The sequence below is a fragment of the Streptomyces sp. CNB091 genome, from assembly GCF_000377965.1.
The window spans coordinates 860,408-910,977 of record NZ_KB898990.1 but is presented as its reverse complement, the minus strand read 5'-3'; the positions used below and the strand labels follow the sequence as shown (position 1 = coordinate 910,977).

42 protein-coding genes and 4 pseudogenes (1 of these 46 cut by a window edge) are annotated in these 50,570 nt (G+C 70.0%); 26 read left to right on the top strand and 20 right to left on the bottom strand.

Going from position 1 to position 50,570, the window contains the following annotated elements; all coding sequences use genetic code 11:
* Positions 1–3,611 (bottom strand): type I polyketide synthase (locus D581_RS01000000136800; RefSeq protein ID WP_032752525.1); only part of this gene is annotated, 3,611 nt, incomplete at its 3' end.
* Between the two features lie 344 nt (positions 3,612–3,955).
* Complete coding sequence (gene hemA, locus D581_RS0103905) at positions 3,956–5,188, bottom strand: 5-aminolevulinate synthase (protein WP_018955923.1); 1,233 nt, start codon at positions 5,186–5,188, stop codon at positions 3,956–3,958.
* Between the two features lie 209 nt (positions 5,189–5,397).
* On the opposite strand from hemA, the gene D581_RS0103900 reads away from it, so the two are divergent.
* Positions 5,398–6,942: a class I adenylate-forming enzyme family protein gene (locus tag D581_RS0103900; RefSeq protein WP_018955922.1), complete on the top strand. Its 1,545-nt coding sequence runs from the start codon at positions 5,398–5,400 to the stop codon at positions 6,940–6,942.
* Positions 6,943–6,949: 7 nt separating this feature from the next.
* Entirely contained in the window at positions 6,950–8,542 is a 1,593-nt protein-coding gene (locus D581_RS0103895) for a long-chain-fatty-acid--CoA ligase (RefSeq protein ID WP_018955921.1), read from the top strand.
* 937 nt (positions 8,543–9,479) lie between these two features.
* Here the strand turns inward: D581_RS0103895 and D581_RS0103890 are convergent.
* The 3 genes from D581_RS0103890 to D581_RS1000000141210 all read right to left on the bottom strand — a co-directional run bounded on the left by D581_RS0103890 (position 9,480) and on the right by D581_RS1000000141210 (position 12,795).
* Complete coding sequence (locus D581_RS0103890; protein WP_026290175.1) at positions 9,480–10,688, bottom strand: IS701 family transposase; 1,209 nt, start codon at positions 10,686–10,688, stop codon at positions 9,480–9,482.
* Between the two features lie 178 nt (positions 10,689–10,866).
* Complete coding sequence (locus D581_RS0103885; protein ID WP_018955919.1) at positions 10,867–12,105, bottom strand: IS701 family transposase; 1,239 nt, start codon at positions 12,103–12,105, stop codon at positions 10,867–10,869.
* Positions 12,106–12,237: 132 nt separating this feature from the next.
* Positions 12,238–12,795, bottom strand: a complete 558-nt coding sequence (locus tag D581_RS1000000141210; protein ID WP_158688577.1) for a hypothetical protein — start codon at positions 12,793–12,795, stop codon at positions 12,238–12,240.
* Between the two features lie 415 nt (positions 12,796–13,210).
* Here D581_RS1000000141210 and D581_RS0103880 point away from each other — a divergent pair, with 415 nt between their 5' ends.
* The 4 genes and pseudogenes from D581_RS0103880 to D581_RS1000000141900 all read left to right on the top strand — a co-directional run.
* Positions 13,211–13,510, top strand: a complete 300-nt coding sequence (locus D581_RS0103880; RefSeq protein WP_018955918.1) for a hypothetical protein — start codon at positions 13,211–13,213, stop codon at positions 13,508–13,510.
* Between the two features lie 1,455 nt (positions 13,511–14,965).
* A pseudogene (locus D581_RS1000000141905) lies at positions 14,966–15,214 on the top strand (hypothetical protein); the annotation flags it as partial.
* A 99-nt stretch (positions 15,215–15,313) separates the two neighbouring features.
* The gene (locus D581_RS0103870; RefSeq protein ID WP_018955916.1) at positions 15,314–15,772 is read left to right on the top strand and encodes a hypothetical protein; all 459 of its coding nucleotides are present in this window, start codon (positions 15,314–15,316) and stop codon (positions 15,770–15,772) included.
* A gap of 8 nt (positions 15,773–15,780) precedes the next feature.
* A pseudogene (locus D581_RS1000000141900) lies at positions 15,781–15,925 on the top strand (NF041680 family putative transposase); the annotation flags it as partial.
* Between the two features lie 651 nt (positions 15,926–16,576).
* Here D581_RS1000000141900 and D581_RS0103865 read toward each other — a convergent pair.
* Both D581_RS0103865 and D581_RS0103860 read right to left on the bottom strand, forming a co-directional pair.
* On the bottom strand, positions 16,577–17,086 hold the full coding sequence (locus D581_RS0103865) for an SRPBCC family protein (protein WP_018955915.1): 510 nt from the start codon (positions 17,084–17,086) through the stop codon (positions 16,577–16,579).
* The gene (locus D581_RS0103860; protein WP_026290173.1) at positions 17,083–17,460 is read right to left on the bottom strand and encodes a metalloregulator ArsR/SmtB family transcription factor; all 378 of its coding nucleotides are present in this window, start codon (positions 17,458–17,460) and stop codon (positions 17,083–17,085) included. The genes D581_RS0103865 and D581_RS0103860 overlap by 4 nt, the downstream gene beginning before the upstream one ends.
* A gap of 686 nt (positions 17,461–18,146) precedes the next feature.
* Here D581_RS0103860 and D581_RS1000000141895 point away from each other — a divergent pair.
* Both D581_RS1000000141895 and D581_RS0103850 read left to right on the top strand, forming a co-directional pair.
* A complete protein-coding gene (locus D581_RS1000000141895) occupies positions 18,147–18,509 on the top strand; it encodes a hypothetical protein (RefSeq protein ID WP_018955913.1) in 363 nt (120 codons plus the stop codon).
* 474 nt (positions 18,510–18,983) lie between these two features.
* Positions 18,984–19,880 carry a polysaccharide deacetylase family protein gene (locus tag D581_RS0103850; RefSeq protein ID WP_018955912.1) on the top strand — a complete coding sequence of 299 codons (897 nt, stop codon included), beginning with the start codon at positions 18,984–18,986 and terminating at the stop codon, positions 19,878–19,880.
* Positions 19,881–20,382: 502 nt separating this feature from the next.
* Here D581_RS0103850 and D581_RS1000000141555 read toward each other — a convergent pair.
* Positions 20,383–20,529 (bottom strand): hypothetical protein, encoded by a 147-nt coding sequence (locus D581_RS1000000141555; protein WP_018955911.1) that lies wholly within the window; start codon positions 20,527–20,529, stop codon positions 20,383–20,385.
* A gap of 367 nt (positions 20,530–20,896) precedes the next feature.
* On the opposite strand from D581_RS1000000141555, the gene D581_RS0103840 reads away from it, so the two are divergent.
* The 3 genes from D581_RS0103840 (at position 20,897) to D581_RS0103830 (ending at position 23,717) form a co-directional block, all read left to right on the top strand.
* Entirely contained in the window at positions 20,897–21,481 is a 585-nt protein-coding gene (locus D581_RS0103840; RefSeq protein ID WP_018955910.1) for a TetR/AcrR family transcriptional regulator, read from the top strand.
* A gap of 99 nt (positions 21,482–21,580) precedes the next feature.
* Positions 21,581–22,933 carry an MFS transporter gene (locus tag D581_RS0103835; RefSeq protein ID WP_018955909.1) on the top strand — a complete coding sequence of 451 codons (1,353 nt, stop codon included), beginning with the start codon at positions 21,581–21,583 and terminating at the stop codon, positions 22,931–22,933.
* Positions 22,934–22,958: 25 nt separating this feature from the next.
* A complete protein-coding gene (locus D581_RS0103830) occupies positions 22,959–23,717 on the top strand; it encodes an SDR family NAD(P)-dependent oxidoreductase (protein ID WP_018955908.1) in 759 nt (252 codons plus the stop codon).
* 197 nt (positions 23,718–23,914) lie between these two features.
* Here the strand turns inward: D581_RS0103830 and D581_RS0103825 are convergent, their stop codons facing one another.
* Together D581_RS0103825 and D581_RS0103820 are read right to left on the bottom strand one after the other, a co-directional pair.
* Complete coding sequence (locus D581_RS0103825) at positions 23,915–24,253, bottom strand: thioredoxin family protein (protein WP_018955907.1); 339 nt, start codon at positions 24,251–24,253, stop codon at positions 23,915–23,917.
* Positions 24,254–24,298: 45 nt separating this feature from the next.
* Positions 24,299–25,462 carry a PucR family transcriptional regulator gene (locus D581_RS0103820; RefSeq protein ID WP_018955906.1) on the bottom strand — a complete coding sequence of 388 codons (1,164 nt, stop codon included), beginning with the start codon at positions 25,460–25,462 and terminating at the stop codon, positions 24,299–24,301.
* Between the two features lie 132 nt (positions 25,463–25,594).
* On the opposite strand from D581_RS0103820, the gene D581_RS0103815 reads away from it, so the two are divergent.
* Positions 25,595–26,605, top strand: a complete 1,011-nt coding sequence (locus D581_RS0103815) for a ferredoxin reductase (protein WP_018955905.1) — start codon at positions 25,595–25,597, stop codon at positions 26,603–26,605.
* 7 nt (positions 26,606–26,612) lie between these two features.
* Positions 26,613–27,731 carry an acyl-CoA desaturase gene (locus D581_RS0103810; RefSeq protein ID WP_018955904.1) on the top strand — a complete coding sequence of 373 codons (1,119 nt, stop codon included), beginning with the start codon at positions 26,613–26,615 and terminating at the stop codon, positions 27,729–27,731.
* Positions 27,732–27,874: 143 nt separating this feature from the next.
* Here the strand turns inward: D581_RS0103810 and aztD are convergent, their stop codons facing one another.
* The 4 genes from aztD to aztB all read right to left on the bottom strand — a co-directional run bounded on the left by aztD (position 27,875) and on the right by aztB (position 32,261).
* Positions 27,875–29,077 carry a zinc metallochaperone AztD gene (aztD, locus tag D581_RS0103805; protein WP_018955903.1) on the bottom strand — a complete coding sequence of 401 codons (1,203 nt, stop codon included), beginning with the start codon at positions 29,075–29,077 and terminating at the stop codon, positions 27,875–27,877.
* Positions 29,078–29,166: 89 nt separating this feature from the next.
* Positions 29,167–30,144, bottom strand: coding sequence for a zinc ABC transporter substrate-binding protein AztC (gene aztC / locus D581_RS0103800; protein ID WP_018955902.1), 978 nt, complete (start codon positions 30,142–30,144; stop codon positions 29,167–29,169).
* The gene (locus tag D581_RS0103795; RefSeq protein ID WP_026290170.1) at positions 30,141–31,376 is read right to left on the bottom strand and encodes a hypothetical protein; all 1,236 of its coding nucleotides are present in this window, start codon (positions 31,374–31,376) and stop codon (positions 30,141–30,143) included. Before D581_RS0103795 ends, aztC begins: the two co-directional genes overlap by 4 nt.
* Positions 31,377–31,397: 21 nt before the next feature.
* On the bottom strand, positions 31,398–32,261 hold the full coding sequence (gene aztB, locus D581_RS0103790; protein WP_018955900.1) for a zinc ABC transporter permease AztB: 864 nt from the start codon (positions 32,259–32,261) through the stop codon (positions 31,398–31,400).
* Between the two features lie 15 nt (positions 32,262–32,276).
* On the opposite strand from aztB, the gene aztA reads away from it, so the two are divergent.
* Positions 32,277–33,020 (top strand): zinc ABC transporter ATP-binding protein AztA, encoded by a 744-nt coding sequence (aztA, locus tag D581_RS0103785; RefSeq protein WP_078625564.1) that lies wholly within the window; start codon positions 32,277–32,279, stop codon positions 33,018–33,020.
* Between the two features lie 318 nt (positions 33,021–33,338).
* On the opposite strand, the gene D581_RS01000000136795 is transcribed toward aztA, so the two are convergent.
* Together D581_RS01000000136795 and D581_RS0103775 are read right to left on the bottom strand one after the other, a co-directional pair.
* Positions 33,339–34,358, bottom strand: a complete 1,020-nt coding sequence (locus D581_RS01000000136795) for a hypothetical protein (RefSeq protein ID WP_018955898.1) — start codon at positions 34,356–34,358, stop codon at positions 33,339–33,341.
* A gap of 229 nt (positions 34,359–34,587) precedes the next feature.
* A complete protein-coding gene (locus D581_RS0103775; RefSeq protein WP_026290169.1) occupies positions 34,588–35,460 on the bottom strand; it encodes an MmyB family transcriptional regulator in 873 nt (290 codons plus the stop codon).
* Between the two features lie 594 nt (positions 35,461–36,054).
* Between D581_RS0103775 and D581_RS1000000141890 the strand changes: the two are divergent.
* Positions 36,055–36,393 (top strand): annotated as a pseudogene (locus tag D581_RS1000000141890) (cytochrome P450); the annotation flags it as partial.
* A 182-nt stretch (positions 36,394–36,575) separates the two neighbouring features.
* Here the strand turns inward: D581_RS1000000141890 and D581_RS0103770 are convergent.
* Positions 36,576–37,295: a hypothetical protein gene (locus D581_RS0103770; protein ID WP_026290168.1), complete on the bottom strand. Its 720-nt coding sequence runs from the start codon at positions 37,293–37,295 to the stop codon at positions 36,576–36,578.
* A gap of 287 nt (positions 37,296–37,582) precedes the next feature.
* Between D581_RS0103770 and vph the strand changes: the two genes are divergently transcribed.
* On the top strand, positions 37,583–38,449 hold the full coding sequence (gene vph, locus D581_RS0103765; protein WP_486585789.1) for a viomycin phosphotransferase: 867 nt from the start codon (positions 37,583–37,585) through the stop codon (positions 38,447–38,449).
* 222 nt (positions 38,450–38,671) lie between these two features.
* Positions 38,672–39,199 (top strand): DapH/DapD/GlmU-related protein, encoded by a 528-nt coding sequence (locus tag D581_RS0103760; RefSeq protein WP_026290167.1) that lies wholly within the window; start codon positions 38,672–38,674, stop codon positions 39,197–39,199.
* Positions 39,200–39,352: 153 nt separating this feature from the next.
* Here the strand turns inward: D581_RS0103760 and D581_RS0103755 are convergent, their stop codons facing one another.
* Positions 39,353–39,649 (bottom strand): hypothetical protein, encoded by a 297-nt coding sequence (locus tag D581_RS0103755; protein WP_018955893.1) that lies wholly within the window; start codon positions 39,647–39,649, stop codon positions 39,353–39,355.
* Positions 39,650–39,847: 198 nt separating this feature from the next.
* Here D581_RS0103755 and D581_RS0103750 point away from each other — a divergent pair, with 198 nt between their 5' ends.
* Positions 39,848–40,288, top strand: coding sequence for a hypothetical protein (locus D581_RS0103750; RefSeq protein WP_026290166.1), 441 nt, complete (start codon positions 39,848–39,850; stop codon positions 40,286–40,288).
* A gap of 172 nt (positions 40,289–40,460) precedes the next feature.
* Here the strand turns inward: D581_RS0103750 and D581_RS01000000136790 are convergent, their stop codons facing one another.
* A complete protein-coding gene (locus tag D581_RS01000000136790; protein WP_032752463.1) occupies positions 40,461–41,687 on the bottom strand; it encodes an MFS transporter in 1,227 nt (408 codons plus the stop codon).
* Positions 41,688–41,773: 86 nt separating this feature from the next.
* On the opposite strand from D581_RS01000000136790, the gene D581_RS0103740 reads away from it, so the two are divergent.
* The 5 genes and pseudogenes from D581_RS0103740 to D581_RS0103725 all read left to right on the top strand — a co-directional run bounded on the left by D581_RS0103740 (position 41,774) and on the right by D581_RS0103725 (position 47,072).
* The gene (locus D581_RS0103740) at positions 41,774–42,232 is read left to right on the top strand and encodes a winged helix-turn-helix transcriptional regulator (protein ID WP_018955890.1); all 459 of its coding nucleotides are present in this window, start codon (positions 41,774–41,776) and stop codon (positions 42,230–42,232) included.
* A 227-nt stretch (positions 42,233–42,459) separates the two neighbouring features.
* A pseudogene (locus D581_RS1000000141885) lies at positions 42,460–43,308 on the top strand (chitosanase); the annotation flags it as partial.
* Positions 43,306–44,592: a discoidin domain-containing protein gene (locus tag D581_RS1000000141880; protein ID WP_486585788.1), complete on the top strand. Its 1,287-nt coding sequence runs from the start codon at positions 43,306–43,308 to the stop codon at positions 44,590–44,592. The pseudogene D581_RS1000000141885 and the gene D581_RS1000000141880, both read left to right, overlap by 3 nt.
* A gap of 144 nt (positions 44,593–44,736) precedes the next feature.
* Positions 44,737–46,044 (top strand): MFS transporter, encoded by a 1,308-nt coding sequence (locus D581_RS0103730; protein WP_018955888.1) that lies wholly within the window; start codon positions 44,737–44,739, stop codon positions 46,042–46,044.
* Entirely contained in the window at positions 46,041–47,072 is a 1,032-nt protein-coding gene (locus tag D581_RS0103725; protein ID WP_018955887.1) for a PD40 domain-containing protein, read from the top strand. The genes D581_RS0103730 and D581_RS0103725 overlap by 4 nt, the downstream gene beginning before the upstream one ends.
* A gap of 43 nt (positions 47,073–47,115) precedes the next feature.
* On the opposite strand, the gene D581_RS0103720 is transcribed toward D581_RS0103725, so the two are convergent.
* Positions 47,116–48,066 carry a bile acid:sodium symporter gene (locus D581_RS0103720; RefSeq protein WP_032752522.1) on the bottom strand — a complete coding sequence of 317 codons (951 nt, stop codon included), beginning with the start codon at positions 48,064–48,066 and terminating at the stop codon, positions 47,116–47,118.
* A gap of 194 nt (positions 48,067–48,260) precedes the next feature.
* Between D581_RS0103720 and D581_RS0103715 the strand changes: the two genes are divergently transcribed.
* The 3 genes from D581_RS0103715 to D581_RS0103705 all read left to right on the top strand — a co-directional run.
* Positions 48,261–48,842, top strand: a complete 582-nt coding sequence (locus D581_RS0103715; protein ID WP_026290164.1) for a dihydrofolate reductase family protein — start codon at positions 48,261–48,263, stop codon at positions 48,840–48,842.
* A gap of 102 nt (positions 48,843–48,944) precedes the next feature.
* Positions 48,945–49,568, top strand: a complete 624-nt coding sequence (locus tag D581_RS0103710) for a TetR/AcrR family transcriptional regulator (RefSeq protein ID WP_018955884.1) — start codon at positions 48,945–48,947, stop codon at positions 49,566–49,568.
* A gap of 71 nt (positions 49,569–49,639) precedes the next feature.
* A protein-coding gene (locus D581_RS0103705; protein ID WP_018955883.1) for an acyl-CoA dehydrogenase family protein crosses the window boundary here: on the top strand, positions 49,640–50,570 show its 5' portion. Its footprint extends 728 nt past the window's final position; 931 of the gene's 1,659 nt are visible here — the first part of the coding sequence; its start codon is at positions 49,640–49,642; its stop codon lies beyond the right edge, outside the window.

Here is a 50,570-nt window from a genome sequence, read left to right as displayed (position 1 = left end):
GCGGCCACCTCACCCTGCGAATGACCCACCACGCCGTCCACGGCGACACCGAACGACCGCCACACCTCCGCCAGCGACACCATCACCGCCCACAACACCGGCTGCACCACATCAACCCGCGCCAACAACCGCTCCGAACCCAACGCCTCCGCCAACGACCAATCCACATAAGGCCCCAGAGCCCGCTCACACTCACCCATCCGCCCCGCGAAGGCCTCCGACTCCCCCAACAACTCCGCAGCCATCCCCACCCACTGCGACCCCTGACCAGGGAAAACCAGCACCGAACGACCCGACGACACCCCGCCGCCCCGCACCAGCCCCGGCACCTGGGCCGAACGCCCCGCCGCCAGCGCCCTCACCCCACGGAGCAGCTCGCTCCGGTCGCCCCCCACCACCGCCGCGCGGTGCTCGAAGGACGCACGCCCCACCGCCAACGAGTGGCCCACGTCCGCCGCATCGAGGGCGGGCTCCGCCACCACCCGTGCCGCCAACGCGCCCGCCTGCGCCCGCAGGGCCTCCGCACTGCGCGCCGACACCGACCACACCACTGCCCCAGAACGCCGGGGGGCATCCTCCACCATCCCGGCCGGAGCGTCATCCGGGGCAGACTCCAGGATCACGTGGGCGTTAGTCCCGCTGATACCGAAGGAGGAGACCCCGGCCCGGCGCGGACGGCCCGCGTCGTCCCACGTACGGGCCTCCGTGAGCAACTGTCCGGCCCCCGCCGACCAGTCCACCTCAGGCGTCGGACCGTCCACGTGCAGTGTCTTCGGCATCACACCGTGCCGGATCGCCAGCACCGACTTGATGACACCGCCCACACCCGCCGCGGCCTGGGTATGTCCGATGTTGGACTTCAGTGAACCGATCCAGACCGGACGGTCCCCGGGCCGATCCTGCCCGTACGTCGCCAGCAGCGCCTGCGCCTCGATCGGATCACCCAACCGGGTCCCCGTCCCGTGCGCCTCCACCACATCCACATCCGACGCCGTCAGCCCCGCGTCCGCCAGTGCCGCCCGGATCACCCGCTGCTGCGACGGACCGTTCGGCGCCGTCAGACCATTGCTCGCACCGTCCTGGTTCGTGGCCGAACCCCGTACCACCGCCAGCACCGGATGCCCATGACGCCGCGCGTCCGACAACCGCTCCACCAGCAGCATCCCCACGCCCTCGGCCAAGCCGAAGCCGTCGGCGGCCGCCGCGAATGCCTTGCAGCGGCCGTCCGGTGCCAAACCGCCCTGACGGCTGAACTCCACGAGCATGCCGACCGTGGACATCACGGTCGCTCCGCCGGCCAGGGCGAGCGAGCACTCGCCCGACCGCAGCGCCCGTACGGCCAGATGCAGGGCCACCAGCGACGACGAGCACGCCGTGTCCACCGTGACCGCCGCTCCCTCCAGCCCGAGGGTGTAGGCCAGCCGGCCCGATGCGACGCTTCCGGTGTTGCCGGTCAGCAGGTGGCCGCCCTCGTCGGCGCCCTGTTCGAGGGAGGGGCCGTAGTCCATGGTCATCGCCCCGACGTAGACACCCGTCGGGGTCCGCCGCAGGGTACCGGGGTCGATCCCGGCCCGCTCCAGCACTTCCCAGGTCGTCTCCAGCAGCAGTCGCTGCTGCGGGTCCATCGCCGCCGCCTCGCGCGGCGAGATGCCGAAGAACTCCGCGTCGAACTCGGCCGCGCCGGCGAGCGAACCCGCCTCCCGCTGGTAGTAGCGGCCCGGCGTACCCGGTGTGGGGTCGTACCGTCCGGTGGTGTCCCAGCCCCGGTCGTCGGGGAGCGCGGAGACGGCGTCTGCGCCTGCGGACACCAGCTCCCAGAGTTCGTCGGGGCTGCCGACGCCGCCGGGGTAGCGGCAGCCCATCCCGACGATCACCACGGGGTCGTCGTCCGCGGGCCGCCGCCGCACCGGCTCGACCGTGTCCGCGTCCGTGTCGGGCCGGTCGCCGCTGATCTCGGCGCTGAGGTACACGGTCAGGGCCGCCGGGGTCGGGCAGTCGAAGACGACCGTCGCCGGGATGCGCAGCGCCGTCGCCGCGCCCAGCCGGTTGCGCAGCTCCACGGCGGTGACGGAGTCGAATCCCAGTTCGAGGAAGGCCAGTTCGGCGGGGACGGGATCGGGCCGCCCGGTCAGTGCGGCGATCTCCTCGCCCACGAGCCGTGCCAGCGCGGCGCGCCGCTCTCGTAGGTCCATGGCGGCCAGCTCCGCGCGGAACACGGTGGCGGCGTCCGCGTCACCGCCCGTACCGTCCGGCCCGTTGGCGTCCGCCGGGCCGGTTTCCGCGAGCGCGGCCAGGACTGCCGCAGGCAGTTCCCGCACCTGGGCGTGCTCCACGGCAGAGGGTGCTTCCCGTTGCGGGGCGACTCCGCGTACGTACAGGTCACCGAGCGAGGTCAGGAACCGGCCCGGACCGTCCTGGTCGCGGCGCAGCGTCCCGAGGACGGCAGCCTGTACGCCGTGTTCCTCCACGCAGTCCGTGAGGGCGGAGGTCAACACGGTGTGCGGGCTGACCTCCAGCAGGACACCGTGCCCGTCCCGCAGCAGGGCCCCGGCCGCCTGGTGGAACCTGACCGTGTTGCGCAGGTTGCGGCACCAGTAGTCGGCGTCCAGTACCGGGGCGTCCAGTCGTCCGCCGGTGAGTCCGGAGTAGTAGGGCAGTTGCGGTGTACGGGGGTGGATCGGGGCGAGGTCGGCGCGCATCCGGGGGATGATCGCGTCGATGTGGGGGGAATGGGCGGCCAGGCCCACGGCAATCCGCCGGGCGTGCACCGCGTCCGCGGCCAGGCTGTCGAGGAGTTCGGCCGTGGCGTCGCGGTCGCCGGAGACGATCACGGACCGGGGGCCGTTGTGCGCGGCGACGACGAGGCGGCCCTCCCAGCGGTGCAGCCTCGGCTCGACCTCGGCAGCCGGGGCCATGACGGAGACCATGTCGCCCTGCCCGGCCAGGGTCGCCTGGGCCTGGCTCCACAGGGCCACCACCCGCGCGGAGTCGTCGAGGGAGAGCGCGCCGGAGACCGCGGCGGCGGCGACCTCTCCGACGCTGTGCCCGAGCACGGCGGCCGGTTCCACACCGTGGGAGCGCCACAGCGCGGCGAGCGACACCGTCACGGCGAACAGCAGGGGCTGAACCACGTCGGCCCGGTCCCCGGCGGGTGCGCCCGGCGCGTCCGGGTCGCGGAGCACGTCGAGGGGCGACCAGTCGACGAACGGTTCCAGGGCCTGCGCGCACGCGTCCATCCGGTCGCGGAACACCGTGGAGGTGTCCAGCAGGTCCACGGCCATCCGGGGCCACTGCGCGCCCTGTCCGGGAAACACGAAGGCGACCCGGCCACCGGCTCCGGCGGCACCCTCCAGCAGGCCGGGGGTGCTCCTGCCGTCGGCCAGCGCGTCCAGCCGCCGCAGGAATCCGTCCCGGCCGTCCGCCACCAGCGCCGCCCGCCGGCTTCCCTCGGAAGCGGTGCGCGCGAGGGTGAGCGCGATGTCCTGGGGGCTCCAGTCGTCACGACCAGCCAGGAACGTGTGCAGGCCGCGCGCACCGACCGCCAGCGACTCCCTGCCGTTGCCGGCCAGAGTCCACAGCAGCGGTGCTTCCGTACCATCGGGGTGCGCCATCGTGTTCTCGGACTCCTTCACGGCGAGCAGGACCATCGGTCACCGGACCGTGGCGGGGGCCCGCTGCCACGGGGTCGTGCGTCGGCCGGGCCGCCTCCGTCGTGGCCTGCGGGTATCGCCACCGGACCTGCGACGTCGATCTTGCCGAGGTCGCATAGCGGCCCGATAGCGCAGGCCGCGACAGGATGCGGGTACGGGGAGCGGACGGGCCGTGGAGCGGTGGAGGAGAGCCACGCACGCCCCGTGTGGGCGGGTCGCGGCGCGGTGGAGCGAAAGAGAGCCGCCGCCTCGTGCTGGGGGCGGCAGAGAGGCCGCGTGCCCCGCAGGGCGGGTCAGTCGTCCGTTCACGGGGACCGGTGCGGGCCCTGAGCGCGCGTCACTCCCAGTTCCCGCCAGATTCCGTCCAGTGCCGTGACGAACCCCTCGATCTCCGAAGGCTCGTGGACGGCGCCGGGTGCGCTCCTGAGGATCTCCTGGCCCACGCGCACGCTCGGTGCGTTGATCGCCTGGACGTAGATACCGTGGCGGGCCAGCAGCAGTGCGGAGATCCGCCGGGCGAGTGCGTCGTCCCCGACGAAGACCGAGACGATGTGGGACCCGTCGGAGAGGAAGGGGATGCCGCGTTCCCTGAGCAGGCGGTGCGTCAGCCGCGCGTTCTCGCGGAGCCGGTCGCGTTCCTCCTCCGAGGTGCGCAGGTGCCGGACCGCGGCGAGTGCGCCCGCCGCGACCGCCGGGGGCAGGGCGGTGGTGAAGATGAAGGGGCGGGAGAGGCCGCGCACCGCGTCGACCAGCTCGGCGGGTCCGGCGATGTACCCCCCGGTGGTGCCGAATCCCTTGGCGAGCGTCCCCATGATGACGGTGAACTCGTCCGCGATGCCCAGGCCCGCTGCGATACCGGCTCCCTCCGGCCCGTACATTCCGACCGCGTGCACCTCGTCGAGGAAGGTCATCGCGCCGTGCTCGCGAGCGATCCGGGCGATCTCGGCGAGCGGGGCGACATCACCCCCCATCGAATAGACCGACTCCATGACGACCATCTTCGGCCGGTCGGGATCGGTGGCGGATATCAGCTCTTCCAGATGGGCCATGTCGTTGTGGCGGAAAATTCGTTTCTCGGCGCCGCTGTGGCGGAGCCCGTCGATGATCGAGGCGTGGTTCATCTCGTCTGAGAAGACGATGCATTTCTCCGGCAGACCGGCGAGGACCGTGAGGGCTCCGTCGTTGGCGGTGTACCCGGAGGTGAAGAGAAGAGCGTCCGCCTTTCCGTGCAGATCCGCGAGTTCCTTCTCCAGCAGTACGTGGTAGTGGTTGGTGCCGCCGATGTTCCGGGAGCCACCCGAGCCCGCGCCGTACTCGTCGAGGGCTTCGCGGGTCGCCGCCAGAACCAGCGGGTGCTGGCCCATTCCCAGGTAGTCGTTGCTGCACCACACGCTGATCTCGGAGGTGACCCCGTCCCGCAGGCTCCGGGCCGCCGGAAATTTCCCGGCGAGCCGGCCGAGTTCGAGGAACTCTCGCTTCGCATCCGATGCCCCACCTTCGCCCGTTTTCCGTGAGAAGAGCTCCAGGTAATGGTTCATGACGACCCTTTTCTCCGAAGACCGAACCGGTGCGGGGCCGAACCGGTAGAGGGTATTGTCTCAGGGCAGAATATCAATTCGATGGCGCGGCCTGCGACAATTTGCTACCGCCCGCGCACCCGTTTCCTAAATTCGCACTCCTGGTACACCTGGTTCTCTTGTTGTAGGATCTGCGGAAATTCCTCACCACGGCACCACTGGAGTTTCCTATGCCGTCGAACGAAACGTATGTCAGCCAGATCCTTCAGGTGATCTCCGCGGAACCGGAGAAGGTCGTCCTGTCCTGGCGCGACAGGACGCTCACCGCGGCGGAGCTGACCACCCTGGTCCGGTCGGCCGCGCAGGTTCTGCACCAACACGCCGACGGGATCGACGGCGGGGCGGTGGTCGCCATCCTGACCGTCACCAACACCGCCCCGACCCTGGTCCTGCGGTACGCCGCGAATCTGGCCGGGGCCACGGTGGTGCATCTGCACACCACCAACGCGGTCGACCCGGCGGACCACCTGGCCGCCGACGCCAAGCTCAAGGTCCTCCGGGAGACCGGTGCGACACATCTGGCCGTCGACGCGGAGAACCTCGCGACCGCGCGTGAGCTGCGCGAGCGGCTGGGCACTCCGCTCACCCTCGCCGCCCTCGACGACCTCGGCCCCGATGTCCTGGACCTGACGACAGGGGACCCGGACGCACTGGACCCGACCGCAGTCGAAATCGGACCCGACCGGCCCGCGGTGGTGACCTACACGAGCGGGACAACCGGTGAGCCGAAGGGCATCGCCTTCGACTTCCGGGCCCGCAACGGCTTCATCTCCGCCGGATTGCAGATGGGTTGGCGGTCGGTCTACCTGGCCTGCCTCCCACTGAGCCACTCCAGCGGCGCCACGGCGGACGACTCACTCGCGTCCGGCGGCTCGGTGCTCCTGCGGGACGGCTTCGACCCGGGGGACGTGCTGCGCTGCATCGAGCGGCACAGGATCACCCGGATGCTGCTCTCCCCTCCCCAGCTGTATCTGCTCATGGACCATCCGGACGCGGACTCGACCGACCTCTCCAGCCTCACGATGGTCACGTACGTGGGCTCCCCCGCCTCCCCCGAACGCCTGGGCGAGGCGGTCAAGGTCTTCGGGGACGTACTGATCCAGGTGTACGCGACCAGCGAGGCGGGCTTCGTCAGCATGCTCTCGCCCACCGAGCACCTCGATGCCCGGCTGCGGGTCACGGTCGGTAGGCCGATGCCCGGTTGGGTCCGAATCACCGACCCGGAGGACCACCGCGACCTGCCGCCCGGCGAGACCGGCGAGGTCTGCGTACGGTCGCCGTTCACGATGAGCGAGTACGTGGCCGAGCCCGAACTCACCGCCCGGACCGTACAGGACGGCTGGGTGCGCACCGGTGACCTCGGCTTCGTCGACGGCGACGGCTACCTCCATCTGAGCGGCCGAGTCGGTGAGGTGATCAAGACCAATGGCATCAAGATCCATCCGGTGACCGTGGAGAACGCCTTCCTGGCCCATCCCGATGTCGTCCAGGCCGCCGTCTTCTGCGTCCCGGACCGGGACCGGATCGAGCACCTGCACGCCGCCGTGGTGCTGCGCGAAGCGGCCACGGCCACCCCCGACGGACTGGCGGAGCACATCCGGGCCACCGTCTCGCCCAAGCACGTCCCCGCACGGATCCACATCCGCCCCGCTCTGCCCCTCACCGGCGTCGGCAAACCGGACAAGACGCGGCTGGCCGCGGAATCGGGCGGGTGAGACCCCCGTGACCCTCTCCGTGGCGTCCATCCTCGCCGAGTCCGCGCTACGGCGACCGGAGCACCCGGCGCTCGTGTCCGGTACGCGGAAGATCACCTATCGCGAACTGTGGAACGAGGCACGGAGGTACGCGGCGGCGCTGCGCGAGCGGGGCATCGGCCCGGGCGACAAGGTGGCGCTGCTGCTGCCCAGCACGCCGTACTTCCCGTCGACCTACTTCGGCGTGCTCGCGCTCGGCGCGATCGCGATCCCGGTCCACGCCCTGCTCCGGGCGGACGAGATCGCGTACGTCCTGAAGGACTCGGGGGCGGCGGCGCTGATCTGCGCCGCCCCGCTCCTGGCCGAGGGAGGCAGGGCGGCGGAGACGACCGGCACGCCCGTACTCACCGTCATGGCAGAAGAGGGTGGCGAGGAAGGGGAGTTCGCCCGCGCGCCGAGGCTGGACGCGCTCGCGGCGCGGAGCGCCCCGATCGACCGTCAGGTGCCGCGCGCGCCCGAGGACATCGCCGTGATCCTCTACACCTCCGGCACCACAGGACGGCCCAAGGGCGCCCTGCTCACCCATCTCAACGTGGTCATGAACGTCGACACGACCATGCTGTCGCCGTTCGACTTCACCGCGGACGACGTCCTGCTCGGCTGTCTGCCCCTGTTCCACACCTTCGGTCAGATCTGCGGCATGAACACCTGCTTCCGGGCGGGAGCGACCCTGGTCCTGATGCCCCGGTTCGACGGGCCGGGCGCGCTGGACCTCATGGTGCGGGAGGGCTGCACCGTCTTCATGGGGGTCCCGACGATGTACACGGCCCTCCTCGAAGCGGCCCGCGCCGACCCGCGCAGGCCCGCGCTCGACCGCGCGTTCTCCGGCGGCGCCGCGCTGCCGGTGGCGGTCCTGGACGCGTTCCGGGAGACGTTCGGCTGCCCGGTCCTCGAAGGGTACGGACTCACCGAGACCTCCCCGGTGGTGGCCTACAACCAGAAGGCGTGGCCGCTCAGACCGGGCACGGTGGGCCGGCCGATCTGGGGCGTCGAGGTCGAGATCGCCAGAGCCGGGGTGGAGGACAGGATCGAACTGCTGCCCGCCGGCGAGACGGGGGAGATCGTCATCCGGGGGCACAACGTGATGGCCGGCTACCTCAACCGACCGGAGGCGACCGCCGAGGCCATCGTGGACGGCTGGTTCCGCTCGGGTGACCTGGGCGTCAAGGACGACGACGGTTACCTCTCCGTCGTCGACCGCAAGAAGGACGTGGTCCTGCGCGGCGGGTACAACGTCTACCCACGCGAGGTAGAGGACGTCCTGGCCCACCACCCGGCGATCGCCCAAGCAGCCGTCGTCGGACTCCCCCACCCCGTCCACGGCGAGGAGGTATGCGCGGTGGTGAGGCCCCGCACCGGCACGGCGCCGGGCCCGGCCCTGGGCGCCGAGATCGTCGCCTGGAGCAAGGAGCGGATGGCACCGTACAAGTACCCGCGCCGGGTGGAGTTCGTGGACGCCTTCCCCCTCGGCCCCAGCGGCAAGGTACTCAAACGGGAGCTGGTCGCCCTGCTGACCACAGGGGCCCGCCAGGTCCGTACCGAGGCACAGGGGACGGCATGATGTCGGGCCTCCCGGCCACCCGGCCATCCGGCCATCCGACAGACGGTCCGGACGCGGAAGATTGTCGGGGCTTCCGTCGAGGCATCCGCGCCACCAACTGCCCGCCGGGGCCAGACGTACCAGTGCACGGGCGATCTGACGGGAACAGTCACGCGCCCAGTCAGGAAGCGCGGCCAGGGGGCGGTAAGGCCCGAGGGCGACTGGCGGGGCGGTACTGACGTTCCTCGAGGCGGGTGTCACGCAAGCACCTTCCCGACGAGGCGGCCCGCCGGCCTGCTCAAATATCTCGGTGTCGCTCTCCCTGCAGCGGAAGTTGGGCTGCGCGCCATGAGGCCAGAGGATATCGACGCCAGTCCACCGATGACCGCGGTGCTGTGCCGACGTAGCCGCCCCACCCGCGGGGCCCGGCAGCGGAGCCAGCGCTTGCGTCCCAGGTCGAACCGGTCCCACAGAGTTCGGAGACTGGCTGTCAGCCGTCCGGGCACCGACCTGGCAGAGCCAGCTACAGCCGTCAATGTCGCCCTCAAGCGCCTGGCCAAGCGATACCGGCACTTGAGCGAGGAGATAGCAGACGCGGACGCTGACCTGCGCGTCCTGATCACTCGCACCGCACCTGACCTTCTGGAGCTTCCGGGCGTCTTCGAGGTGCCCAAGCCGGCAGAGCTGAGCGGCCATCCGGCCGACGGTCCACCCTCTGGCTGGATGGGTTGGCGGGAGTGGGCCGCCGACCGGTGGCCATCGTTCGGCTGACGGCTCAACCCCCACCGCGACAAGACTCGCTCAAGGTCCACAGTCACAAGATCCGCCGGACAGGGCCTAGTAGGGCTTTGTTAGGTGGTGTCGTAGTGCTGCCATGGGGTGGGCTGTCTGCAGGTGGGGCAGGTTCCCGTCCAGGTGGCTAACAGGTGTTGGAGGAGGGCAAGGGCCTGGTAGAGAGTCAGGCCCTGGCAGGGACTTTTGGGCAGGACCGCTGCTCGGTCAGGAAGAGGTGGGCGGCGGTGACGAGAGTGACGTGGCGGTGCCAGCCGGTGAACGAGCGGCCCTCGAAGCGGTCGAGGCCAAGTGTCGTCTTCAGCTCGCGGTAGTCGTGTCCGATGCGCCACCGTAGCTTCGCGAGCCGGACCATGTCCCGGGCCGGGATGTCGGCCGGCAGGTTGGAGATCCAGTACTTGACCGGCTCGTTCTCCCCTTCTGGCCACTGAGCGATCAGCCACCGTAGTGCGATGGCACCGTCCGGGGCGGGTTTGGGGCGGCGGCCGGCGAGGCGGACGCGCAGGAACACGAAGCGGGCGGACATGGCAGCCTTCGAGCCCTTGCGCCAGGTGACCGTGACCGCTCGTGCACGTCCTGCGGCCAGGACATGTTCGCGCAGGCTGACCGGTCGGGTGCGGTAGCGGGGCAGCGGACGCGGTCCGAGCCCGCCGTAGGGCGGCTGGTGCGGCAAGGCCGATTCGGTGTGGGCGGTCATTTCGCCCTTGACCTGCAACGCGTAGGCCAGGCCCCGGTCTTCCAGGCCATGGCGGAAGTCGGCGTTCGCTCCGTAGCCGGTGTCCGCAACCAGCACCGCGGGCCGCAGTCCGACCGTAGCCAGTTCGTCGAGCATGTCCAGCGCGAGCTGCCACTTCGGCCGGTGATGCTCTTCCTCGGGGATCCGGCAGCGGGCCCGACGGTCAGCGGCCTCCGGCTGGTTCCAGCTGCCGGGCAGGAACAGCCGCCAGGACAGCGGGCACGACGCGGTATCGGACGCCGCATGGACACTGACCCCTATCTGGCAGTTCCCGACCTTGCCCAGGGTGCCGGAGTACTGCCTGGCCACCCCTGACGAGGCCGTTCCGTCTTTCGGGAACCCGGTGTCGTCCACGACCCACACCTGCGGCCGAACCACCGCCACCGCCCGGCGGGCCAATTTGGTGCGGACCGTGTCCACCGGCCAGGTCGACGACGTCATGAACTGCTGCAGCTGCTGGTGGTCCACCCCGAGGCGTCCGGCCATCGGCTGCATCGACTTCCGACGTCCGTCCAGCAGCAGACCCCGCAAATAGAGGCTGCCCTTCACCCGCTGGTCAGCACGCGACAAAGGCGCGAACACCTCCCCAGCGAACTCCTCCAACCGGCCCCTGCACGACGTGAGTTCATTCGCCCTCATACCAGCAGGAAACCACCAACACGACCACTTGCCCAGAGATGTAACAAAGCCCTACTAGTAGTGCTTCGTTAGGTTCTGCGTCTGCTTCGGTTGCGGGGCAGGGGACGGTTGCAGGTGGTGCAGGTGCCGGTCCAGCCCTTCAGCAGGTCCTGGAGAACGTCCAGGACCTGGTAGAGAGTCAGGCCGGCGTTGGGACTTTTGGGTCGAGCCGCCTGAGGGTGAGGAATGCCTGGGCGGCGGTGACGAGGGTGACGTGGTGGTGCCAGCCGCGCCAGGTGCGTCCCTCGAAGTGGTCCAGGCCCAAGCCGTGCTTGAGTTCGCGGTAGTCGTGTTCGATGCGCCAGCGCATCTTCGCCCACCGCACCAGCTCGGCAACGGGAGTCTCGGGCGGCAGGTTCGATATCCAGTAACCCGTTGGCCCGTCCTGGCCCGCGGGCCATTCGACCAAGACGGTGGACGGGGGCAGGACGCCGTTCCACTGGTTGCGTCCGCCGCCTGCCGCTTGGGCGGCGGCCAGGGACTGCTTGCCCGCCGCCCGAAGACCCAGGACCGCGAACCGTGAGGTCATCGTGCCTTTACTGCCCTGTCGCCAGGCCACCTCAGCGAAGTGGTCGGCGGCAGCAGCCTCGGCAGCGTGGACGGTAAGTGCTCGCGGCGCCGTCCGGTAGCGGGCAGGCGTCGGTGGGCCCAGTCCTTCGTAATCCGGCTGGTGCGGCTCGATGTCCAGCTCGTGGGCGACTTCTTTCCCGGTCAGCGCCAGCACGTAGGACAGGCCCCGTTCCTCCAGGCCATGGCGGAAGGGGGTGCTGACGCCGTAACCCGCATCCGCGACCACGACCGGGGCTTTGAGCCCCCACTCGCTCACGTTGTCCAGCAGCCCGAGCGCGAGGCGCCATTTCTCCTGGTGCACGACGTCGTCGGGGACGCCGGCCCGCCAGCAGCGGTCCGGCTCGTCCGTCCACTCCCGGGGCAGATACAACTGCCAGTCCAACGGGCACGACGCAGTGTCGGTGGCGGCATGGACACTGACCGCGACCTGGCAGTTCGCTCGTTTCCCGAGTGCTCCGCAGTACTGGCGGGCCACCCCGGCAGAGGCGCGGCCGCAGTTGGGAAACGACACATCGTCGATCACCCACACCTGAGGTCTGATCATCTCCGACAGTCTCTGGGCGATCCGCCGCCGCACCGGCAACGGATCCCACGGCGACTGGTTCACGAACTGCTGCAGTGCCTGCATGTTCCCGTCCGGCAACCGCTGGGCCATCGGCTGGATCGACTTACGCCGCCCGTCCAGCATCAGACCGCGCAGATAACACGCACCCCACCGGCGCTGATCCTGCCGCGGCAACGACCCGAACACATCACCTACGAACTCCGCCAACTCGCCACGGAGTCGCTCGACATCCCCCAGCTTCACACCTCGAAGATGCCCACCACCAGGCAAGATCACTCAAGGTAACGAAGCACTACTAGCCTCCAACCAGAGATCGCCGAGCTCGAGTGCGGCCGGGAAGTCGAGATGCCCACCTGCGGGCCTGTATGATCCGTGTCACACCGAAGCCCCCGAAAGCGACTGGTGCGCGCCGACGTCTCCGGCGGAGCACGGCGCGGCAACCCGTACGCAAAGCGACACAGCATCACGGGACGCAGTGAGTGCCGGGATACCGGACGGGGTCAGTCCAGTAACCGGATCGCCACATGGAAATGGCCTCATGGCCTTGACCGGAGAGAAGTACGCCCAGCTCAACCAGAACGAGCCGGCCTCGGACGACGCTGGCGAGGGCGCTGGATCGCGTGCGACGAGTCTGGATGGGATGGCGAGCAGCTCGTCGGTCGGCAGCGCCGATTCCTTGTGTTCGCGTCCGTCGCCATCGACGACGCCGAGGCGGCCCCACTGATCAACACCCTGCGTAAGCAGGCCCGGATCCAGCAGGCCGGAGAGCTGAAGTTCCGCCTGTTCAAGGACCGCGAGGAGCGGTGGTCCCTGCTGAAGGATCTGTGGGACCCGGCCGACGCTCTGCACGAACGCTGCTCGGTGTACATGGTCGACAAGGAGTACGCCGTGGCAGCGAAGGCGATCGATCTGCTGCTGGAGGAGATGGCGCACGCCGAAGGGCGGAACCTGTACGCCGAAGGCAAGGCGCGCGCCATGGCCCGGACATTGGCGCTCCAGGGACCGCGTGCCCTTCCGGGCGCGCTGTTCGACGCGCTGATGTCCTCGTTCGTGGCCCTGGCTTCCCAGCGCGCCCTGGGACGGGAGGAAGCCGCGTTGGAGGCGTTCTTGGCAGCGGTCGAACAGGCGTGGGGAGCCTCGACACGGCGGCCCGTAACTGAAGTGCTGGCCCAGGTGCGCTCCCCCGGCCCTACGCGGCGGCCCTCCACCAGGAGGACTCCCCGTTCCCGTCCCTGGAGATGCTCATCCCCGCGGCGGGTCATACAGCCCGCCGATGGGGACACAGCCTCGGGCTCGTCAGTGTCCTCACCGATGAACAGCGCGTATTTACCGACGACACCCTCGCACGGTGCTGCAGTACGCCACCAGCCCGATAGGCATGACTCTCCTGACCCGCGAGAGGGGCGCTCCCGTGCACACCATGCTCCGCGGCTCTTCCGCCGACCACCCATCCATTCAACTGGCCGACCTGCTGGCGGGGGCCGCAGCGGCCGTGACCGAACGCCACATCGGTTACCCCTCCCCCGCCGCCGAGGGACTGCGGCCGGTCATCGTGCCCTTGGTCGAACAGAGCTCGTTGATGCCCTACGACACCCCGGGCCTCCAACTCGCCGGGCTCGAAACCCGCCGCACGCGGCGGTCCGGGTAGCACCAGCAGGGCAACCCGGGCGGGGAGGTGGCCGCCTTCGGTGTGCTCGTGAAAGGAGACGGTGTCGGCGCCGCACGGGAGTCCGAAGACCTTGCGGCCCAGGAAGTTGCTGTAGAAGAGGGACAAGCCCTGCGGGACGTGCTGGCTCCTGCCCAGCCGGTGTTGTCGGCGTGCGCCTGTTCCCAGCAGAAGTCCACGGCCGCAGGGCCGGTGCGGGTGAACCAGTAGATGCCGACGGTGGTCAGCAGATCCTAAGCGGCGCAACATAGCGCGGGATCGCCGGATAACTAAACCGGCGATCCCGCGCACCATTGATAGTCCACCGCCACGCCCTCCCCGCCCATCGATAGCCATCTCCCGACGATCGCAGAGCAACCGCCAATCGAACACGGGGCGGTTCACCGCAGCAGCAACGCCTAGGAAGACGTGTCGGGCTGAGCAGAGCGGCCGCGCGCCAGCTCTTCGCCTATCGGACTGGCTGCGTTCGATCGCGATGAAGCGGAGCAGCCTTCTGATAGCGCACATGGGCCGCAGCCTGCGGCTGGTCGGCCGGGCGCAGTCAGAGAGCTTGTGGCCGCACGTCTCGTGGCCGGTCGTGACAGCGTGGAATTTCTTGGACCGGTGGGTTCCCCGCTCCGCTGGCCAAGCCGTGGCGATTCTCTCTCGTAGCGCGTCGGATCGAGGCATGCTCCGTGGAGCCCCGCCGGCACCCCCCTCGTTCGTGTGCCAGCTCGCCGCCGCCACGGGCCGTCGGTCAGGGGTCCACTCCGTGCCGACCAAGATCCGGGCCATACACGGACCAGCCGCCTACAGCTTGGCCGCATAGTGGCCGTTTCCGCTGTTCAGGGGCCATGCAAGGCGTGTACCACCAGCAGACGAAGAACCTTCTGGTGTCGTACTCGCCGAAGAAGCTGGGCTTCTTCTAGGAGCACGCAAGAAGTCGCCTGAGCTGGACTTTTGCCCGTCAGGCGCCTTCCGCTCGACTCATTCGGGCCAGGGCCCCGTATACGGGGTAACTAACCAGTTTTTCCCACCTCTCTCCCGCTGGTGACCAGTTGTTCCGGACCAGTGGCGGACCAAAACCCCGACTCACCGCCCAGGCCCCGCGCCCTGACTGACACGATCCCGCTCTTCCATCGACTGCTCCATGAGGCGGTTGGCTTGCTCACGGACACCATCCAGGAACTTGGCGTAGTGGTGGAGGAGAACCCCGATGCTCTGGCCCGCGCGGCGAGCACACTCGGCCGGGTCCAGTCCGGAAAACAACCAGAAAGAGATCCCGGCGTGCCGGAGATAGCAGGGCCGCTCGGCCAGGCCGGAGGCAAGTTCCGTTGGGGGTCAGGACGGGCTTTCGCCTACGTCGTGCCATACGCGGCGGCGTCCACTTACGAGCTGGTGCGTGATTGCGGGTGATGTGTTTTTGCTGGTGGGTGTCATGGTCCACCTGTAGTGATCATGGTCAGTCGCAGGGTTCTCGCGCATCAGGTGTTCACGCGAGTGCGGCGGAGGCGTCTCTCGTCCCTGGTTGAGGAGTTGGCCGACCCGCGGCTGCGGCTGCGGCTGCGGCTGCGGACCCTGGCGGATGTGTTCACATACGCCCAGGCCGAAGGCATTGAGCCGCGGCTGGCCGGGGTCCAGGTTCGCCGGCCCCCGGCCAGTCGCGGCGGACGCCGTGCTTTCGTCTCGGGGAAGAAGAAGCGCGACAGGAACTGATCTCGTACCTTCAAACCAATTTGGTAACACCGGCTTTGGGTGAAGAAAGCGTCCGCTAATACGGAAGGCGGACAGCAGAAGGGGAATCTTGTGGCAACTGCGATCATCGCCGTGCTGGGCACCCTGCTCGGTGCTCTTGTGGCGGGCGCTACGCAGCACCTCATCACTCTCTCCACCCGCCGTGATCGTGATCGGCAAGCACTGGCTGCTGCAGTAGCCAGCCTGCTCGGTGCCGCGACAGACTACCGCCGCCACCAGTATCTGAAACACGTCGTCCGCAGGACGGGCGAGGCGGAAAGTCTGGAGCTACAGACGGGTCGGTTCGAAGCACAGTGCGGAGTGACCAAGGCCGTGACCGCGCTCACCCTCGCGACCGACAACGCAACGCTCCTCCGCTTGGCGACTACTCTGGTTGACGCGTCCAGTGAGATCAAGAACCACGCGCACGACGATCGTCCAGCCATCGACAGCTCGGAAGACCGAGCCCGCCGGGCACACGACGCCTTCCAATCAGCAGCCGCCCAGCACTTGAGGCAGTACCGGCGTTGAGTCCTCCTCCCTGGGAGAAGCCAGCCCCGCCCGAACGTCTCACCCCAGCCCGCCTCCGACGGGGGTTCCGGAACATCCGTCCAACCGCTGCCATCCCAGCCGGTGCACCGAAACCCGGCCAACGCCGGTCCCGGTCGGCCACCGGGGGCCAGGGGATTTCCCTGACAGGCGCTCTATTGTTGTGCGCATGGGGCGCCGTGGGCCGAATGACGAGGTTGCTCCGATGCATCCGCCGCCGCCTCACCTCTGACCAGCTGTTGCGGGGCATTTACGGGCCAAGGTCCGGCTCGGGCACCCTACGCACCGCTCTCCGGTTCGTCCCCCGTCATGTTCTCGCGGCCCTGCAAGGGGACCGCTGGCCGACTTGGGCTGCACGGTCGGCCTACCTTCCCCGACTCGCGATGCGGCGGATCGCCGATCTCTATCCGGGGGAGGTGAAAACCAATGCCGCCGGACGCCGCGGTCACCGCGGACGCGGCCCGCACCATGCCTCACACCGGGTGGCCTCGGCCGCGAGGTCCTGGTCGAAGCCGGTCAGGGCCGTGAGCTCTGCGGTAATCTCGTCGGTCAGCTACAGAGCCGGCAAGATTCTAGGCTCCGACGGGCCGGAGGCTCCACGGGCCACCGCGAGTTCTGCGCGCAAGCCCACACCTCCTCGATCCGCCCGGCGATCGCCTCGTCGTCCCGCTCGATCCTGCGGCGGGCCGGGACGTCAGGACCAGTCCTCTCGCGCGCCAGCAGCTTCCACACGCCCTGGATCCAAACGAAACCGCCTGGCCCTCGTACTCGGCGTCGCCCTCCGGTTCAGCTGAACATGTCGAGGTAGTGCTGTTCGTGGGCCGGGTGGTAGGAGCCGAAGTCAACGGATGCCGGGTCGCCGCCGGTCTCGGCGACGACGAGCCGGTCGAGGTAGTAGTCCCAGCCGGGGCCGACTCCGCCCGCCATCGCTGGGTCGTCGCCGACGGACTGGGTGAAGGTGAGCGTGGTGGTGCCCTCGTGCTCGACGAGCGTGAGAGTCATGTGCCAGATGAGTTCCTGGCCGGGCACCTGCGACTGGAGGGCCAGACGGTGGGGGGCCCGGCACTCCTGGATGGTGAGGAGTTCGGGCTCGTGCTCGTCGCCTTCGTAGAGCATCCGGAAGTCGACCGAGCCGGTCGCCGGGTCGCCGGTCCATTCGCCGATCCATCGGGCCAGACGGTCCGGCTCGGTGACCGCCGCCCAGACGTCCCTGATGCCGGCCCGGAAGGTGCGATCGAAGGCAATGCTGTCCAGGCCGTCGATGCTCACGCGACGCCCGGTGGGGGTGCTGGTCATGCTGATTCCTCCTGAGAGCTTGTGGTGCCGGGAGCGGCGTCGGTGCCGGTCCGACGGTCATGGACGGTTCTGCGGACCTCCAGGTCGAGGGCGTCGAAGGCCTTCTCGGGGATCGGTGGGCGGCGCCCGACGAGCTCGTCGAGCAGAGCGCGTACCGGGGCGAGGCCCGGGTAGGCGAGCGCGTAGTGGCGCTCGCGACCGCGGTCCTCGGCGGTGGCCAGCCCCGCCTCGGTGAGCACGCGCAGATGTTTGCTCACCGCGGGTCGGCTGATCGGGTGCCGCGCCGCGAGGTCGACCACTCGCGCCGGACCGGAGGCAAGTGTGCGCAGCAGGTCACGGCGTATGGGGTCAGCCAGGGCGATGAAAGGGTCCACCCCCCATTGGTAACTTATAGGTTACCAATTGACAAGCTCCTCCCGGGGTCGTCCTGGCAGACGCAGCCGGCGCCGATGATCGCAGTCCATGGGTCCGCGTCGTCGACAGTCACGGGCACGGTGGAGCCGTCGACGGGGCCGCCGTGCGGCTCCGCACCGCGCCAGGGGGGCACACCCCCCAGGCCTGGACACCGTCGGCCAGTTCGGCGGCGCGGCGGGCGGAGGCGCGGCACGCCGGCGCGCGGTAGACGTCGCGCCACTCCTGCTGAGCACGGACAAGATCGCCGGGGAAGGGAAGGTGGTCCATCCGTCTCTCCGGGAGCGGCCCACGAAGTGACCGGGCCCTCCGGGAGTCCGGGTGGGACATCCCCCGGGGAAGCGGGGGGCAGTGCTCCTGACCTGCAGCTTTACAGCGGGAAAGCGGGATTCTCGAGCGCTTTCACCGAATCCGGCATATCGACCACCAGCCCTCTCCTGCCGTGACGACAAGGGCGTCCCCAGCACCCGGCGAACGGTTCTGGTCCCGCCAGGTAATCGCGCCTCTACGATGGGTACCCGCGCCGATCCTGGGAGCACTCGTGCTCGATCACACACCGGACTACCCACCGAAGAGTCCGCCGCCACCGAAGCGACCTGTACAGCCGCCGCGTCCTGAAACGCGCCTGGAAGGAACGGCGCGGGCTCGGATGCTCGTACGGAACCGGCGGTCGGCGAACTGGTCGTTCGAGGCAGCTGCCTGGTCGCCGAAAAAGGCCTGCGGCAACGTCGTGCGCCAGCTGCACGATTGGGGATACCGAGAGGCCGACCAAGCTGCGGGGGAGCTGACGGAGGCGTTGGTGCGGGCCGCGGTCGCCGATGGCGGTCGGCGGGTATCCCTACACCTCGCGGACCAGAGCCGGCAGGCACTGATCGTCGCCCTGTCCCACCGTCCAGGTCTCGCGGTCGCGGACACAGCCGTCCTGGCGGAATTGACCGGCCTGGGCGCGGCCTCGTGCGGAACGGACACCGCGGAAGACGGCCGCAGGATGTGGGCAGTACTCGACCTGTAGAACGCGGGAATCCATCGGGCTCCCACTCCCTGGTGCGGGGCGAATGCCGTGAGCGGGCCTGCGGCAACACAGGCGAGGGCACGCGGGGGGGGGGCAGGGCAGGTTCGTACTCGCGTTCGGTCGGGTGGGGCCACTCCCACGTGCGGGGAGCCGTTGAAGCAAGGCCAGCGAAGACGAGGGTCGGCGGGCACCACCCCCGCATGTGCGGGGAGCGAGCCCACTTTCCTGACCCGCAGCTTGACAAGGGTGGGTGCGGTTCTGGAGCACTTTCGCTGATTCCGGCGAATCGACCATTTTCCAACTGGCTTCGTTCACGTTCAGCAGCAGCGTTTGTTCACTGGTTGGAGCAGCAGTTGGTGATCAGCAGGCTCGTAGATGTTCACGAGAAATGGTTCTGGCTCGAAATGACGGCACTGTCGCTCCGCTGCGGAGAATTGCCGTGCGGAGGTCCGGTCCAGGTCTCACACTGCGGGCATGGATGAAGTCAGCGTTCCCGCGGCCGTCGTGTCTTCGGAGCAGTCGAGTGAGTTGCTGGGGTATCCGCCTGATGCCCGGTTGCTGATCGTCAACTGCGATGACTTCGGGATGTATTCAGCGATCAACGCCGCGGTGGTCGAGTCGGTCGAAGAGGGCATCGCCAGTTCGTGCAGCCTGATGGTCCCGTGTCCTGGGGCACCGCAGGCCATGAAATTGCTCGGCCGGCGGCCGCAGATCCCGTTCGGGATTCACCTCACGCTGGTATGCGAGATGCCCGGCATCCCGTGGGGGCCGCTGAGCGCCAAAGAACGCGTTTCCTCACTGCTGGACCCTGGGGGCGCGCTGTTCTCGCCGACCCCTGTCGGCCGGGCGGCCTTGCTCGGCCAGGCTCGGCTCGATGAGATCGAACTCGAGTTCCGCGCCCAGATCGATGCCGTCGCCGACGCTGGGCTCACGCCGACCCATCTGGACTTCCATTGCCTGGCTGATGGCGGCCGCGACGACATCCTCGACCTGACCGTAGTGCTGGCAGCGGAGTACGGCCTCGCGGTCCGGGTCTGGCTCGAACCCGGGCGCCGAGCGATGCGGGAGCGTGGCCTGCCGGTCACCGACAATGACTTCCTGGACAGCTTCTCCCTCGACATGGAAGGCAAGGCGGCCCGATACGCTCAGATGCTGCGTGATCTGCCTGCCGGGCTCAATGAATGGGCGGTGCATCCCGGTCTGGGCGACAAGGAGTCGCAGGCCCTCGACGACGGCTGGCCCGTGCGTCGGACGGACTACGAGTTCCTGACATCGCCGCAGGCCCGTGAGGTTCTCCAGCAGGAGGACATAACCGTGATCGACTACCGAACGATTCAGCGAGTCTGGTCCCGGACCATGAGCCCTCGATGACCGATCCGGCCCGTCGTCCCTGCGGACGACGGGCCGGTGAGCTGACTGTGGTGGTCAGCCTGCGACGGCCGTTTGTTCGGCCCGCGCGCGAGTGGCAGCCAGGCAGTAGGAGGCGGCACTACTCGTGAGTAAAGCCATCCAGCCTTCCGCCTTCGCCGCTTCTGACGCCTCGCTGGCCGCAGGTCAGTGGTTCCGGCGTAGGCGACGGCGGAACGGTGAAGGTCCCCGTGTCGTGGCCGGGGAGGAGCGCGGCGGTGATGCGTCCCCGGGCGGGCCTCCCGCTCGACGGGCAGGGCACCGCGTGCCGTGCGGCGGGCTGTGTCGATGAGCTCCGGACCACCGTCCACGCCTCGTGCGCCATCTCCCTCCTCCAAGACGACGGATGCCCCGGGCAACGCTCGACTTCATCCGAGGTCCCTCATCTCTGGGCTCCGATGAGCGACGCCAGCAGGTGCTTCCGGTCATCCGCCGAAGCGCCGACGTCACCCGACGTCACCCGACGTCACCGGCGTCCGCGCAGTCGGCCGAACAGGCTGCGAACCTGGGCGCGCTTGCGCGGGTCGGCCGCGGCGCGCCGGGCCGAAGCGATGGTCCGCCGCCCTTGGGGGCTGCGCGTGAACTGCGTGAGACGGGCGATCAGTCCGGCCATGATTCCTCCTGAGGGCGTATGCCATCCGCGTACCCCGCAATGAGGCAAGAATGTCCGGGCGTCGCCCGCAGCCCGTCGCCGCACGGAGCAGAGGCCGCCGCTCCCGGGCCGCGACCCGGGACCATCCCCATGTGCGCGAGAAACCACCGCCGGAGGGCCTCGTCCGGGTCGGCGGGACCACCATCGCGTGCGCGGAGATGGCCCCGCCCTTCGACCCCTGGTTGGCTTTGCCGTAGCGGGCGGTGCCGGGGACGCCGCCGCCCGCTCGGTCATCGAGCGCAAGAGCCTCGCGCTCGCTCCGCTCGCTTACAGGTCTGACACGCTCGATTATTGACCGAGCAGTCCAGATAAGACTAGGGTCTTCGACGTGGCCAGGACCAAGGAATTCGATCCGGACGCCGCGCTGCAGTCGGCCCTTGAGCTGTTCTGGCGGCGCGGTTACGAAGCGACGTCGGTGACAGACCTCGTCGAGCACCTCGGCATCGGCCGCGCCAGCATCTACGCGACCTTCGGCAGCAAGCACGAGCTGTACCTGAAGGCCATGGACCGGTACGCCGAGACGCGCGACCCGCTCCTCATGTCCGAGCTGTCCCAGCCAGGCCCCGCACTGCCTGCGATTCGGAGGCTGGTACGCCGTTTCGCCGCGGAAGCCGCCTCTCCTCATGGGCGGCTGAACGGCTGCTTCGTCACCAACACCGCAGCCGAGCTGGCCCCGCACGACCCCGAGGCGGCCCGCCGTGTCGAGATCAGCTGGGAGCACATCGAGACCCTGCTGCACTCCGCGCTCGTGCGGGCCCAGGCCCAGGAAGAGCTCCCCGAGGGCCGGGAACCGCGAGCGCTGGCCCACCTGCTGCTCGTCCTGCTGCAGGGCGTACGCATCGTCGGCAAGGCATCGAACGATCCCGCCCGGGTGCGGGACGCGGCCGAACAGGCGCTGTCCCTGCTGGACTGAGTCACACCGCTCCACACCCGACATCACACCCGGCGGAGCCGTCAGGCCGCTTCCATGCGTCCAAATAATGGACCGATCGGTCTAATATTAGGGGGAAGTATGACCGCCACCGCCACGGGCACCGAGCGCGTCACCGCCTCACAGCACAGACGCGCCTTCGTCCTTCTCGGCGGCATCCAGGCCACGCTGATCTTCACGCTCGCCGCGATCGCCATACCGCTGCCCCACGTTGCTCGCGAACTCGGCCTTGAGCGCGCCGACGTGATCCTGCTCAGCACCGCCTACGGACTGACCTTCGCCGGGCTGTTGCTCCTCGGCGGACGCCTCGCCGACCGCTACGGCGGGCGGCGCGCCCTCATCGCGGGCCTTGTCCTCTTCGCCATCGCGTCGGCCGCCGCCCCGCTCGCCCCCGGTATCGAGGCACTGCTCGCGGCGCGCTTCACCCAGGGCGCGGGCGCGGCACTCGTCGCGCCGGCCGCCATGGCCGTGCTGCGCGCCGTCTTCCCCTCCCCCGCCGCGTACGGCAGGGCGATGGCCACCTGGGGCGGACTCTCGGTGCTCGGCGCGACGGCGGGCAATCTGCTCTCCGGCGTCATCTCGGCGCTGGTCTCCTGGCGTTGGACCTTCGCGGTACCCGTCGTGGTGGCGATCGCAGCCCTCGTCCTCACGCCCCGGCTGCTGCCGGACACCGCGCCGAACCGGGGCAGGAGTCTCGACCTGCCCGGTGCTCTGCTCGCCACCGCCGGTATCACCCTCGCCAGTTACGGGCTCGTCGTCACCGACACCCGCCCCGGAGCGTCGGCCGGCGTGCTCGTGCCGCTGCTCGGCGGGACCGCGCTGCTGGTCGCGTTCGGGTACGCCGAACGCCGGGCCCGCGATCCCCTGCTGCCCCCCGGCTTCCTGTCCGACCGGCGGCGGGGCCTGGCGCTCACGGCCATCGCGCTGAGCTCCTGCGGGACCGCGATGACCTTCGTGGTCCTCTCACTCCATCTCCAGCAGGAGCGCGACTGGTCACCGTTGCAGACCTCGGCCGCCTTCGTGCCGTTCGCCGTCACGCTGCTCGTCTCGGGCCGGGCGGCGGGACCGCTCATCGGCCGGTACGGAGCCCGGACCGTCACGGCCGCCGGGCTGGGCACAGGCGCGGCCGGGCTCGTCCTCCTCGCCTTCACCGGGTTCGCTACGCACACCTCGTACGCGTACGGGCTGCTGCCGGGCCTCGTGCTGCTGCCGGCGGGCACCGCGGCCTCCTTCGCCGGCGCCGCCGTGCTCGCCACCGAAGGGGTACCGCGGCAGCAGGCCGGTCTCGCAGGCGGCGTGCTGAACACCGCGATGGAATGCGGCCCGACCGTCCTCTTCGCTGTCCTGCTCACACTCGACAGCGACCCCTGGTCTCTGGCCGCGACGGGGGTTTTCCTCGCCGTCGCGGCCCTCCTGAACCACCGCGCCAAGTAATCCATCACTCAAGGGAGTCACCGAAATGAACCGCTTCACCGGCAAGACCGTCCTCGTCACCGGCGCGGGCTCCGGCCTCGGTCGCGCTATCGCGCTCGCCTTCGCCGCCGAGGGCGCGTCCGTGGTGGCCGCGGGACGCACCGCGGCCTCCCTGGACGAGACGGTCGCCCTCGTCGAGGCGGCCGGCGGCACAGCCGGCGCCGTCACCGCCGATGTCACCGACTCCGGGCGGCTCCAGGATCTCGTTCGGGAGAGCGTCGCCCGCTTCGGCGGACTGGACGTGGCGGTCAACAACGCCGGGATATTCCGGGGCGCGGTCCCCGTCGGCGAGGTGAGCGAGGAGGACTGGGACGCGGTGCTGCGGACCAATGTCACCGGCGTCTGGCTGGCCATGAAGCACGAGATCGCCCACATGAAGGAGAACGGCGGCGGCACCATCGTCAACATCTCCTCCAATCTGGGCGCACACCTGCGGATCCCGAACGCCGCCGCGTACATCGCCTCCAAGGCAGCGGTCTCCGCGCTGACCCGCGCCGCCGCTCTCGACCACATCCACCAGGGCATCCGCATCAACGCCGTCAGCCCCGGCGCCTCCGCCGCTCCCATGTCGCTGCGCCCCGGCGAGTCCGAGGCCGACCGTGCCGAGCGGGTGAAGACGGAGAACCCGCTCGGCCGGGTCGCGGAGGCCGAGGAAGTGGCGGCCGCGGTGCTCTACCTCGCCTCGCCCGCTGCCGGCTCGGTCGTCGGCACCGACCTGGTCATCGACAGTGGATCATCGGCCTGACGCCCCTACCGGAGACTGAGCAGGCTGCTGCGGGACGGCCAGGATCCGCGGAGTCCGGAACCCGGCCTGGGCTCCGCTCCCCCACGCCTCGGCCGTCCTGGATCCGCACGACGGCGTCGGCGTGGGGGTTTCCCGGGCGACGCGGCTTCCATGGACGGGACGTGGCGGGCTTCGCGGCCACGGGCCGCAGCGGCAGCTCAGAGGTGGCCGTCCAGGAACTGCCGTACCTCGGCGACGGTCATGGGCCCCGTGCCGTGCGCCACCGTCTCTCCCTCCTTCAGCAGGACATAGGCCGGGGCTCCGGTGACCCCGTATCTCTCGGTTGCCGCCGGACAACGCGTGATGTCGGCCCGGACGACCGCCAGGCGCCCTGCACAGTCGTCGGCGATGCCTTCCACGACGAGATCCATCGCCCGGCAGGGCTCGATGGCCTTGGGCCATGTCCCGGTGAAGTACGCGAGGACCGGAACCCCGCTCATCCCGAGGATGAAATCGAACTCCGCGTCCTCACGGGGTCGGTGAACCCGATGCGCCATGGAACCTCCTGCCCTCACGTTCCGTCGTTCCGTCGTTCCGTCCCATCATCCCTCGCGCGGTGCGCCGGTCAGCACCGTCCGAAGACCGACCGCCAGCGTCAGTTCGAGGACCCGGTGTGGCGTTGCGAGATCCGGGAACAGCTCCCGCAGCTGCGACATCCGGTACCGGACCGTCTGGGGGTGGACGAACAGTTCCGCCGCCACCTCGTCCCGTCGGCCCTGATACAGCAGCCACGCCCGCAACGTCTCCTCCAGTCGCCGTGCGGTCGCGACGGGCAAGGTCCGCAAGGGTGCGAGGGCTCGGGCACGCAGGTCCCCGAACGCGTCCGCGTCGGCGCTCAGCACCAGCTCGGGCAGGTGGTCCTCGGTGTCGCGAATATCAGGGGAAAGGGAGCGTGCGCGAACGGCTCGTGCGTACGACGCGGACGCACGCGTCCACGGCCGGGCCGGGCCGGCCACGGCCGTGCGGTCGGTCAGCTGCCGCAAGAGATGTGGCCGGTCGGCATCGGGGACGAGCAGCACACCGGTGGCATCCGGCAGATCGTCGAGGACCAGGGTGTTCGGGTCGAGCGTGCGGTAGGCGGGGCGGGCCTGGGCGGCGGGCAGCAGGACCGCGGTGAGCGAAACCGGAGGCTGCCACCCGGCCCGTTGACCGGAGGCCAGCAGCACGTCCAGGCTCGCACCTGCGAGGAGGTCGCGGGCCAGGTGTTCCAGGTGGCGCTCGTGGGCCCTGCCCCGGGCGGCGAGTTCATCGGCGTGTCCCGCGGCGCTCGCGGCGGAGAGCTCGTCGATGTAGGCGAAGGTCAGCTCGGCGAACTTGGCGACCTCGGCGGCGGGCAGACCTGCGGGTACGGCACCCGCTGCGAGGCAGCGCCAGGCGACGCGGGCACCGACGCGGTAGGCACTGAGCAGGGCGTCCATCGAACGGCCGTCGCGCACCTCGCCGCGGCCCAGCTCGTAGGCCGCGTCACCGCCGTCGCCGCCTGTGGCGTTGCCGCTCGCGAGGTCCAGGTAGTGCCCCAGGGCGGTGCGCACGGCCCGGCGGATGGTGCCGCCCATGCGGCCCGAAAGGGCGTTGGCGTAGGAAGGGACCTCGTCGATGATCGCCTGGACGACCTCGTCGGCGGTGGTTTTCAGAGCGGCCCGAAGGACGGTGACGGTCCTCTCGTCCAGAGCCAGCTCGCTGGCCCTCCGGATTGCATGGCTCACGATTTTGTTCCCTGCGAACAATTCAGCTGATCAGATTCACGTCCTGCGGTCAGGACTTTACGCCATGGGGCGCAGCAAGCTGGGGTCATGACGAGTGCAGCCCTCCGCAGTAGGGCGTGGAAACTGCTGGAGATGGTCACGACGCCGCTGCTGCCGTCGGACTACCTCGACCTGGTCAGCCCGCTGCGTGCGGGCGCCGACCTGTGTGGGCGCATCGAGGCCGTGCACCCCGAGACGGGTGACGCCGCGACGGTCGTGATCAGGCCGGGCCGGGGCTGGCGCGGCCACACAGCGGGTCAGTACGTGCGGATCGGGGTCGACGTCGACGGGGTGCGCCTGTGGCGTGCCTACTCCCTCACCTCGCCGACACATCGCGGGGACGGCCGGATCACGATCACCGTGAAGGCGATCCCGGGCGGCAAGGTCAGCAACCACCTGGTCCGCAGGGCGACACCGGGCACGCTGGTCCAGCTCGACCAGCCGACCGGCGACTTCGTGCTGTCGCAGGCCAAGCCCGCCAAGGTGTTCTACCTGACGGCGGGCAGCGGCATCACCCCCGTGATGGGCATGCTGCGCGACGTCGAGCTCGACGACGTCGTCATGGTCCACTGCGCGCCACGGCCGCAAGACGTGATCTTCCGCAACGAACTGCACGATCTGGTCGCGGACGAGAGGCTCCGTCTCATCGAGGTGCACACCGAGACGGACGGCATGCTCGACATCGCCCGTCTCGACGCACTCGTACCCGACTGGGCCGAGCGCGAGACCTGGGCTTGCGGACCCGCGGGCCTGCTCGACGCCGCAGAAGAGCACTGGACCGAGCACGGCGTCCAGGAGCGCCTGCACACCGAACGCTTCCGCCCCGGCATCGTCGTCGCGGGCGACGGCGGCGAGGTCACGTTCAGCGCCTCCGGCAAGACCGTCGCCGCGGACGGCGCCACGCCGTTGCTGGACATCGGTGAGGAGGCCGGCGTGCTCATGCCGTCCGGGTGCCGCATGGGTATCTGCTTCGGCTGCGTCACGCCGCTCAAGGCGGGCGCCGTCCGCGACCTGCGCACCGGCGGGATCACCGAGGCCGAGCCGGGCGTCCTCATCCAGACCTGCGTGTCCGCCGCCGCGGGCCCGTGCGACATCGAACGGTAGGAGCACCTTGACCGCCATCGACCCCACCGCCCACCTGACCGCGGAGCAGATCGAGGAGCTGGGCCGCGAGCTGGACGCGATCCGCGACGAGGTGATCGCCGGCCGCGGCGAGAAGGACGCCGCCTACATCCGTAAGGTGATCGCGGCGCAGCGCAAGCTCGAACTGGTCAGCAGGGGTGTGCTGCTGTTCTCCATCTTCCCGCCCGCATGGGTGATCGGCACCGCCGGGCTGTCCGTGGCGAAGATCATGGACAACATGGAGATCGGCCACAACATCCTGCACGGCCAGTGGGACTGGATGCGGGACCCGAAGATCCACTCCACCACCTGGGAGTGGGATCACGTCTCGCCGTCCGAGCAGTGGAAGCACTCGCACAACGAGCTGCACCACACGTACACCAACGTGATCGGCAAGGACAACGACCTCGGCTACGGCATCATGCGCGTCGACGAGGACCAGAAGTGGCACCCCTTCCACCTCGGCCAGCCGCTGTGGAACTTCCTCAACGCCTGCTTCTTCGAGTACGGCATCGCGGCGTACGACCTGGAGCTCGGCAAGAACCTCTCCAAGCACCGCCGCAAGAACCCGGAGTTCCGCGCGCGGGCCAGGGCCGTGGGACGCAAGATCCGCAAGCAGGTGCTCAAGGACTACGTGATCCACCCGCTGCTGTCGGGCCCGTCGTTCCTCCCCACACTCGCCGCCACGTTCACCGCGAACCTGGTCCGCAACGTCTGGACCCATTCGGTGATCATGTGCGGGCACTTCCCCGAGGGAGTACAGGTCTTCGAGCGCCGGTCGATCGAGGGCGAGACGCGCGGCCAGTGGTACCTGCGCCAGATGATGGGCTCGGCGAACATCAGCGGCAGCAAGGCCATGCACTTCATGACCGGCAACCTGTCGCACCAGATCGAGCACCACCTGTTCCCGGACCTGCCGAGCAACCGGTACGCCGAGGTCGCGGTGAAGGTGCGCGCACTGTTCGCGAAGTACGAGCTGGAGTACGTCACCGGCCCGCTGCCCCAGCAGGTCTTCTCCGCGTGGCACAAGGTATTCCGGCTCGCACTGCCGAACAAGGAGACCAAAATCCAGGCACCGGACCGCGAGAAGGGGCTCGTCGCCGTCTGATTCCCGGTACGGGCTCGGATCTCTCGGCCGTACCGGCGGCACCGTTGAGTTCGGTGAGATCCGCTGCGCGGGCAGGGCAGGCGTGTGCCCTCGCCACCTCGGCGTCAGCCTTGGCGGCGAGGGCACGGGCGCGGCCGGTGTGGTCAGTGTCCGGCGACGACGCCCGACAGCTCGTTGGTGCTCTTCGGCAGGGTGACGGAGGTGAGCTTCTTCCCCGTCTCCACATCGATGGCGTGCAGCGCCTTCGCGCCGGGCTCGGAGACGTAGGCGACGTGTCCGCGCACGAACAGGGTGGGCCGGGCCTGCTGCCAGTCCAGCGGCTCCTGCCATGCGCCCACGACGGGGATCTTCTTCTCGATCCTGCCGGTGGCCGGGTCGATGACGTGAAGGGCGCCGTCAGTGCCGAGGACGAGGGCCTCGCCGTGCGGGCCGCGGGCCAGCGAGCGGAAGGAGTAGCTGGTGCCGAGTTCGACCAGGCGCAGCTTCTTCTTCTCGGTGTCGATGAGGGAGACGCGGGAAGGCCGCTCCAGCTCGGCCTCGGGGTCGGTCTTGTAGTCGCCCAGCAGAACGGGCGAGGCGTCGCTGCCGGCCTGGTTGCCGATGCGGCCGTAGGCGTCGGGAGAGTCGATCTTGGTGAACGCGCCGTCCTTGTAGATCAGGATGCCGTCCTCGCAGCCGACGCCGACGGCTTCGTTCTTGGCGGCGGCCTCACCGTGGACACCGGGGCAGTTCTCGTTGCGTGCGATTTCCTTGTCGTTCCGGTCCAGCACCAGCGCGCCGGTGCGCTTCTCCTCGGTGCCCAGCGTGCTCACGAGTCTGCCGTCGGCCAGCTCGATGGCGACGCCGTGGTGGGGCTCGGCGGAGGTGTAGGTGCGCCCTGCCGGCTTCTTGCCGCTGCTCAGTGTGGTGGGGTCAAAGACGTTGACCTCTCCGGTGCCGTCGGTGAAGAGCACGGTCTTCGCGGCGTGGCGGACTACGTGGCCCGGCTTGGCGCCCTCGTACTCGATGTCGGTGAGGGCCTGGCCGGTGGCGTCCAGGACGCGGAATCCGCTGTCGGTGGAGACGACGACGTGGTCCTTGTCGCCTGCGGGGTTGACCCGGTTGAAGCCGGGCAGGTCAATGGTCTCGGTGAGCTTGAGGCTCTCACCGTCGAGGATGTAGAGGCCGCCGTCGAAGGTGGCGACCAACGGCTCCTTGACCGCCGCCGCGGGCGTGGCGTTGGCGGTCCTGTCGGACGTGGTGTCGGTGGAGGAGGAGCTCTCTCCGCCGCAGGCGGTCAGGACCGTGGCGGTGGCCAGCGCCAGCGCCGTGCCCGTGAGGGCTCTGCCGCGTATCGACTTGTTCATCGGTCTGTTCCTTTCTGCACCGCGCGGTGGCGGTATGGGGGTACGACGAGCCGGCACCCGATGGCGGGTGCTCCGGAAGGCTGGGAGGGTCAGTCGCGGGTCAGGCTGGTGACCATGGCGTTGGTGTTGGCGCGCATCATCCGCAGGTAGGTGTCCGCGCCCGCGCCCCTGGCGGTCAGGGACTCCGAATGGAGTTCGACGACACGGACCTCGCCGCCCATTTCCGCTCGCAGTACCTCGGCGAGCCGTTTGGGCTGGGAGGAGTCGGCGAAGACGGTGCGCACGCCTGCGCCGTTCATCGCCTCGGTGAGGGAGCGCAGGTCCGAGGAGCTGGGTGAGGCCAGGGTGGTGCCGCTGGGGATGACGGCGCCGATCACCTCGAAGCCGAAGCGGTCGGCGAGATAGCCGAAGACGTGGTGGTTGGTGACCAGGGCCCGTTGGTCCGCGGGGACTCGGCCGAGGGACTCTTCCATCCAGGTGGTGAGGTCGGCGAGTTGCTTCGCGTAGCGGTCGGCGTTGTTCTGTATCGTGCCGGGGTCCACGCCGGTGACGTGCTCGATGACCTGGTCGGCTATCTGGCCGGTGACCTTGTGCATCCGGTCGGGGTCGGTCCAGAAGTGCGGGTCGGGCTGCCCTTCCTCGCCCTCGGGGCCGCCGTCGTCGGCGGTGTGGAAGGTGAGCGGGTCGGCCGCCTCGCCGGCCGCGAAGGTGGCGACACCGGATGCGCGGGCGGCGTCCACGTGCCGCAGTACGTTCTCCTCCAGGCCCAGGCCGTTGTGGACGACCAGATCGGCCTGTTCCAGCTCGGCTGCCTGTACCGCCGACAGGCCGAAGGAGTGCGGGTCGGCGTTGGGCTTCATCAGGACGGTGACGTCGGCCTCGTCGCCGACTATCTCGCGAGTGACGTCGCCGAGGATGTTGGTCGTGACGACGATGCTGGGCCGGTCCTCGTCGGTGGTGCAGGCGGTGACGGTCATGGCGGAAACGAGGGCGAGCAGCCCCGCGATCAGGTGTCGCGGGCGAGCGGTGCCCACCCTCGGGCGGTGGTTCACCTCGGTTCGGCTCATCGTCCGGTCTCCCCCATGAGGACCGGCTTGACGTCCAGGTCGAAGGAGCGCGCGACGCGAAGGCCGTCGTTGTAGTCGATCTCGAACACCTGCTTGCCCTCGGGGTCGTTGACGTAGGCGCGGCTGCGATCGACCTCGATGACAGGGGCACCGCCGTTGGAGTCGTCCTGCTTCCCTGCTGTCAGCAGGGGCTTGGTACGTGCGGTCTGTTCTCCGGTCGCGATGTCGTAGCCGTGCACCGATCCGTCGGTCTCCAAAACGAGCAACGGGGATCCCTCTCCGGCCGTGTTGACCGCGACGACGGGCCCGGTGTCCACCCGCTTCCAGGTCCGCTCGGTGACGTCGAGGACCCAGACGGCGCCGTCTCCGGCTGGGGCGGTGAGGGTGTCGCTGCCGGGCCGGTGGCGGAAGGCGGTGGCTCGGTCCTGCGCCGGGACGTGTTTTCCGTACGGGATCTCCTCGGCGGTGAACGCGCCGTCCTGCGCGCGCACGAGCAGGGCGCCGTCCGCGCAGCCGAGAACCACGCCGCGCCGGGTGACGGCGTCTCCTCGGGGTGCTTCGCACGTCACGTCCGGGGGAGCCATGCGTTCGCCTTCGCGGTCGAGGACGACGAGTTCCGTGGTGCCGCCCTTGTTCGCGAAAGCGAGCAGGTGTTCCTCGTACGGCACGACGACGCCGGTGTAAGTGCCGTGCAGCGTCCGGCGAGTTGGGATCTGGCCCTTCTCGAGCTTGCTGCGGTCGTAGAGGACGGCGCGGCCGTTTTCGTCGGTCACCGCGGTCACGGCGGCATCACTGCGTATCTGTGCTCGGCTGCCCGCAGGAATCTCCCCCGCGTCCCGCGTCGCCGCGCTGTAGTAGTGGACGTGGTCGCCGTGGTCGACCATCCAGGCGCCGCTGTCGATCACATGGGTGCGGTCGGGGGCGTGGAGGTAGCCGAACCTGCCGTCCGTGCCCAGCCGTACGGCGTTCTTCACGTCGGCCGTCCTGTGCACCTTGCCGGTGACGAGGTCGAGAACCCCGGTTCTCCCGCTGCCGGGGTCGTTCAGGAGAAGTCGGGACTGCTGCTCGGCGGCCTCCTGGGCTCCCTCGACGTACCCATGGGCAGTGGGAGACGGGGAACTCGCTTCGGGCCGTACGGTGACGCGCTCCTCACCGGCGCAACTCGTGGCGAGCAGCGCGGTGAGCACCAGGGCTGCCGATGCCCACGGAGGGAGGTTCCTGCGGACGGTCATGGTGATCGCCTCTGGCTTCTTTCAGTTGGCTTCGATCAGGGGGGCCGGCGGGGAGTGAACCTGGCGCGTACAGCGGTCACGCAGGCCGGACAGCACGTGGGAGAGAAAGAACAGGCTCACCGCGAGGGCCGCGACAGTCGCGCCGGCCGCGGTACTCAGATGCCAGGACAGCAGCAGGCCGCCGAACGTGGCCGAGGTGCCGACCAGGGCGGCGAGCACCATGACCCCACGCACGGAGCGAGCCCAGGGCAGAGCGGCCGCCGGCGGTGCGATGAGCAGTCCGAGGACGAGCAGCGTTCCCACGATGTGAAACGAGGCGACGATCGCCAGGCCGAGCAGGCCGAGGAGCACAGCGTGGGCCAGGCGCGGCCGCAGCCCGAGGGTGTGGGCCTTGCGCGCGTCGAACGCCAGGGCCAGGAAGGCACGGTGGCCGAGGACCGACACGGCCAGCGCCGCGAGCAACGCCGCCGCGAGCACGAGGAGATCCTGCTGCCTGACCGCGAGGACGTCCCCGAAGAGAAATCCGGTCAGGTCGACCGCGAAGGACTGCGAGCGGGACACGATGATCACGCCGAGCGAGAGCATGCCCACGAACAGCAGCCCGATGCCGGTGTCCTGCGACAGCCTCGGCGTACGGCCCAGCGCGGTGACGCCTGCCGTCATGACGACAGCGCTGACCACCGCGCCCACCATGAGGTTCCCCCCGAGAAGCGCGGCGACCGCGACGCCCGGCAGCAGCCCGTGGGACATGGCGTCACCGAGGAAGGCCATCCCTCTCAGTACCACCCAGGTGCCCGCCAGGGCACAGATGGCGGATACCAGCATCCCGCCCCAGAGGGCTCGCTGCACGAAAGTCACCTCGAACGGGACCGTCAACCATTCCATGGCCCGGACACTACAATGAAAATCATGTTCAATACACAGCCCCTCTCATCCGCCCCGCCCCTCGATCGGACCACCCCCCTCCGTTTCTCGGGGTTGTGCGCCGGCTACCCAGGGCGTCCCGTGCTTCATCAAGTCAGCGGAGAGATATCCGAGTTGACCACCACGGCACTCGTCGGCCCGAACGGCAGCGGCAAGTCGACCCTGCTCGCCGTGCTCGCCGGTGTGATCAAGCCGACATCCGGCGATCTCTTCCGCACCGGTGGCCGTCCGCCGGCCTTCGTGCCGCAGCGCGGAGCGGTCGGCGACGCTCTTCCCCTCACCGTTCGGCAGACCGTGGAGATGGGGCGCTGGGGCGAGCGCGGTCCGTGGCGCCGGCTGACCGCACGTGACCACGCGACCGTGGACGCGGTGCTCGACCGGCTCGGCATCGGCGACCTCGCCCCACGCCAACTGGGCGAGCTGTCGGGCGGACAGCGTCAACGCGCGCTCATCGCGCAGGCCCTGGCGCAGGAATCCGACCTCCTGCTCCTCGACGAGCCGACCACCGGCCTGGATCCGGAGGCGAGGGAGCGAATCGGCGCGCTGCTGACGGCGCTCGTAGCCGACGGGGTGACGATCGTCCAGGCCACGCACGATCTCGAGGTGGCGCGCACCGCGGACGCCTGCCTCCTCCTCCAGGAGGGCCGCCTCGCCGGGCAGGGGCGTCCGGACCACGTCCTCACCACGGCATCGCTGACCCAGGTCTGGCCAACGCTCTGAGAAGCGTTGGTCTTCGGCACACGGGGGTCACGAGCTCATGACGGCACCACATCAGGGACCAGCTGCTACCAGCAGGTACATACGCTTCGGCGGTCGTCACGCATCGCTGGACCGTTCGTGTCGAACGACGCACGAGTCAGCGTCACATGGTGTGCTGCCGAGGCCTCCACCACGGCCGTGCCGGCGCACAGCAGCGGCCATGAAGTGGCGTTGCGGGGCGCATCCGGAATCCCGATGCGCCCCGCAACGCTCAGGGCCTTGGGGTGGCTCCCGAGCCGCCCCGCACCGCCCAGGTCGTGCACGTGCGCGGAGAACGGCTCAGCGGGAGGAGCGGGCGGCACCGTCCAGGGGCCGGGCGGGAAGGAGCAGCGAGGAGACGGTGAAGGGCAGCGACGTCGGCGGCAGCCCGGCGGACCAGCGGTTGAACTGGCTGTTCACCACCAGCACCCGACCGGCTGCGGCCGCGCCGTCGGCCGCCCTGCCGGTGAGGGCGACCGCGCTCGGGTGCAGCAGCCCTTCCGGCGGCGCGAGCCCGTCCACCACGCGCCCTCGTGCCAGGTCCTGGCTCAGCTCGACGACAGCGACGCGGGACTGTGCCCCGGGCCCCTCGAAAAGACCGCCCTGCGACACGTACAGGTGGCCGTCGCGCCATGCGAGGCCGTCGCCGCCCGGGAGGCTCCCGCCGCCGAGATCCACCTCGGCGATCTCCCGGGTCGCCGGATCGATCCGCCAGAGCTGCCCGGTGTTGCTCTGGACGGCGAGCAGCCGGCCACCCGCGTAGACGATGCCGTTGAGGTTGTGCTGCCCATGGACCCAGTCGACGCCCGCCGCCTCGACGTCGAGCCAGGGGCGCATCGTCCAGCGCCCGCCCGGTGCTTGCGTCACGCGGTAGATCAGGGGCTTGAACGAGTCGGTGACGTAGGCCGTGCCGTCGCCGTCGAGGGCTATGTCGTTGGCGAATCCGCCCGTCCTGCCCTTCAGCCGGGCGAGTAGGGCCTTGCTCTGCGTGTCGTAGATCCGCAGGGTGGCGGTCTCGCCGCCCCCGGCGAAGAGACGGCCCGCGGAGTCGATGTTCATTCCCGAGGTGAAGGTGCGTCCGTCCTGACCCGCGGGCGACCAGACCTCGACCGCCGGTTCCGACAGGTGGCCGCGGTAGAGCGTGCCGCTCTCGGCGCTGCCGACGTAGAAGTGACCGGACGCCGAGTCCATGGCGAGACCGGTGGGGAAGGCCCGGTCGCCCGGCACCACGTACCGGTCGGGCGGAGCGGCCTCGCCGGGGGCCAGGGCGAGCGATGTGGCTGTGAGCGCCGCGACGACGGCGGATACGAGCAGGCGCATGAGGTGTGGAACCCCTCTCGATGGCGTCGGAGCACCGACGGCCGTCGGTGCTCCGCTGTTCCCGTGCTGCGATGCCATCGTCTGCCGGGGTGTCCTGTCCTCCCGCTGCTGTGTCGTCCCTCAGATCGCGCTGTCCCCCGGTCGCGCTGTCCCCCGGTCGAGCCGTACCTGGGTACGCCGCACCTACCGTCGCTCGGCACGCCGAAGCACCCGGCCCGATCCGTCGCGGTCACCGCTCGGCAAGCGCGCGCAGTGCCTTCGCCTCCGGAGTGTCCGGCGGCGCGGTGTAGACCAGCAGGCTGAGCTCCGGATCCTGAGGGAAGGTGGTGATCTCGTACCCGAGCGCGAGCGGGCCGAACTCCGGGTGATCGATGCGCTTGACGCCGTACGCCTTCGTCCGGACCGTGTGCGCCGCCCAATGGCGCCGGAACTCCGGGCTCGCCGCGTTCAGTTCGTCGATCAGTTCCGCGAGGAGGGGATCCTCGGGGAAGCGGCCCGCTGCGATCCGCAGCGTGCCGACGGCTTCCCGGGCGATCGTGTCGCGCTCCGGGTAGCGGCTGCCGATGCTTTCGTCGACGAGGTGGAGGCGGCACATGTTCCGGGACCGCGGCGGGAGCCGGGCGAAGTCGGTGATGAGGGCGCAGGCGGGACGGTTCCAGGCGACGACGTCCATCCGGTGCCCCATGGCGAGGGCGGGTGCGGCGATCCAGTCCAGCAGGTCTTGCACCCCGGCTCGTGCGGCCTCACCACCGCCCGACGCGAGCGCCGGGGAGGGCCGAGCCGTACGGTCCGCTCCTGACCCAGCACGAGCGGCTCCGTTCCGCTGCCGACGCGCCAGCCGTACGAGGTGGTCGTGCTCGTCCCGGTCCAGCCTGAGCGCGACGGCGACGGCTCCGAGGACGGCATCGGACGCCCCGTGGTTGCGGCCCTGTTCGAGCCGGACGTAGTAGTCGACGCTCACGCCTGCCAGATGCGCCAGCTCCTCCCGCCGCAGGCCCGGAACGCGGCGTTTGCCGGAACCCGAGGCGAAACCGACGTCCTCGGGACGTATCCGAGCCCGCCGCGAGCGTAAGAAGTCGCCCAACTCTCCTTGTGTACCCATACGCTCATTGTCCCCGTACCCCCGGACGGGCGCGGGAGAACTGCGCGCGAACCGGTCCCGGGGCCCGGGGCCGCCGGAAAGGGGTGCGCGGAGCGGCGGCTCGGTGCCCTGACGACCCCGCGGCCTTTCGCGCTTGCCACTCCGGCCGCCGGGCCGGCCGACCGTGCACGAGTTCCTTGGACGCGACGCGTTCAGGCCGTCTTACGCGGTCCGCTCCGGCGGTACCCCTCCCAGACCGGGCCACCCGCCGCGTCGCGTTCTCCTGTCCCGTCGGCGTCGAGCAGCAGTGCCCCCTCGGCGCACATCGACGGCGCGGTGTCGTGCCCTGTGAAGGCACGGGCGATACTCGGTTGGATCCTGACACCATGAACGACGCCTCCGACGACGGACGGTCTACCTCCGGCCCCTTCAACCCCTATCCCGGGTACAAGGCCATGCGGTCCGCATGCCCGGTGCGGGCTGTGGCATCCGGGTCCCACGGACGTGACAGCTACCTGGTCACCGGATACGCGGAAGCCCGGCAGGCTCTCTGCGACGTGCGGCTTTCCAAGGACACCGCCGCCTTCTTCGCCGGCAAGGGCTCGAAACGCCGGCACCTCCACCTTCCGGTTCACCACGGAAGCCATGTCCCTCGGCGGGACCGAGATCCCCGCAGGTGTCCCCGTACTCGTCGCCCTCGGTGCGGCCAACCGCGATCCGGAGCGCTTCACCGCACCGGACCAGCTCGGCCTGGACCGGGAGGCGACCGGTCATCTCAGCTTCGGCCACGGCATCCACCGCTGCGTCGGCGCACCACTCGCGAAAGCCGAAGCGCACATCGCCCTCCACGCGGTCCTGACCCGCTTCCCCGACATCCGGCTCGCCGTACCGGCAGACCAGTTGGACTGGCGGCAGACCAGGCTCGTTCGCGGGCTGAGTTCTCTACCCGTTCTGCTCTGGAGCCGGTGCTGCCGGGGGATGACCGCCGGAATCGAGTACGCCGCCGGCCCCGCAGCCGGAATCTCGTCGCACGGGTCGCCCGCCCCTGCCGAGTCGGTCAAGGCGGAGCCGCCTCGGCAGGGGCGGCCCGTTGAGGACGTGGCCTCTCTCGGCTCGTGCGGTCCCTCGCCTGGTCCTCAGTGTTCTTCGCGCTCAGCGGTCTTCCGCGGGTCGTCCGCCAGAATGCGGGCCGCGAGCTGCCGCGCTTGCTCCTCCACGGGTTCCTGGTGGGTGGTGAACAAGTCGTGCCAGTGAAAACTGGCACGCGTCCCCGATGCCTGAACCTCGTCAAAGCTGACATCGACGCCCTCGGGGCTGGTGAGCTCCTCGGGCATGTCGGGCTCCTCGCGTCGTGGCGACACATTCGTGAGGACGCAACCCCACCGCTCGAACCAGCCGCTGTCCGCAAGGGTCTGATGAAGCAGCCGGGCGATGGTGTCCACCGGCTCCTCCCAGCTGCGGTCGGCCGCGGCCCGGGCGAGTTCGGCTTCGTACTGGGCCGCGTCGAACCAGCAGTCCGCGGGCACGGCAGTGACGTTGCTGGTGTTCTCCCAGGCGTCCCAGATCACCCGGTCTCCCTCGCGGCGCATGGTGACGTACAGGGCGCCGCAGCAGCCGGCGGTGCAGGGCGGCTCGCCGATGTTGACCCCGCGCGGCTCCTCCGTGACCGCCAGCGGCCAGCTCTCGGCAGGACCTGTCCAGTGCCGGCGGCTGAGTGCCATCGCTTCCGGGTGGACTGCCCTCAGAACGTCCACGCCGTCGATCAAGGGGCGCACCTCGGCCCAGGGGTCCGCCGCCCAGTCGTCCGGGATCCTGTGCTGCAAGGTCAAGGTACTCATCGTCAGCTGATCGGTCATACGCACATGATCGGCCATTGCCACGCTTTGGCCCCATCATTTATTGGACGTGATCGGCCCCGGACAGTCGCGCCAGGGCAGCCACCACCGCTGGGGGCCGAGAAACTTGTCGAACCCACCACGTGAGCCCGGTGCCGCAGTATCCCGTACGTGACCGGATCCCTCGACGTACCCCTGCCTCAGCTGATTCAGCTGAGGCAGCACGCCGGCGCATGTCCGTCGAGCCATGTACGTCGAGGCTTCTACGTCGAGAGCTTCCGCAAGCCTGAGAAGTGGAGCGTTGCCCCATCATGGGCATCATGGAGACGCACCGCGACCTCGTGAGCCGCCTGCTGCCCGATGACAAGCAGGAAGAACTCACCACCCACCAAGGGCAGTTCCACCACGTCGTCGTCGGCTCGGAGCACGTGGTGTGCTTCGCCCGCACCGAAGACGCCGCAGGGCGGCTGCCCGCGCGGGCAGCCGCCCTGCGCGCCCTCGCCGGGCTCGACCTCGGCTTCCGCACCCCGCGCCCGCTCGCCCAGGGCGGCGGCCCGGGCGCGGGCGAACCCCCCTACCTCGTGCTGAGCCGGATCCCCGGGGCGCCCTTGGACGATGCCGCGCTCGAAGACGCCGAAGTCGCCGAGGCGGTGGCCGAGCAGTACGCCGGACTCCTCTCCGGACTCATCGCCGCGGGCAGGGACGAGAGGGCGCGCGCCGCGCTTTCGGCGGCCCCCGAGCGTCAGTGGCAGGAGTTCGCGGCGGGAGTGCGCGCCGAGCTGTTCCCGTTGATGTCCGACAGCGGCCGGGAGCGTGCCGCGCGCGAACTCGCCGCGCTCGACGGCCTTCCGCCGCTCACTTCCGCAGTGGTCCACGGCGACCTCGGCGGTGAGAACGTCCTGTGGGAGCTCTCGGACGGTGTGCCACGCCTCAGAGGGGTCATCGACTGGGACGAGGTCACCTTGGGCGACCCCGCCGAGGACCTGGCAGCCGTCGGAGCCGGCCACGGGGAGGAGCTGCTGGACCGGGTGCTGGCGCTCGGCGGCTGGAACGACGCCTCGACGGCCGGGCGGATCACCGCGATCCGTGGCACCTTCGCCCTCCAACAGGCCCTCTACGCACATCGCGACGGTGACGAGGAGGAGCTGGCGGACGGCCTCACCGGCTACCGCTAGGCCAGGCCCCCAGGGGCTTGCGATGCCCGAGCGTGCCGGCGGTCCGGTCGTCCGGTCAGTGGTCCACCCGTTCCGGCGGCCACAAGCGTCCGCGGCGCTGACATCCAACGCTTCCACCCTGATTGCACAACCATTGGTTGTGCCTCTCGGGCACAGAGTTGTTTGATCGTGTGTTGTGCACGGTGGTGGGATCAGCACATGTCTACCCGCACAGAGCAGGTCATGTATGTCCGGACGCCTGAGTTCACGCGTCACGCGGAGCGAATCGTGGAGGTGACCGATGCGACCTCCCGACTGAACGTCCTTCCGTTCAGCGACAGCGCAGGTCGCACGGAACTACTGTCGGTTGTGTTCGGCGGCCCACTGCCGGAGTCGGTGGTGATCTACCCGCCGTTCTTTACCGAGTGCGGGCTGCACACGACGTTCGGGGAGAACGTCTTCGTCAACCAGGGATGCACCTTCATGGACAAGGGAGGCATCCGTATCGGGAACGGTGTCATGATCGCCCCGAAGGTCAGCCTCATCACCGGAGGCCATCCCCTGCCCCTGGCCGAGCGCCGCGAGTACCTCTCCTTCGCCCCGATCGTCATCGAGGACGACGTCTGGATCGGGACAGCTGCCGTGATCACGCAAGGGGTGACCATCGGTGCCGGTGCGGTGGTCGCCGCGGGTGCGGTGGTCACGCGTGATGTTCCGGCCGGTACCGCGGTCGCGGGAGTGCCCGCCCGGGTGATCAGGAAGATCGACTGAGCCCGGCCGGGCTGACGGCGATGCTCGTTGTCGGTCGAAGGCCGAGGCCGCGGCGGCGTGGGCTGTGGCTCCGGTTCCGACGTGGCGTGCACGGTGACGATCGCCGCGGCCCCGACGAGGGTCGCCCTGCCATCGCGGCGAGCCAGGTGCGGCTCATCGATCGCCACGGAAGTGGTCGCGGAGCTCGTCGCGGCAGTCATCCTCCGTGGCGCCCCGGATTCCCGAGAATCCCAGTACTCCGTCTTCCTTACGTTCCTGATCAGCCTTGGCCAACTGTGCCTCGATGTTCGCGATGTACTCGCCGCACTCCGCACCGACAGGCTGCCCGGGCCGCGGGTCCGGTGCCGAGGAGGCCATCAATCCGGCAGTGCCGACGAGGCCTGCCACGCACAGGACCACCCACGCCGTAATCCACATGCGGCGACTCGTCGTCCGTATCTGCTGGGGCATCCGAGCATCCTACGAGCGCTGCGGTGGTCTGTCGCCGCGTCGGGACTTCCTCGTCCACCCGCGCGACGACGAAGCGGGCCGAGGCCGCGCCGCGGATCGCGAGGTCGGTCGGAGGCGACGGGCTCCGGCCGTGGCCTCCGCGGGACTCCGCCGTGGCCCGGTGCACGGGGTGGCGGCCTGAGGGGCTAGTTTGCTCGGATGAGCCTTCTCCATGATGTGGCCGAGCGCGACGGCTGGCTGTGCTGGGTGTGCGACGAACCGGTCGACCCCGACAAGTCGGTCAACGACCAGCAGGGCCCCAGTGTCGACAGCCGGACCGCCGACCGGAAGGCCAAGGTCGCCGAGCGACTCGCGCACCGCGGGTGCAACTCCCGCAAGGGCGCGGTCAAGGTGTCCATCGCCTGGTCGGACCGCCTGTACGTGGTCGAGCCCGCGCCGCTGATCGCTGTGGCCTCCCGCCTGGAGCGCAAGGGGGGCCGCGAGATGGTGGGCCGCTGTCCGACCAGGCAGGACGCCCAAGAAGCGGCGGATTGGCTGGTGGACCGATTTTCCCGACTGGTACCGGGGCTGCCGGTGACCGCCGGCATCGAGGCGGGCGGCGGCCAGTTCCTCGTCGTCCTTACCGCCGGCCGCCGCTGACCGGGGATCACCCCATGGGGCCGGAGTCTGGCTGACCATCGGACTGGCCGCCTTCACCACAGCCCAGGGAACCCCGAGCTCCGGGCCCCGGCCTCACGCACCCCCGAAGCCGAGCCGGCCGTCCGGAGCGGTTCAGCCAGGAACCGGAACATGCGGTGAGGGCTGCCGCGCGTCACTCCGCCGGCGTTCCGACCGCCGATTGCGGCGCCCGGCCACCGCGAAACGGGACCGCGCCCGCGGTGTCGCTCCGGGAGCCCGCCTTGACGGCCAGCCAGACAACCAGCGCGCAGGCCGCGAACCCGCATCCCAGGAGGCTGGAGCCCGTCCAGCCGTAGGTGGCGAAGGTCGCCGTGGTCGCCGCCGCGCCGAGGGCGGAGCCGAGTGAGTAGAAGACCATGTAGCCGCCGATGACGCTGCTCAAGCGCTCCGGATACGTCGCGGTGAGCACGTGCTGGTTGCTCACATGCACGGCCTGGACCGCGAAGTCGAGCGCGACGATCCCGATGATCAGGAGCCACAGGGACCACGGGAGCCGGGCAATCGCCGCCCACGAAAGGATCAGGAGGACGAGCGCGAGGCCGCTGACCGGGGTCGCGCGCCCGGCGTCCGCCCACCGTCCGGCGCGCGCCGCGCCGAGCGCGCCGGCCAGCCCCGCGATGCCGAACAGCCCGATGTGCGTCTCGCTCAGCTGCCAGGGTCCGCCCGCCAGCGGCGTGGACAGCCCGCTCCACAGGGTTCCGAACGAGGCGAACAGGAAGAACGCGATGAGGCCGCGCGTCAGGAAGGTGCGCTGACCCAGCAGCCGGCCGAGCATGCGGGCGGCCTCGCGGTACTTCGCGAGGGACGCCGCACGCGGGTCCGGAGGCAGTACGGCCGACACCAGTGCGGCGAGACCGAGGGAGAGCACCGCGAGCACGGCGTAGACGCTGCGCCACCCCCACATGTCGGCGAGCGCGCCGGTAGCGACCCGCGCACCCAGAATGCCGACCACTACGCCCGAGGTCACCGCCCCGATGTTCCGGCCACGTTCTGCGGGAGGGGAGGCCGACGCCGCGTGGGCCACCGCGATCTGCACCACGACCGCGAACACCCCGGCCGTCGCGAGCCCTGCGAGCGCCTGCCAGGCTGCCGACGACAAGGCCGTGAGCGTCATGCCCACCGAGGTGACCGCCAACTGCGCCGCGATGAGACGGCGTCTGTCGACCACATCGCCGAGCGGCACCAGCAGCAACAGTCCCGCCAGATAGCCGAACTGACCGGTGGCCACGAACCAGCCGGTGAGCTCGCTCGGCACGCCGAGGTCGCGTCCCATCGGCTCCAGAACCGGCTGCGCGGCGTAGACGCTCGCCACAGCGACGCCGCACACCACCGCCAGCAGCACTCGATGCCCTGCGTTCATCACAGCCCCCTTCAATCAGTAGCATTTTGCAACCGTTTGAACGTTACGGCATGATGGTTTCAATCTGCAACTGATTGGGAGGTGTCATGTCAGGCGCACCCCTGCACGCCCCGGACACGCAGTGGTCGGACCCCGACTGCCCCGTCGCCCGCACCCTCGACCTCGTCGGCGACCGATGGAGCCTTCTCGTCATCCGTGACGCGATGGACGGCGCGGCCTCGTTCACCGAGTTCCAGCGGCGGACCGGCATCGCGCGCAACATCCTCACCGACCGCCTCCGCAAGCTCCTCGCCCACGGGGTCCTCACCCAGCGCACCGCACCGTCGGGCCGCCGCCAGGAGTACGCCCTCACCGACGCCGGCCGCGCACTGTTCCCGGTCATCCTCACGCTGCGCCAATGGGGCGAGCGGCACGCTTTCGCGCCGGGCGAGCCCCACTCCGTCCTGGTCGACCGGCACGGCGATCCCGTGCCGGACCTCACGCCGACCGGCACGGACGGCGCCCCGCTGGACAGCGACACCACTCACGTACAGAAGACCCCGTAGGCGTCAACGGGCTCGCGCACGGCGGAGGTTCACCCCACACCGGATTGCTGTTGTCATGACCCTTGCAAGAAGAGGAGCGGCGCGCTCCAATGGACGCGACTCAATGGAAAGGAAACTTTCCTAATAGAGCTGGCCCTCCCAGCTGAGCTGTGTCCGTACGCCCCTCCACGATGCCCTTGTGCGTTCGGCGTCCGGCATGTCGCAAGAGATCGGAGAACCACGTGCGCATGCGCATGCCCCACCGCGTTTCCCGGCGCGTCTCCCGTTCGGAACGACCACCCCGCCCCGCGCACCGCCGGCGTCGCACCGGCGTGCGGATCGCCCTGGCCATGGCGCTGACCGCGATCCCCGCCGTGGTCGCCCTCAACACCGGACAGGCGGCGGCCTCCGGCCTCGACGATCCGGTGAAGAAGGAGATCGCCATGCAGATCGTCTCGACGGCCGAGAACTCCTCGCTCCAGTGGCGCGAGCAGTTCGACTACATCGAGGACATCGGCGACGGGCGCGGCTACACGGCCGGCGTCATCGGCTTCTGTTCCGGTACGCACGACATGCTCGAACTCGTCGAGTACTACACGGACAAGGTGCCGGACAACCCGCTGGCCGAGTACCTCCCGGCGCTCCGCGCGGTCGACGGGAGCGACTCCCACGAGGGCCTGGACCCCGGCTTCACGGCCGCGTGGGAGCAGGCCGCGGCGACCCCCGAGTTCCGGGCGGCGCAGGAACACGAGCGTGACCGCGTCTACTTCGGTCCCTCCGTGTCCCGGGCGAAGAGCGACGGGCTGCGGGTGCTCGGGCAGTTCGCCTACTACGACGCCATCGTCATGCACGGGCAGTCGGGCTTCGACAGCATCCGCGCCGAGGCCAGGGCCGACGCCCGTACGCCCGCAGAGGGGGGCGACGAAACCCGGTACCTCGACGCCTTCCTCGACGCCCGTGTCGTGGAGATGAAGAAGGAGGCGGCGCACGAGGACACCAGCCGGGTCGACACCGCCCAGCGCGTGTTCCTGAGGAACGGCAACCTCGACCTCGACACCCCGCTGGCCTGGGCCGTCTACGGCGAGGACTTCCGTATCGACAGCGACCCCCGGCCAGGCCCGGAACCGACGGGCCCGTCCGGCGCCGAGACACTGATATCGCGCGGCAGGCCCGCCACCGCCTCGTCGTCCGAGACCTCCGCCCTGGCGCCCGGCAAGGCCGTCGACGGCGTCGCGACCACCCGATGGGCCAGCGCCGAAGGGGCGGACCCGCAGTGGCTCCGCATCGACCTCGGCGAAGGGGCGTCCGTCTCCCGCGTCGAGCTGACGTGGGAGGCCGCGTACGCGAAGCAGTACCGGCTGGAGATGTCTGCCGACGGCACGAACTGGACCGGGCTCGCCACGGAGACGGCGGGCGACGGCGGGAGCGACACCTGGACCGGTCTGACCGGCAAGGGCCGCTACCTGCGCGTGTACGGCACCGCACGCGGCACCCCGTACGGCTACTCCCTGTGGGAGGCCGACGTGTACGGCAGCGTCGGGGGAACCACCCCCACCGACCCGCCCCCGAAGGGCGCGTTCACCGTGGTCGGGGCCGGCGACATCGCCGACCGGTGCAACAAGAGCGATCCGGGATGCCAGCACTTCAAGACCGCCGCACGCGCCATGGCGATCGACCCGGCCTTCTACATCACCATGGGCGACAACCAGTACGACGACGCCCACATCGAGGACTTCCGCAACTACTACGACAAGTCCTGGGGCCAGTTCAAGGACAAGACCCACCCCGTGCCCGGCAACCACGAGGCGTACGACGACTGGGACAACCAGGACGAGGCCGCCTACCGGCAGTACTTCGGTGACCGAGCCACTCCCCAGGGCAAGATGTGGTACAGCTACGACTACGGCAACTGGCACTTCGTCGCCCTCAACTCCAACCGGTTCGACGAGCGCGAACAGCTCGACTGGCTGAAGGCCGACCTCGCCAAGAACAGCAAGAAGTGCGTCGCCGCCTACTTCCACCACCCGCTGTTCAGTTCCGGAAGCCACGGCAACGACCCCGTGAGCAAGCCGATCTGGTCCATGCTGCAGGCAGCCGGCACCGAGCTGGTGCTGAGCGGCCACGACCACCACTACGAGCGTTTCGCCCCCCAGAGCCCGGACGGCCGGGCGGATCCGAACGGCATCGTCGAGATCCTCGGCGGCATGGGAGGCAAGGACCTGTACGGCCAGGGTGACACCGTGCAGAAGAACAGCCAGAAGCGCATCTGGGACAAGTTCGGCGTGATGCAGCTCGACTTCACCGACACGACCTTCACCTCGAAGTTCGTCGGTACCGACGGAACGGTCCTGGACACCGGCCCGACGTACAGCTGCCACTGATCTCCGCGCCTGTCACCGACCCCCACCCCGACCGTCGTGGTCCGGCCGCCGTGCTCCGGCGGCCGGCCACGCCCGGCCGGCGAACCCGCCCGGAGCACCGGTTGTGCGCCGGAGCTCCGGGCACCGCTTACCAGGAGCGTCTGTATGTACCTTGCCGTCGGCAGGAACCGTCCACCGGACCCAACCGCCCCCGACCGGACCCCCTCAGCCGTACGGCCCGCCGGCCGAAGGCGCCTCACCGGCACCGTCGTCGCGCTCGGCGCGGTCAGCCTCGTCACCGACATCTCGTCCGAGATGGTCACCGCCGTACTGCCCCTCTACCTCGTCCTGGGTCTGGGACTCAGCCCCCTCCAGTTCGGCTTCCTCGACGGCCTCTACAACGGTGTCACCGCCTTCGTCAGGCTCGCCGGCGGCCACGCCGCCGACCGCTGGCAGCGGCACAAGCTCGTCGCCGGAAGCGGCTACGCGCTGTCCACCGTCTGCAAACTCGGCCTGCTCCTCGCGGGCAGCTCCACCCCCGCCCTCTCCGCCGCCCTCGCGGCCGACCGGGTCGGCAAAGGCGTGCGGACAGCACCGCGCGATGCCCTGATCTCACTGAGCTGCGACGAACGGGACCTCGGCCGCGCCTTCGGTGTGCACCGGGCCATGGACACCACGGGCGCCATGCTCGGACCGCTCGTCGCCTTCGCCGTCCTGTGGGCGACCGTCGACGCCTACGACGCGGTCTTCGTCGTCAGCTTCTGCTTCGGCCTGCTGGGTGTACTGATCCTCTTCGCGTTCGTCCCCGGCCGCGAGGCCCGGCCGGCACGCCCGCCGGGCAGGGCCGCGGCCACCTTGCGGGAGACCCTGCGGCTCTTCCACGTCCCCGCCTTCCGCCGGATCCTCGTCGCGGCCACGCTGCTGGGTCTCGCCGGCGTGGGCGACGGGTTCCTCTACCTGGTCCTGCAGAAGCGGCTCGCCCTCGACGTGGAGTACTTCCCGCTGCTGCCGCTCGGCAGCGCCGCGGTCTACCTCGTGCTCGCCGTTCCCCTCGGCCGGGCCGCCGACCGGATCGGCCGCCGTATCCCGTACCTGCTGGGGCATGTCGCCCTGCTCGGGGTGTACGTCGCGCTGTTCTCCCCGGTGCCCGGTTGGCCGCTCACGATCCTGGTGCTCGTCCTGCACGGCACGTTCTACGCGGCGACCGACGGGGTCCTCATGGCGCTCGGCGGCCCGGTCGTGCCGGCGGACCGGCGCGCGGGCGGGATGGCGCTGCTGCAGACCGGCCAGAGTCTGGGCCGCCTGTTCGCGTCCGTCGGGTTCGGAGCCGTCTGGACGCTGTGGGGCATGGACAACGCCCTCGTCCTGGCCGCCGCGGCGCTCGGCGCCGTACTCGTCCTCGCCTGCGTCCTCCTTCCGGCCGCACCCACGCCCGCCGCCCCCGTACCCGTCACCGCCCCGGAGCCCTCATGACCCTGCCTCCTCTCTCCCTGCGCGCCCGGATCATCGCTCTCACGGCGGCCACGGCCGTACTGGCGACCGTCGCCGTCGGTTACACGGTCGCGGCAGCGGACGGCGACGGCCGGTCGCCGGAGCCCGTCGCCGCTCCAAACCTCACACTCGACAACGCGCCCGGCCTCTACCACGCGGCGCGGAAGGGCAACGTGTTCTCGGCGCCGTACAGCTCCTCCGGTGCGGGAGCGGCCGACGGGGCGCGCGGCAGGAACACCGGGCTGTCGTGCGACCGCTTCCACGCGAGCGGGCGGACGGCCGTCTGTATCGCGAGCCACCCCGGCATCTCGCAGAAGACGAAGGTGAGCGTCCTCGACCGCGAGCTGGACATCCGTGAGTCCGTCGTGGTCGGCGGCATCCCCAATCGGGCGCGGGTCTCTCCTTCGGGCCGGATGGTCGCGTGGACGCTGTTCGTCAGCGGCGACTCGTACGCCTCGTCCTCCTTCTCGACGCGGACCGGCATCCTCGACACCCGGACCGGCTATCTGGTCAAGAACGTGGAGACCCTCCAGCTCTACCTGGAGGGTCGGCGCTACCACGCGCCGGACGTGAACTACTGGGGCATCACCTTCGCGGACGACGACAACCGCTTCTACGCGACGGTGGCCACCAAGGGGAAGACGTACCTGGTCGAGGGCGACATCAAGACGTGGAAGGCCCGCACACTCCGCCGCAACGTCGAATGCCCGTCCCTCTCGCCCGACGGGACCCGGATCGCCTTCAAGAAGCGGGTCCGCGAGGGTGCCCGGAACCCGTGGCGACTGCATGTACTGGACCTGGGGACGATGCGTGAGACTCCCGTCGCCGAGACCCGCAGCGTCGACGACCAGGCGGCGTGGCTGGACGGATCGACCCTCGCGTACGCCCTTCCGGGCCGGGCCAAGGGCTCCTCGGACATCTGGACCGTCCCCGTCGGCGCCTCGGCCACCGGGCCGAGCCTCCTCCTGCGCGACGCCTCGTCACCTTCCATGGTCGTGGCGGGCGGCTGATCGGTGGCGGCCCCGGACCGGGGGCGTCGCGCGCCGGTGCGGATCAGCTCCGCAGCGGCAGGAGCCGGGGCACGGCTCTCACGTAGACGACCATGCCGATCACCTCGACCAGGGTCTGGGTGACCACGACCACGGCGGCGACGGCGAGCGTGTCCGGCAGCGCCAGGGCGAGGGGCAGGACGACCAGCGAGTTACGGGTCGCGCCCGTGAACACGATCGCCCGCCCGTCCGGGGCTTCCAGGCGGAACAGGCGGGCGACACCGAGCCCGGCGAACGCCATCACGACGAGGAAGAGCACGTAGAACGGCACGACACGGCCCACGTCCCCGAGGCTGTCGGCGTCGCCGAGCTTCGGTACCTGGGAGGCGACCACGGTGAGCAGGACGGCGGCCATCAGCGGCACCATGGTCGCGCCCATCGCGTCCACGGTCCGCTGCCCGGCCGGGCGGCGTGCGGCCCACGCCTGGGTGAGCCAGGCCAGCGTGAGCGGAACGACGATCAGCACGGCGAACGCCTCGATGAACGGTCCGGCCTCCACCACTTCCGCCAGGTCCGGGCCCATGAACAGGAACAGATAGACCGGCAGCAGCACCATCTGGGCCAGCAGCAGCAACGGGGTGGCGGCGAGCAGACGTTCGCCGCTGCCGCCGGCGAGCCCGCTGAAGACGATCACGTAGTCGACGCACGGTGCCAGGAGGACCAGCAGCACGCCGAGGCGGACCGCCCGGTCGTCCGGAAGGAAAGTGAACATCGCGGCGACCACCAGCGGCACCACGACGAAGTTCACCACCAGCGTCGCGGCCAGGAAGCGGCCCGCCCGCACCGAGCGGACCAGCTCGGCGGCGGGCACTTGCAGGAACGTCACGTACAGCAGGGCGGCCAGCACCGGGTTGATCGCGTGCTCCAGGCCCGGCCCGGCACCGGGCGCGGCCCGGCCCACCAGGCCCCCGGCGGCCAGGGCTCCCACATAGACGGCGACCTGGTGGCGTTCCATGGCGGCGACCGGGCCGGACGGCGACGACAACGTACGTACTCCTTGCACAGAGGGGAGAAAGACGGGGGACGAGGACAGGGGGACGAGGGAATGGGGCAGAGGGGCGGTGGCCCGGTGGCCTTCCACCCGATGAGTTCTCCCACCGGACGCAGTCTGTACCTATGTCCATCGACCGGACTCACCAGGAGAGCATCATGACCGCTACCTACACCTTCGACGTGTTTTCCAGCCTCGACGGTTTCGGCTCCTACAACGGCGACGGCGACTGGGGCGGCTACTGGGGCAAGCAAGGGCCCGAACTGCTCGAACACCGGCTGTCGCTGTACGGCGAGGAGCAGCGGATGGTCTTCGGGGCCCGCACCTATCGGGAGTTCGTGCGGCTGCTGGGCCCGGGCACGAAGGAGTCCGGCGTCGGTGACGCATGGGTCACGCGGATGAGGAGCCTGCCGGCGACGGTGGTGTCGACCACCCTCGACGAGCCCCTCGACTGGCCGGACGCGACCGTCGCGAACGGCGACGCCGTCGACGTCGTCGCCCGTCTCAAGGATGAGTCCGATGTGCCGTTGCGCTCGCACGGCAGCCTGTCGATGAACCGGGCGCTGATGGCCGCAGGCCTGGTCGACCGCGTTCAGGTGACGCTCTTCCCTGTCATCACCGGTCGGACCGGTACGGAACCGGTCCTGCGGGGTGCGGCCGACTTCGACCTCGAACTGATCGGGAGCCGGACGCTCGACGGCCGTACCCAGGAGCTCACCTACCGGCCCACCCCGCACTGACCCGCACTGACCCGCGCAGACCCGCACCGGGCCGTGCGCGGTCGCGCACCGCCTCACCGGCCGAGCCTGGCGGGAAACTCTGAATGCTGGTTCACTTCATTCATGGCCTACCGCAAGACACCGGCCGAGCTCCGCCGGCTCGAAGCCGCCCGGGAGCGTCTCGTCGCCCGCGCCACCGAGGTCGTGGCGGAGGTCGGATGGGCGCAGGCGTCCGTGACCGCTGTCGCCGACGCTGCCGGGATCGCCGCCGGCTCGGTCTACCAGCACTTCTCGTCCAAGTCCGCGCTGGCCGTGGAGGTCTTCCGGCGCGCCGCACAGCGCGAGGTGGACGTGCTGGGTGAGGTGCTGACGAGCGACGGCGACCCCGCCGAGCGGTTGCGCCGGGGGGTGGAGGTGTTCGCCCGCCGTGCCCTGGAGAACCACGGTCTGGCGTACGCGCTGCTCGCGGCGCCGGCCGAACCCGCGGTCGGCGCGGAGCGTCTCGACTTCCGGCGCCGCTACCGGTCGCTGTTCGCCGCGGTGATCGGCGAGGGGGTCGCCGCGGGGCTGCTGCCGGACCAGGACGCGGAGGTCACCGCCGCGGCGCTGACCGGCGCCATCGGCGAGGTGCTCGTGTACCCGCTGAGCACCTCGGCCGCGTACGACACGGACCGGCTCGTCACCCGCCTCGCCGCCGTGGCCCTGCGCTGCGCCGGTGCGGCCCCTGACCGTTCCCCGCCTCCCTGACCCGGGCCGCACCCCCTCGTCCCGTACCCCGTGTGCCGTAACCCGCCGTCCCGTCTCCCGGAGGAGAACCGATGCCCACGCCCACCGCACCGCGCAGCAACCCGACCGCGGTGACCCACGAGGTGACGAACCAGCCGCCTCCGCTCACCGGTCACGACGCCGCCGAGGACGCGGTGCTGCTCGAAGGGGTACGCCGCGAGGGCGCCGCATGGCACCTGGACGAGCTGCACCGCTTCGGCCGGTACGTCGGCAGCGAGGAGGCGCAGCACTGGGCCGACCAGGCCAACCGCCACGAGCCGGAGCTGCGTACCCACGACCGCTTCGGCCACCGCATCGACGAGGTCGAGTTCCACCCCGCCTACCACTGCCTGATGGACGCCTCGGTGCGGGCGGGGCTGGCGGGCGCCGCCTGGGCCGACCAGCGCCCCGGGGCCCATGTCGCCCGCGCCGGCGGCTTCATGCTGGCCACGATGCTGGAGCAGGGCCACCTGTGCCCGGTCTCGATGACGTACGCCGTCGTCCCGGCGCTGCGCCGCTCCCCCGGCCTCGCCAAGACGTACGAACCGCTCCTGACCAGCCGTGTGTACGAGCCCGGGCTGAGCGCCCCCGCAGGCAAACGCGGCCTGCTCGCCGGCATGGGGATGACGGAGAAGCAGGGCGGCACCGATGTGCGCGCCAACACCACGGCCGCCGCCGAGCAGGCCGACGGCACCTGGCGGCTGCGCGGGCACAAGTGGTTCACCAGCGCGCCGATGAACGATCTCTTCCTGGTGCTCGCCCAGTCGCCCGGCGGTCTGTCGTGCTTCCTGGTGCCGCGCGTGCTGTCGGACGGGAGCCGGAACACCTTCCGCATCCAGCGGCTCAAGGACAAGCTCGGCAACCGTTCCAACGCTTCCAGCGAGCCCGAGTTCGACGACACTGTGGCCTGGCTCGTCGGTGACGAGGGCAAGGGCGTGCGCACCATCATCGACATGGTGACGATGACCCGGCTCGACTGCGTGC

Excerpts from the sequence above, each read along its gene's own strand:
- aztB (WP_018955900.1), bottom strand. The coding sequence starts at position 32,261 with ATGGAATGGTTGACGGTCCCGTTCGAGGTGACTTTCGTGCAGCGAGCC.
- aztA (WP_078625564.1), top strand. The coding sequence starts at position 32,277 with ATGAAAATCATGTTCAATACACAGCCCCTCTCATCCGCCCCGCCCCTC.
- D581_RS0103815 (WP_018955905.1), top strand. The coding sequence starts at position 25,595 with ATGGTCACGACGCCGCTGCTGCCGTCGGACTACCTCGACCTGGTCAGC.
- D581_RS0103715 (WP_026290164.1), top strand. The coding sequence starts at position 48,261 with ATGACCGCTACCTACACCTTCGACGTGTTTTCCAGCCTCGACGGTTTC.
- D581_RS0103795 (WP_026290170.1), bottom strand. The coding sequence starts at position 31,376 with ATGACCGTCCGCAGGAACCTCCCTCCGTGGGCATCGGCAGCCCTGGTG.
- D581_RS0103720 (WP_032752522.1), bottom strand. The coding sequence starts at position 48,066 with ATGGAACGCCACCAGGTCGCCGTCTATGTGGGAGCCCTGGCCGCCGGG.
- D581_RS0103775 (WP_026290169.1), bottom strand. The coding sequence starts at position 35,460 with ATGGGTACACAAGGAGAGTTGGGCGACTTCTTACGCTCGCGGCGGGCT.
- D581_RS0103770 (WP_026290168.1), bottom strand. The coding sequence starts at position 37,295 with ATGACCGATCAGCTGACGATGAGTACCTTGACCTTGCAGCACAGGATC.
- D581_RS0103825 (WP_018955907.1), bottom strand. The coding sequence starts at position 24,253 with ATGGCGCATCGGGTTCACCGACCCCGTGAGGACGCGGAGTTCGATTTC.
- D581_RS0103750 (WP_026290166.1), top strand. The coding sequence starts at position 39,848 with ATGAGCCTTCTCCATGATGTGGCCGAGCGCGACGGCTGGCTGTGCTGG.
- D581_RS0103890 (WP_026290175.1), bottom strand. The coding sequence starts at position 10,688 with ATGAGGGCGAATGAACTCACGTCGTGCAGGGGCCGGTTGGAGGAGTTC.
- D581_RS0103740 (WP_018955890.1), top strand. The coding sequence starts at position 41,774 with ATGTCAGGCGCACCCCTGCACGCCCCGGACACGCAGTGGTCGGACCCC.
- D581_RS0103835 (WP_018955909.1), top strand. The coding sequence starts at position 21,581 with ATGACCGCCACCGCCACGGGCACCGAGCGCGTCACCGCCTCACAGCAC.
- D581_RS0103725 (WP_018955887.1), top strand. The coding sequence starts at position 46,041 with ATGACCCTGCCTCCTCTCTCCCTGCGCGCCCGGATCATCGCTCTCACG.
- D581_RS0103850 (WP_018955912.1), top strand. The coding sequence starts at position 18,984 with ATGGATGAAGTCAGCGTTCCCGCGGCCGTCGTGTCTTCGGAGCAGTCG.
- D581_RS01000000136790 (WP_032752463.1), bottom strand. The coding sequence starts at position 41,687 with ATGAACGCAGGGCATCGAGTGCTGCTGGCGGTGGTGTGCGGCGTCGCT.
- D581_RS0103760 (WP_026290167.1), top strand. The coding sequence starts at position 38,672 with ATGTATGTCCGGACGCCTGAGTTCACGCGTCACGCGGAGCGAATCGTG.
- D581_RS01000000136795 (WP_018955898.1), bottom strand. The coding sequence starts at position 34,358 with ATGCGCCTGCTCGTATCCGCCGTCGTCGCGGCGCTCACAGCCACATCG.
- D581_RS0103900 (WP_018955922.1), top strand. The coding sequence starts at position 5,398 with ATGCCGTCGAACGAAACGTATGTCAGCCAGATCCTTCAGGTGATCTCC.
- D581_RS0103730 (WP_018955888.1), top strand. The coding sequence starts at position 44,737 with ATGTACCTTGCCGTCGGCAGGAACCGTCCACCGGACCCAACCGCCCCC.
- D581_RS1000000141895 (WP_018955913.1), top strand. The coding sequence starts at position 18,147 with ATGCTCGTACGGAACCGGCGGTCGGCGAACTGGTCGTTCGAGGCAGCT.
- aztC (WP_018955902.1), bottom strand. The coding sequence starts at position 30,144 with ATGAGCCGAACCGAGGTGAACCACCGCCCGAGGGTGGGCACCGCTCGC.
- D581_RS1000000141555 (WP_018955911.1), bottom strand. The coding sequence starts at position 20,529 with ATGGCCGGACTGATCGCCCGTCTCACGCAGTTCACGCGCAGCCCCCAA.
- D581_RS0103830 (WP_018955908.1), top strand. The coding sequence starts at position 22,959 with ATGAACCGCTTCACCGGCAAGACCGTCCTCGTCACCGGCGCGGGCTCC.
- aztD (WP_018955903.1), bottom strand. The coding sequence starts at position 29,077 with ATGAACAAGTCGATACGCGGCAGAGCCCTCACGGGCACGGCGCTGGCG.
- D581_RS0103755 (WP_018955893.1), bottom strand. The coding sequence starts at position 39,649 with ATGCCCCAGCAGATACGGACGACGAGTCGCCGCATGTGGATTACGGCG.
- D581_RS0103865 (WP_018955915.1), bottom strand. The coding sequence starts at position 17,086 with ATGACCAGCACCCCCACCGGGCGTCGCGTGAGCATCGACGGCCTGGAC.
- D581_RS0103710 (WP_018955884.1), top strand. The coding sequence starts at position 48,945 with ATGGCCTACCGCAAGACACCGGCCGAGCTCCGCCGGCTCGAAGCCGCC.
- hemA (WP_018955923.1), bottom strand. The coding sequence starts at position 5,188 with ATGAACCATTACCTGGAGCTCTTCTCACGGAAAACGGGCGAAGGTGGG.